At 64.3% G+C, this 54,897-nt stretch carries 53 protein-coding genes, 1 tRNA gene and 1 pseudogene (1 of these 55 only partly in view); 23 read left to right on the forward strand and 32 right to left on the reverse strand.

What is annotated here, in order from left to right; translation table 11 throughout:
• Positions 1-193 precede the first annotated feature (193 nt).
• Both AC0YKC_RS24555 and AC0YKC_RS24560 read right to left on the reverse strand, forming a co-directional pair.
• Positions 194-562, reverse strand: coding sequence for a four helix bundle protein (locus AC0YKC_RS24555; protein ID WP_320295339.1), 369 nt, complete (start codon positions 560-562; stop codon positions 194-196).
• A 48-nt stretch (positions 563-610) separates the two neighbouring features.
• A complete protein-coding gene (locus tag AC0YKC_RS24560; protein ID WP_320295340.1) occupies positions 611-1,780 on the reverse strand; it encodes an isobutyryl-CoA dehydrogenase in 1,170 nt (389 codons plus the stop codon).
• 139 nt (positions 1,781-1,919) lie between these two features.
• Between AC0YKC_RS24560 and AC0YKC_RS24565 the strand changes: the two genes are divergently transcribed.
• Together AC0YKC_RS24565 and AC0YKC_RS24570 are read left to right on the forward strand one after the other, a co-directional pair.
• Positions 1,920-2,537, forward strand: a complete 618-nt coding sequence (locus AC0YKC_RS24565; RefSeq protein ID WP_488512935.1) for a dimethylsulfonioproprionate lyase family protein — start codon at positions 1,920-1,922, stop codon at positions 2,535-2,537.
• Positions 2,537-4,012 (forward strand): cobyric acid synthase, encoded by a 1,476-nt coding sequence (locus AC0YKC_RS24570; RefSeq protein WP_488512936.1) that lies wholly within the window; start codon positions 2,537-2,539, stop codon positions 4,010-4,012. The genes AC0YKC_RS24565 and AC0YKC_RS24570 overlap by 1 nt, the downstream gene beginning before the upstream one ends.
• 371 nt (positions 4,013-4,383) lie before the next feature.
• On the opposite strand, the gene AC0YKC_RS24575 is transcribed toward AC0YKC_RS24570, so the two are convergent.
• The 4 genes from AC0YKC_RS24575 to AC0YKC_RS24590 form a co-directional block, all read right to left on the reverse strand.
• Positions 4,384-4,803, reverse strand: coding sequence for a VOC family protein (locus tag AC0YKC_RS24575; protein ID WP_434723187.1), 420 nt, complete (start codon positions 4,801-4,803; stop codon positions 4,384-4,386).
• 84 nt (positions 4,804-4,887) lie between these two features.
• Positions 4,888-5,721, reverse strand: coding sequence for a helix-turn-helix domain-containing protein (locus AC0YKC_RS24580; protein WP_488512937.1), 834 nt, complete (start codon positions 5,719-5,721; stop codon positions 4,888-4,890).
• An 82-nt stretch (positions 5,722-5,803) separates the two neighbouring features.
• Complete coding sequence (locus tag AC0YKC_RS24585) at positions 5,804-5,974, reverse strand: hypothetical protein (RefSeq protein ID WP_112127440.1); 171 nt, start codon at positions 5,972-5,974, stop codon at positions 5,804-5,806.
• A gap of 50 nt (positions 5,975-6,024) precedes the next feature.
• Positions 6,025-6,810: a TSUP family transporter gene (locus tag AC0YKC_RS24590; RefSeq protein WP_434723185.1), complete on the reverse strand. Its 786-nt coding sequence runs from the start codon at positions 6,808-6,810 to the stop codon at positions 6,025-6,027.
• A 198-nt stretch (positions 6,811-7,008) separates the two neighbouring features.
• On the opposite strand from AC0YKC_RS24590, the gene AC0YKC_RS24595 reads away from it, so the two are divergent.
• A complete protein-coding gene (locus AC0YKC_RS24595) occupies positions 7,009-7,440 on the forward strand; it encodes a TerB family tellurite resistance protein (protein WP_320295560.1) in 432 nt (143 codons plus the stop codon).
• Positions 7,441-7,454: 14 nt separating this feature from the next.
• Here AC0YKC_RS24595 and AC0YKC_RS24600 read toward each other — a convergent pair whose 3' ends face one another.
• From AC0YKC_RS24600 to AC0YKC_RS24620, 5 genes are all read right to left on the reverse strand, one after another.
• Positions 7,455-9,077: an ABC transporter ATP-binding protein gene (locus tag AC0YKC_RS24600; RefSeq protein ID WP_488512938.1), complete on the reverse strand. Its 1,623-nt coding sequence runs from the start codon at positions 9,075-9,077 to the stop codon at positions 7,455-7,457.
• Positions 9,074-9,943 (reverse strand): ABC transporter permease, encoded by an 870-nt coding sequence (locus tag AC0YKC_RS24605; protein WP_320295347.1) that lies wholly within the window; start codon positions 9,941-9,943, stop codon positions 9,074-9,076. The genes AC0YKC_RS24600 and AC0YKC_RS24605 overlap by 4 nt, the downstream gene beginning before the upstream one ends.
• On the reverse strand, positions 9,940-10,887 hold the full coding sequence (locus tag AC0YKC_RS24610) for an ABC transporter permease (protein WP_488512939.1): 948 nt from the start codon (positions 10,885-10,887) through the stop codon (positions 9,940-9,942). The genes AC0YKC_RS24605 and AC0YKC_RS24610 overlap by 4 nt, the downstream gene beginning before the upstream one ends.
• A 250-nt stretch (positions 10,888-11,137) precedes the next feature.
• Positions 11,138-12,619 (reverse strand): ABC transporter substrate-binding protein, encoded by a 1,482-nt coding sequence (locus AC0YKC_RS24615; protein WP_320295349.1) that lies wholly within the window; start codon positions 12,617-12,619, stop codon positions 11,138-11,140.
• Between the two features lie 127 nt (positions 12,620-12,746).
• Positions 12,747-14,024, reverse strand: a complete 1,278-nt coding sequence (locus AC0YKC_RS24620; protein ID WP_488512940.1) for an acetylornithine deacetylase/succinyl-diaminopimelate desuccinylase family protein — start codon at positions 14,022-14,024, stop codon at positions 12,747-12,749.
• Positions 14,025-14,286: 262 nt separating this feature from the next.
• Between AC0YKC_RS24620 and AC0YKC_RS24625 the strand changes: the two genes are divergently transcribed.
• Both AC0YKC_RS24625 and AC0YKC_RS24630 read left to right on the forward strand, forming a co-directional pair.
• Entirely contained in the window at positions 14,287-14,718 is a 432-nt protein-coding gene (locus AC0YKC_RS24625) for a L,D-transpeptidase (RefSeq protein ID WP_434723180.1), read from the forward strand.
• A gap of 188 nt (positions 14,719-14,906) precedes the next feature.
• Complete coding sequence (locus AC0YKC_RS24630; protein WP_320295352.1) at positions 14,907-15,749, forward strand: hypothetical protein; 843 nt, start codon at positions 14,907-14,909, stop codon at positions 15,747-15,749.
• Between the two features lie 239 nt (positions 15,750-15,988).
• Here the strand turns inward: AC0YKC_RS24630 and AC0YKC_RS24635 are convergent, their stop codons facing one another.
• The 8 genes from AC0YKC_RS24635 to AC0YKC_RS24670 all read right to left on the reverse strand — a co-directional run bounded on the left by AC0YKC_RS24635 (position 15,989) and on the right by AC0YKC_RS24670 (position 23,655).
• The gene (locus AC0YKC_RS24635; RefSeq protein WP_488512941.1) at positions 15,989-16,975 is read right to left on the reverse strand and encodes a lipid A biosynthesis lauroyl acyltransferase; all 987 of its coding nucleotides are present in this window, start codon (positions 16,973-16,975) and stop codon (positions 15,989-15,991) included.
• A gap of 6 nt (positions 16,976-16,981) precedes the next feature.
• On the reverse strand, positions 16,982-18,010 hold the full coding sequence (locus tag AC0YKC_RS24640) for a zinc-binding dehydrogenase (RefSeq protein WP_320295354.1): 1,029 nt from the start codon (positions 18,008-18,010) through the stop codon (positions 16,982-16,984).
• Positions 18,011-18,125: 115 nt separating this feature from the next.
• Positions 18,126-19,397, reverse strand: coding sequence for a beta-ketoacyl-ACP synthase (locus AC0YKC_RS24645; RefSeq protein WP_488512942.1), 1,272 nt, complete (start codon positions 19,395-19,397; stop codon positions 18,126-18,128).
• Between the two features lie 77 nt (positions 19,398-19,474).
• Positions 19,475-20,662, reverse strand: a complete 1,188-nt coding sequence (locus AC0YKC_RS24650) for a beta-ketoacyl-ACP synthase (RefSeq protein WP_320295356.1) — start codon at positions 20,660-20,662, stop codon at positions 19,475-19,477.
• 55 nt (positions 20,663-20,717) lie between these two features.
• Entirely contained in the window at positions 20,718-20,999 is a 282-nt protein-coding gene (locus AC0YKC_RS24655; protein ID WP_027167184.1) for an acyl carrier protein, read from the reverse strand.
• A 235-nt stretch (positions 21,000-21,234) separates the two neighbouring features.
• Positions 21,235-22,377: a slipin family protein gene (locus tag AC0YKC_RS24660; protein ID WP_488512943.1), complete on the reverse strand. Its 1,143-nt coding sequence runs from the start codon at positions 22,375-22,377 to the stop codon at positions 21,235-21,237.
• Between the two features lie 371 nt (positions 22,378-22,748).
• Positions 22,749-22,817, reverse strand: a tRNA-Ile gene (locus AC0YKC_RS24665).
• 289 nt (positions 22,818-23,106) lie between these two features.
• The gene (locus AC0YKC_RS24670) at positions 23,107-23,655 is read right to left on the reverse strand and encodes a histidine phosphatase family protein (RefSeq protein ID WP_434723175.1); all 549 of its coding nucleotides are present in this window, start codon (positions 23,653-23,655) and stop codon (positions 23,107-23,109) included.
• Positions 23,656-23,817: 162 nt separating this feature from the next.
• On the opposite strand from AC0YKC_RS24670, the gene AC0YKC_RS24675 reads away from it, so the two are divergent.
• The 3 genes from AC0YKC_RS24675 (at position 23,818) to AC0YKC_RS24685 (ending at position 27,615) form a co-directional block, all read left to right on the forward strand.
• A complete protein-coding gene (locus AC0YKC_RS24675) occupies positions 23,818-24,768 on the forward strand; it encodes an AEC family transporter (protein ID WP_488513061.1) in 951 nt (316 codons plus the stop codon).
• 168 nt (positions 24,769-24,936) lie between these two features.
• A complete protein-coding gene (locus AC0YKC_RS24680; protein ID WP_488512944.1) occupies positions 24,937-26,394 on the forward strand; it encodes an NAD-dependent succinate-semialdehyde dehydrogenase in 1,458 nt (485 codons plus the stop codon).
• A 195-nt stretch (positions 26,395-26,589) separates the two neighbouring features.
• Positions 26,590-27,615, forward strand: coding sequence for an aldose epimerase family protein (locus AC0YKC_RS24685; protein WP_320295360.1), 1,026 nt, complete (start codon positions 26,590-26,592; stop codon positions 27,613-27,615).
• Positions 27,616-27,660: 45 nt separating this feature from the next.
• On the opposite strand, the gene AC0YKC_RS24690 is transcribed toward AC0YKC_RS24685, so the two are convergent.
• Positions 27,661-28,578, reverse strand: a complete 918-nt coding sequence (locus AC0YKC_RS24690) for a sugar kinase (protein ID WP_488512945.1) — start codon at positions 28,576-28,578, stop codon at positions 27,661-27,663.
• A 158-nt stretch (positions 28,579-28,736) separates the two neighbouring features.
• Between AC0YKC_RS24690 and AC0YKC_RS24695 the strand changes: the two genes are divergently transcribed.
• The 4 genes from AC0YKC_RS24695 to AC0YKC_RS24710 are packed head-to-tail and all read left to right on the forward strand — an operon-like array spanning position 28,737 to position 31,085.
• On the forward strand, positions 28,737-29,180 hold the full coding sequence (locus tag AC0YKC_RS24695; protein WP_488512946.1) for a FixH family protein: 444 nt from the start codon (positions 28,737-28,739) through the stop codon (positions 29,178-29,180).
• A gap of 7 nt (positions 29,181-29,187) precedes the next feature.
• Complete coding sequence (locus AC0YKC_RS24700; RefSeq protein WP_488512947.1) at positions 29,188-30,396, forward strand: cytochrome-c peroxidase; 1,209 nt, start codon at positions 29,188-29,190, stop codon at positions 30,394-30,396.
• A gap of 54 nt (positions 30,397-30,450) precedes the next feature.
• Positions 30,451-30,774 (forward strand): type II toxin-antitoxin system RelE/ParE family toxin, encoded by a 324-nt coding sequence (locus tag AC0YKC_RS24705; RefSeq protein WP_488512948.1) that lies wholly within the window; start codon positions 30,451-30,453, stop codon positions 30,772-30,774.
• Complete coding sequence (locus AC0YKC_RS24710) at positions 30,771-31,085, forward strand: helix-turn-helix domain-containing protein (RefSeq protein WP_320295365.1); 315 nt, start codon at positions 30,771-30,773, stop codon at positions 31,083-31,085. The genes AC0YKC_RS24705 and AC0YKC_RS24710 overlap by 4 nt, the downstream gene beginning before the upstream one ends.
• Positions 31,086-31,088: 3 nt before the next feature.
• Here the strand turns inward: AC0YKC_RS24710 and AC0YKC_RS24715 are convergent, their stop codons facing one another.
• On the reverse strand, positions 31,089-31,577 hold the full coding sequence (locus tag AC0YKC_RS24715) for an Lrp/AsnC family transcriptional regulator (protein ID WP_488512949.1): 489 nt from the start codon (positions 31,575-31,577) through the stop codon (positions 31,089-31,091).
• 128 nt (positions 31,578-31,705) lie between these two features.
• Between AC0YKC_RS24715 and putA the strand changes: the two genes are divergently transcribed.
• Positions 31,706-35,314 (forward strand): bifunctional proline dehydrogenase/L-glutamate gamma-semialdehyde dehydrogenase PutA, encoded by a 3,609-nt coding sequence (gene putA / locus AC0YKC_RS24720; protein ID WP_488512950.1) that lies wholly within the window; start codon positions 31,706-31,708, stop codon positions 35,312-35,314.
• A gap of 32 nt (positions 35,315-35,346) precedes the next feature.
• Here putA and hmuQ read toward each other — a convergent pair whose 3' ends face one another.
• The 4 genes and pseudogenes from hmuQ to AC0YKC_RS24740 form a co-directional block, all read right to left on the reverse strand.
• Positions 35,347-35,661 carry a heme-degrading protein HmuQ gene (hmuQ, locus tag AC0YKC_RS24725; protein ID WP_140647668.1) on the reverse strand — a complete coding sequence of 105 codons (315 nt, stop codon included), beginning with the start codon at positions 35,659-35,661 and terminating at the stop codon, positions 35,347-35,349.
• 43 nt (positions 35,662-35,704) lie between these two features.
• Complete coding sequence (locus tag AC0YKC_RS24730; RefSeq protein WP_488512951.1) at positions 35,705-36,757, reverse strand: energy transducer TonB family protein; 1,053 nt, start codon at positions 36,755-36,757, stop codon at positions 35,705-35,707.
• 36 nt (positions 36,758-36,793) lie between these two features.
• Positions 36,794-37,266, reverse strand: a pseudogene (locus AC0YKC_RS24735) (hypothetical protein).
• Between the two features lie 7 nt (positions 37,267-37,273).
• Entirely contained in the window at positions 37,274-39,487 is a 2,214-nt protein-coding gene (locus AC0YKC_RS24740; RefSeq protein WP_488512953.1) for a TonB-dependent hemoglobin/transferrin/lactoferrin family receptor, read from the reverse strand.
• Between the two features lie 200 nt (positions 39,488-39,687).
• Between AC0YKC_RS24740 and hemP the strand changes: the two genes are divergently transcribed.
• From hemP to AC0YKC_RS24765, 5 genes are all read left to right on the forward strand, one after another.
• Positions 39,688-39,894, forward strand: coding sequence for a hemin uptake protein HemP (gene hemP, locus AC0YKC_RS24745; RefSeq protein WP_320295371.1), 207 nt, complete (start codon positions 39,688-39,690; stop codon positions 39,892-39,894).
• A gap of 69 nt (positions 39,895-39,963) precedes the next feature.
• Positions 39,964-41,025: a hemin-degrading factor gene (locus AC0YKC_RS24750; RefSeq protein ID WP_488512954.1), complete on the forward strand. Its 1,062-nt coding sequence runs from the start codon at positions 39,964-39,966 to the stop codon at positions 41,023-41,025.
• 11 nt (positions 41,026-41,036) lie between these two features.
• Complete coding sequence (locus AC0YKC_RS24755; RefSeq protein ID WP_488512955.1) at positions 41,037-41,930, forward strand: heme/hemin ABC transporter substrate-binding protein; 894 nt, start codon at positions 41,037-41,039, stop codon at positions 41,928-41,930.
• 6 nt (positions 41,931-41,936) lie between these two features.
• Positions 41,937-43,037: a FecCD family ABC transporter permease gene (locus AC0YKC_RS24760; protein ID WP_488512956.1), complete on the forward strand. Its 1,101-nt coding sequence runs from the start codon at positions 41,937-41,939 to the stop codon at positions 43,035-43,037.
• A 7-nt stretch (positions 43,038-43,044) separates the two neighbouring features.
• Entirely contained in the window at positions 43,045-43,833 is a 789-nt protein-coding gene (locus AC0YKC_RS24765) for a heme ABC transporter ATP-binding protein (protein WP_488512957.1), read from the forward strand.
• On the opposite strand, the gene rirA is transcribed toward AC0YKC_RS24765, so the two are convergent.
• Positions 43,830-44,291: an iron-responsive transcriptional regulator RirA gene (rirA, locus tag AC0YKC_RS24770; protein WP_320295376.1), complete on the reverse strand. Its 462-nt coding sequence runs from the start codon at positions 44,289-44,291 to the stop codon at positions 43,830-43,832. The genes AC0YKC_RS24765 and rirA overlap by 4 nt on opposite strands.
• A gap of 209 nt (positions 44,292-44,500) precedes the next feature.
• Here rirA and AC0YKC_RS24775 point away from each other — a divergent pair, with 209 nt between their 5' ends.
• From AC0YKC_RS24775 to AC0YKC_RS24785, 3 genes are all read left to right on the forward strand, one after another.
• Complete coding sequence (locus AC0YKC_RS24775) at positions 44,501-45,796, forward strand: DUF445 domain-containing protein (RefSeq protein WP_488512958.1); 1,296 nt, start codon at positions 44,501-44,503, stop codon at positions 45,794-45,796.
• A 66-nt stretch (positions 45,797-45,862) separates the two neighbouring features.
• Positions 45,863-46,291 (forward strand): phasin family protein, encoded by a 429-nt coding sequence (locus tag AC0YKC_RS24780; protein WP_488512959.1) that lies wholly within the window; start codon positions 45,863-45,865, stop codon positions 46,289-46,291.
• Positions 46,292-46,469: 178 nt separating this feature from the next.
• Positions 46,470-46,961, forward strand: a complete 492-nt coding sequence (locus AC0YKC_RS24785) for a MaoC family dehydratase (RefSeq protein ID WP_320295379.1) — start codon at positions 46,470-46,472, stop codon at positions 46,959-46,961.
• A gap of 151 nt (positions 46,962-47,112) precedes the next feature.
• On the opposite strand, the gene AC0YKC_RS24790 is transcribed toward AC0YKC_RS24785, so the two are convergent.
• The gene (locus AC0YKC_RS24790; RefSeq protein WP_488512960.1) at positions 47,113-48,534 is read right to left on the reverse strand and encodes an aminotransferase-like domain-containing protein; all 1,422 of its coding nucleotides are present in this window, start codon (positions 48,532-48,534) and stop codon (positions 47,113-47,115) included.
• A gap of 104 nt (positions 48,535-48,638) precedes the next feature.
• Between AC0YKC_RS24790 and AC0YKC_RS24795 the strand changes: the two genes are divergently transcribed.
• Positions 48,639-49,502, forward strand: coding sequence for a DMT family transporter (locus AC0YKC_RS24795; protein WP_320295381.1), 864 nt, complete (start codon positions 48,639-48,641; stop codon positions 49,500-49,502).
• A gap of 21 nt (positions 49,503-49,523) precedes the next feature.
• Here the strand turns inward: AC0YKC_RS24795 and AC0YKC_RS24800 are convergent, their stop codons facing one another.
• The 4 genes from AC0YKC_RS24800 to AC0YKC_RS24815 form a co-directional block, all read right to left on the reverse strand.
• Entirely contained in the window at positions 49,524-50,090 is a 567-nt protein-coding gene (locus tag AC0YKC_RS24800) for a hypothetical protein (protein WP_488512961.1), read from the reverse strand.
• A 79-nt stretch (positions 50,091-50,169) separates the two neighbouring features.
• Entirely contained in the window at positions 50,170-51,213 is a 1,044-nt protein-coding gene (locus AC0YKC_RS24805; RefSeq protein ID WP_488512962.1) for a zinc-dependent alcohol dehydrogenase family protein, read from the reverse strand.
• 122 nt (positions 51,214-51,335) lie between these two features.
• Positions 51,336-51,986, reverse strand: a complete 651-nt coding sequence (gene maiA / locus AC0YKC_RS24810) for a maleylacetoacetate isomerase (RefSeq protein ID WP_488512964.1) — start codon at positions 51,984-51,986, stop codon at positions 51,336-51,338.
• Complete coding sequence (locus AC0YKC_RS24815) at positions 51,983-52,681, reverse strand: fumarylacetoacetate hydrolase family protein (protein WP_488512966.1); 699 nt, start codon at positions 52,679-52,681, stop codon at positions 51,983-51,985. The genes maiA and AC0YKC_RS24815 overlap by 4 nt, the downstream gene beginning before the upstream one ends.
• A 210-nt stretch (positions 52,682-52,891) precedes the next feature.
• On the opposite strand from AC0YKC_RS24815, the gene AC0YKC_RS24820 reads away from it, so the two are divergent.
• Complete coding sequence (locus tag AC0YKC_RS24820; protein ID WP_320295388.1) at positions 52,892-53,575, forward strand: response regulator transcription factor; 684 nt, start codon at positions 52,892-52,894, stop codon at positions 53,573-53,575.
• A gap of 235 nt (positions 53,576-53,810) precedes the next feature.
• Here AC0YKC_RS24820 and AC0YKC_RS24825 read toward each other — a convergent pair whose 3' ends face one another.
• Positions 53,811-54,897 carry the 3' portion of an ATP-binding response regulator gene (locus tag AC0YKC_RS24825; protein WP_488513062.1) on the reverse strand. The gene runs 251 nt beyond the window's last position, so 1,087 of the gene's 1,338 nt are visible here — the last part of the coding sequence; the start codon falls outside the window, past its right edge; the stop codon is at positions 53,811-53,813.

Below are 54,897 nucleotides of genomic sequence, written 5' to 3' on the forward strand. Positions count from 1 at the left end.
CTCTCTGCACAAGGCCCCCACATCCTCACCTGCCAGCATCCGCTCAACGGTTGCTAGCTTCACCTCTCGGCTAAATTTGCGTCTTCCGGGCATCAGTCCCTCTTAGGACTGTCCCTTATACCTCTGTCTCAATTTTGGGGTGCACTCCAGTAGGCAGTAGGCAGTAGGCAGTAGGCAGTAGGCAGTAGGGGGTTTATTCAGGTGCGAGCTTGATAATAAGCTGGCGAAGCATTTTTCCGATGGCTTCTGTGGCTGACAGCATGTGATGAACCTCATCACGAGTGGCCAGGCCGATGCGTTCTGCGATCTGGAGGTGCGTCTCGACCTCCTTCAGAGAGCCCTGTGCTATTCTGAGAAACTGCTGATAAGAGCCGGTGTTGTCTCGGCCGTAACCCTCCGCAATGTTTGCGGGGATAGATGTGGCCGAGCGGCGAATTTGGCTGGTCAACCCATACAATTCTTCTTTTGGCCATGCCTTGGTCAATGAGTAGGTAGCGACAGCCAAATCCATGGCTTGCTGCCAGACGATCAAATCCTTGTACGAGTTGATCTTGCCGGACATCTTTCCCTACTGCCTACTGCCTACTGCCTACTGCCTACTGCCTACTGCCTACTGCCTACCAATCATCGCCCGCGCAATGATGACGCGCATGATCTCGTTGGTGCCTTCGAGGATCTGATGGACGCGGAGATCCCGCACCAGCTTCTCGATGCCGTAATCGTGCAGATAGCCGTAGCCGCCATGCAACTGCAGCGCCTGGTTGGCGATGTCGAAGCCGATATCGGTGACGAAGCGCTTGGCCATCGCAGACCATTTGCCGGCATCCGGCGCCTTGCGGTCGAGCTTGGAAGCGGCTGCGTAGAGGAAGATGCGGGCCGCCTGCAGTTCCGTCTCCATGTCGGCCAGCCTGAACTGCAGCGCCTGGAACTGGTTGATCTTGGAGCCGAAGGCCTTGCGCTCACCCGTATAGGCAAGCGCCTTGTCGAGCGCCGACTGCGCCCCGCCCAGCGAACAGGCGGCGATGTTGAGCCGGCCGCCGTCGAGCCCGGCCATGGCGATGCCGAAGCCGGCGCCTTCGGTGGCGAGCAGGTTCTCGGCCGGCACCTTGCAATCCTCGAAGATGACCTGGCGGGTCGACTGCATGTGCCAGCCCATCTTGTGCTCGTTGGCACCGAAGGAGAGACCGGGTGCATCCTTGGGCACGACGAAGGTCGAAATGCCTTTCGGGCCGTCGCCGCCGGTGCGCGCCATCACGACATAGAGGTCGCTGTCGCCGGCTCCGGAGATGAACTGCTTGGCGCCGTTGAGCACGTAGTCGCCGCCGCTCTTCACCGCGCGCGTCTTCAGCGCAGCCGCATCCGAGCCCGAGCCGGGCTCGGTCAGGCAATAGCTCGCCAGCCATTCCATCGAGGTCAGTTTCGGCAGGAAGCGCTGGCGCTGCTCTTCGCTGCCGAAGCGGTCGATCATCGAGGCCGCCATGTTGTGGATGGAAATGAAGGAGGAGAAGGCCGGGTCGGCGTGGGCGAGCGCCTCGAAAATCAGCACCGCATCGAGCCGTCCAAGCGCCGAGCCGCCGACGTCGTCGCGCACATAGATGCCGCCAAGGCCAAGCGGCCCGGTCTCGCGGATCACGTCGGCGGGGAAGTGCTTTGCCTTGTCCCAGTCGAGCGCATTGGGCGCGACGCGGTCCGCCGCGAAGGCCTGGGCCATCTCCTGGATGGCGCGCTGTTCCTCGTTGAGTTCGAATTGGCCAGTGCCCGCATCGACTGCCGCGTCCATGGCGTGCTCCCTGTCGTTTCAGGCCTTCTGGCCTGTCGTTTTTGGCTTTGCGCGCCGTTCAATCTAGACCAATGATGCCGCCGCGCAACCCGGGCCGTTGAGAACCGGCTGTGCACGGAATGACTAACGGAGCTCTTGCGTGCCGACAATTTTCGAAGAGTTGCTGGATCGATTCCGCGGCTATCTCGCCGGCGTCGACAGCAACCGGGTCGCGGACGAGATCGCGCGCATCGGCTGGGACATGCCGGTCCGTGCGCTCGAACCGCGCGCGCTTGGCTGCCTTGGCCATCTCGATCGCATCGCCGAGCTTGCACCGGCCGACGCCAAGCCGCTGGCGCATTTCGTTGCCGACCATCGGGGCGCGTTGCGCTGGGGACAGACCTATACACCGGCCGATTTCGGGCAAACCTTCATCGACAATTACGGTTGGCTGGAAGTGTTCGGCACGCGCGGACACTTCGTCAATGACGAGGTAGCCGCGGGCCTGCTGATCCTCGGGCCGGACATCGTCTATCCCGACCATCACCACATCGCCGAGGAAATTTACATCCCACTGACCGGCGGCACGGAATGGCGGATGGGCGAGGGCAATTTCCATGTCCGCGAGGCCGGCGAGGTCATTCACCACGCCTCCAACGTCAATCATGCCATGCGCACGGGCAAGGAGCCGCTGATGGCGCTCTATCTCTGGCGCGGCGGGCCGCTGGCGCAGAAATCGACGATCGGCTCGTTGAACGACTTGAGGGGCAGGGGCTGATGGCCAAGGCGATCATGCTGCAGGGCACCGGCTCCGATGTCGGCAAGACGGTGTTGGTCGCGGGGCTTTGCCGCGCCGCGAGAAATCGTGGGCTGAAGGTCAGGCCGTTCAAGCCGCAGAACATGTCGAACAACGCGGCCGTCGCCGACATCCCCGACGACAACAGGGCCGGCGAGGGTGAGATCGGCCGCGGGCAATGGCTGCAGGCGCTGGCCTGCGGCGTGCGGCCGACCGTCCATATGAACCCGGTGCTGCTCAAGCCGCAGAGCGATATCGGCTCGCAAGTGGTGGTGCAGGGCAAGGTCTATGGCGAGGCGCGGGCGCGCGACTACCAGGCGATGAAGGCCGGACTGATGGACGCGGTGCTCGATTCCTGGGACAAGGTCGGCGAGGGCGCCGACCTCGTCATCGTCGAGGGCGCCGGCTCGCCGGCCGAGATCAATCTCAGGAGCCGCGACATCGCCAATATGGGTTTTGCGACGCGCGCCAATGTGCCGGTGATCCTGGTCGGCGACATCGATCGCGGCGGCGTCATCGCTTCCGTGGCCGGCACGCATCTCATCCTGCCGGAGGAAGACCGGCGCATGATCGCCGGCTATCTCATCAACAAGTTCCGCGGCGACGTCTCCTTGTTCGACGACGGGATAGGCGCGATCGAAAAATTCACCGGCTGGCGCTGCTTCGGCGTCGTGCCGTGGCTGAAGGCGGCCGGCCGGCTGCCTTCGGAGGATTCCGTCGTGCTAGAACGCCTCGCTTCCGGCGAGAAACGGGCGCTGAAGGTGGCGGTGCCGATGCTGGCGCGCATTGCCAATTTCGACGATCTCGATCCGCTCAAGGCAGAGCCGCAGGTCGAGGTTGTGTTCGTGCCGCCGGGAAAACCGCTGCCTCAGGATGCCGGACTCGTCGTCATTCCCGGCTCGAAATCGACCATCGGCGATCTCATCAAATTCCGCGAGAATGGCTGGGATCGCGACCTTCTTGCGCACCGCAAGCGCGGCGGCCATGTCGTCGGCATCTGCGGCGGCTACCAGATGCTTGGCCGCATCGTGCGCGATCCCGACGGCATCGAAGGCAACGTCACCGAGGCCGAGGGTCTCGGCCTGCTCGACATCGAAACGGTAATGGAGCCGGAAAAGACCGTGCGCAATTCAAGCGCGCATTCGCTGCAATTCGGCCTGCCGCTCGAGGGCTACGAGATCCATCTCGGCCGCACCACCGGCCCGGACACCGCGCGGCCTTCGGCGATCCTAAACGGTGTCGAGGACGGCGCCGTTTCCGCCGACGGCAAGGTGATCGGCACCTATCTGCACGGGCTGTTTGCCGCCGACGCTTTTCGCGCCGCCTACCTTGAGAGCCTTGGCGTCAGGGGAGGCGGCATCGACTATCGCGCGGACGTCGAGAAGGCGCTGGACGAGGTCGCGGCCGAGCTGGAGAAGCATCTCGACTGCGATGCGATTTTCGGATTGGCGCGATAGGCCTCTCACCAACGTCTGAGATTGGCGAAAACGCTCATCGGATCGTCATTCTATGGCGGAGCAAGGAGCGAAGCGACGCGCGCAGACCATAGAATCCATTCCGTGACGTTAAAGCGCGTCGCGATCTTTCAGATTCGCTCCATGCGCTTTAGGTTTTTGATTTTACGCATGTCTTTATCCCGAAACCGGTTCCCACTTTCGGGAGACATGCTTTAAGGCGCAGCAACGGTACAGAATTTTGCTCCGCTGCGTCCCTCGGCGAAAGTAACGGCATGGATCCTCGGGTCTGCGCGCGTCGCTTCGCTCCTTGCTTCGCCCGTGGATGACGAAGTTGAGACGCTGTCGCCAATCCCCAACGTCGGCGAGACGTCCTACGCCTTCTCTCCCGCCTTCGGCCAATAGGTGCCGAAGGACCAGACATTGCCTTCCGGGTCGAGGCAGATGAACTCGCGGCTGCCATAGTCGCGGTCGACCAGTTCCTGGATGATCCTGGCACCGGCCGTCTTCGCCTTGGCGTAGGCGGCATCGGCGTCATCGACGGCGATGTAGATCGACTTGCCGCCGCCCCCGCCTGGATCACCGACCATCTTGCCGTAATCGTCGTCGCGCGCGCTGCCCAACATGATCATCGAGGAACCGAAGGTCAGCTCGGCGTGGTGGATTGTGTCGCCTTCGCCGTAGCGGGCGCGCAGTTCGAAGCCGAAGGCCTCGCTCAGCCAGTCGATCATCTTGGCGGCGTTCCTGTAGCGAAGAGCCGGATAGAGACGGGGTGCTTCGTTTGCTGTCGGCATGACAATCTCCCTGTGCCGGTTGATGAATGCCAGTTTGTGCGAAGGCAGTTTCCCCGTCTTGAAGAAATGTTACCGCGCCGGCGCCTACATCGACGCTGCGAGCGCCGTCGGCGTTTCGCCGGCAAGCTGGCGAAATTCGCGCACCAGATGCGCCTGATCGGCGTAGCCGCAGTCGGCGGCGATGCCGGCCCAGTCATCGTCCTGCTGCTTCGACAGCGAAAGCGCGCGATTGAAGCGCACGATGCGTGACAAGGTCTTCGGGCCGATGCCGATCGCGTCGGTGAATTTGGCAGCCAGATGCTTGCGGCTCCAGCCGATCTCGCCGGCGAGGGCCGCAATGCGGGTGCGGCCGCCCGACTCTATGACCGTCCTGTAGGCCCAGGCGATTTCGGGCGAAAGCCCATTCGCTTCGGCAAGACGCCCAGCGATGAAATCCTCGGCAATGTCGAAGCGCGCGTCCCAACCCGACGCCTCGCCGAGTTGTTCGCGCAGAGCGACGCCGTCAAAACCCAGCGCGTCGTCCAACCCGATCATGCGGTCCCGCAACTCGCTCATCGGCAGGCCGAAGAATTGCCTGGCGCCAAGCGGCGTGAAATTGACCTGGACGCAGCAGGCGCCGCCGAAGGATTCGATCATGACTGGACCGGCATAGAGGCCGGCGGCGAAGCTGGCGTAACGATCGTTGTCGCCCGGTGTGTGGCCGAGTCCGATGGCGAAGGCTTCGGCAAAGCTGATCACCAGCGGCACGGTCAGCGAGGCGTATTCGACGATGCGGAAATGGCCAGAGCAAGTCTCCCGATAGCCGCAGATGTCCGTGACGATGCCTGCAAGCGACGCGGCGGGCTTGCGCCGGACCATCTCGAAATGGAGGGCGGGAGAGCGATTATCCTGTCGATGGCGCTCTGGCTCGTCGGACATGGCGCAAGCCTAGCAGACCGCGTCCTCAAATCAAAAGCGCCCGGCAGGGCCGGGCGCTCCGAGTTGCCAGAGAATGTTGCGCTCACGCGCCGCGCATCAGGCAGCCGGCGGCGAGCACGATATAGGCGATGAGCATGATCCAAACAGACGCAAGCGGAATGAATGCAAGAACGCCAAGAGCGGCGAGAAGGCCGATGATGGCGATGACCAATGAAATAATGAACACGATCTGGGTAGGTGCACTGAGATTCATGTCCGTCCCTCCAACATGATTCGCACACCCCGATAGTATCAGCAGGAGCCTCAGACACCAATGAGCTGGCGCAGGGGATTGGCCGGGTCGGCCAGCAACTTCGCGGCGAGCGCCAGGCAGACGACCACCAGCAGCGGCTTGATCAGCTTTGCGCCGATCCGGATGGCAAGGCTGGCGCCGACACGGGCGCCAAGGAATTGCGCCACGCCCATCATCAGGCCGATCTTCCAATCGATGACGCCGACGGCGGCAAAGACGATGAAGCCGCCGATGTTGGAAGCGAAATTGAGCAGCTTGGTATGCGCCGTCGCCTTGAGCACGCCATAGCCGGCAAGGGTGACGAAGGCGAGCATGTAGAAGGAGCCGGCGCCGGGGCCGAAGACGCCGTCATAGAAGCCGACCAGCGGCGGGATGATCAGCCCGAACAGGAAAGGCGACAGCCGCTCGGCGCGGTCGACGTCGTCCATGTTCGGCTTCAGCGCGAAATAGAGCGCGATGGCGATCAGAAGCAGCGGCAGCAGGGCGCGCAGGAAATCACCGGGAACGACGGTCGCAAGCAATGCACCGATCGCGCCGCCGACAAGCGCCAGCAGCGCCGACGGCAGCTGACGGCGCAGGTCGACCTGGCCGTTGGCGGCATAGTGGATGGTGGCCGAGCCGGAACCAAACATGCCCTGCAGTTTGTTGGTGCCGAGCGCGGCGACCGGCGAAAAGCCGGCGAGCAGCAGCGCCGGGATCGTGATCAGCCCGCCACCGCCGGCGATCGAGTCGACGAAGCCGGCGGCAAAGGCGGCAGCAATCAAAATGAGGATGGTCTGCAGGGTAAGGTCGATCATCAGGCAAGTCGCGGCGAGGAGAGCCGCAGCTTGCATCACGCTCAACCAGTTTGCGCAAGACCAATTCCACGCCAGATCGGTTCGCCGTTCCACGTCGAACCGCTCTGTTCTTTGCATTGGCGCAATTCCGGACGGAAAACCGCTTCACACTTTTCCTGGAATTGCTCTAACAATCAGATGGAATCGCGGAGGAGGCTGATAGCGATGGCGCTGCTCGACCAGATACGTTCGATCTTCGACGGTGACCCGGGTGTGCGCAAGGTGGCGGACGACCCGGTGCTGTCGGCGGAACTTTTGATGCTGTTCCGCATGATCCTGGCTGACGGCTCGGTCTCGGAGAGCGAGATGGTCGTCTTCCGGCACATCTGCAAGGAAGCCTTCGGCATCCCGGAGGCCAGCATCGAAAGTGTCATCGAATATCTCAACGACTATGGCTACGAGACCAACGGCTCGCAGGCGATCGCGCTGTTCCGCGATCTCGATGTCGAGCGGCGAAAGCTGCTTGCGCGCCACATGGCCGAGATCGCCAAGGCCGATTCCAAGCTGGCGGAGAGCGAAGTCCGGCTGCTGCGTCGCACGCTTGACCTGCTCGATATCCGTCCAGTCGATGTGGTGAAGCCGGAGAGCTGAAGCCGACTGTTCGTCTACCCCTGTTCCTGCATTTTGCGCGCGATGGCGCGGTGGAGGTCGGGCGCCGCCGCGACCAGCGCCTGCGCCGCTTCCGAACGCGGATGGTCGAGCACATCGGCGGCCCGGCCGCGCTCGACGATCTTGCCCTCATGCATGACCAGCACCTCGTCGGCCATGGCGCGGGCGACCGTCAGGTCATGGGTGATGAAGAGATAGGCGATGCCGAGCTTCTGGTTGAGCTCGGCGAAAAGGTCGAGGATCTGGGCGCGGATCGAGACGTCCAGCGCCGAGACCGGCTCGTCGGCGACCACCAGCTTCGGGCGCGTGATGATGGCGCGGGCGATCGACAGGCGCTGGCGCTGGCCGCCCGAGAATTCATGCGGGTACTTGTCCATGTCGCGGGGACCGAGACCGACTTCATCCAGCGCATGGGCGACCATCTCGCGGCGCTCGGCCAGGGGCGGCTGCCTTTCGAGAAGATGCAGCGGCTCTGCCACCAGCTTCTCCACCTTCTGGCGCGGGTCGAAGGAGCCGTAAGGATCCTGGAACACCACCTGCATGTCGCGCCGGGCCGGCCTCAGCGCCGCTTCCGGCTTGCCCGTGATGGGCTCGCCGCGAAAGCGGATCGTGCCCGCCGTCGGTTTGTCGAGCGCCAGGATCATGCGGGCAAGCGTGGACTTTCCGCAGCCCGAGCGGCCGACCAGCGCCACCGATTGCGCGGGCTCGATGGTGAGCGAGACATCGTCGACGGCCCGGATCGGTCGCGCCGGTCGGAACAAGGATATGCGCCGTCCCGGATAATCCCGGCCGACGCCATCGACTTCGAGCAGGGGTTTTGCCGAGCCGGCAAGGTGCGGTTTCGGGCGCGCCGGCACGTGCATGGAGGCCAGCGCCAGCTCGCGCGTGTAGGGATGCTGTTGCTCCGACAACGTGCGCGCGGTGTCGCCGGCCTCCGTCACCTCGCCGCGGCGCAGGATGGTCAGGCGATCGGCCATCTCGGTCACCACCGCGAGGTCGTGCGAGATGAGCAGCAGCCCCATGCGGTTCTCGCGCACGAGATCGCGCAAAAGATCGAGGATCTGCGCCTGCAGCACCACGTCGAGCGCCGTCGTCGGCTCGTCGGCGATGAGCAATTTCGGCTTCAGCGCGCAGGCGATGGCGATGACGACGCGCTGGCGCTGACCGCCGGACAGTTCATGCGGGTAGCGCGACAGCGGGAATTTGGCCTCGGGCAGCCCGACGCGGTCGAGGATTTTTCGGGCGCGGTCCTCGGCCTCGGCGCGGCCGGCCTTGGTGTGCCAGCGGATGCCTTCGGCGACCTGCTCGCCGATGGTCTTGACCGGATTGAGCGCCGTCATCGGCTCCTGGAAGACCATGCCGATATCGTCGCCGCGCAAGGCGCACATCTGGTCCTCGCTCGCGGCAAGGATGTCGATGCCGTTGAAGGCGACGCGGCCGTCGGCACGAGCCAGATGCGGCAAAAGCCGCATGATCGTCAGCGCCGTCATCGACTTGCCGGAGCCGGATTCGCCGACCAGGCCGACCACCTCGCCTGGCGCGATGGTCAGCTCGACGCCCTTGAGGATCGGTGTGGCGCCGATCGTCAGCGACAGGTTCTCGATCTCGAGCAGGCTCATCTGCGCCGCCGCGATTTTGGATCGAGGATGTCGGCGATGCCGTCGCCGAGCAGGTTCAGACCAAGCACGGTGACGACGATGGCCATGCCGGGAAAGATCGCCATCCAGGGCGCCGTCACCATGCGGGTCTGCGCGTCGAACAGCATGCGGCCCCAGCTCGGCATCGGCGGCTGGGCGCCAAGGCCGACATAGGAAAGCCCGGCTTCGGCGAGGATGCCCAGCGCGAACTGGATCGTGCCCTGGACAAGCAGCAGCGTCGCGACGTTGGGCAGGATGTGCTCGACGCTGATGCGCGTCATGCCCTTGCCCGCGGCACGCGCGGCAAGGATGAACTCGCGCGGCCAGATGGCTAAAGCGCCGGCGCGGGCGACGCGGGCGAAGACCGGGATGTTGAAGATGCCGATGGCGATGATGGCGTTGACGGCGCCAGGGCCGAAGATCGCCGTGATCATGATCGCCGAAAGCAGAGCCGGAAAGGCGAAGACGAGATCGTTGACGCGCATCAGCGCCTCGTCGGCCATTCCGCCGCGCGCGGCGGCGAAGGCGCCGAGCGGCACGCCGATGCCCATGCCGATACCGACCGCGACCAGCGCGACTGCGATCGAATTGCGGGCGCCGACCATGATCATCGACAGGATGTCGCGGCCGAAATGGTCGGTGCCGAACCAGTGTACCCAGGAGGGCGGCTGCGTCTTGTCGGCGATCACCAGCCTGGTGACGTCAAAGGGCGTCCACAGGAAGGAGAGGAGCGCGACGGCCACGACCAGCAGCGTGATGATGAGCCCGATCAGGAAGGAGCGGTTGCCGAAGGCCTTGGCCAGCACGCCGGCAATGGTCTCTTCGGGCAGGTCGACGCGCATGGTCATTGCCGGCCCCTGAGGCGGGGGTCAACGATGGCGTAGGAGAAGTCGACAACGAGGTTGATCAGGATCACGGCGGCGACCAGCAGCATGACGATGCTCTCGACGACGATCAGGTCACGCTGGGTGATGGCCTGGAAGATCAACCGGCCGAGGCCAGGCAGGTAAAAGACATTCTCGATGATGATGGTGCCGGCGAGCAGGAAGGCGAATTGCAGGCCGAGGATGGTAAGCACCGGGATCATGGCGTTGCGCAGCGCATGGCGCCACAGAACTGCGCGGTAGGGCAGGCCCTTGGCGCGGGCGGTGCGGATATAGTCTTCGTTCAGCACCTCGATGAGCGCCGAGCGGGCGACGCGCGCCAGGATCGCCGCCTGCGGCAGGGCGAGGGCAATGGCGGGCAGGATCAGGGATTTCAGCGCCGTCCAGATACCGGCGCTCCAACCCGGGAAACCGCCGGCCGGAACCAGCCGCAGCCAGACGGCGAACAGATAGATCAGCATCAGCGCGAACCAGAAATTCGGCACGGCGACGCCGAGCTGGGCGGCGCCCATGGAAAGCGTGTCGCTCGCCCGGCCCTGGCGGCTGGCGGAGAAGACGCCGACCGGAATGGCGATGATGGTCGAGAGCGCCAGCGCGATCAGCGCCAGCGGCAGTGAGACCACGACGCGTTCACGCACCAGGTCGATGACCGGCACCGAATAGGTGTAGGAGCGGCCGAAATCGAGGCTGAGCAAGCCCGCCGCCCAGTGGAGATAGCGCAGCACCAACGGCGCGTTCAGCCCCATCTGGTCGCGCAACACTTCGACCTGCTCGGCGCTGGCATTCATGCCCAGCATCAGGCGCGCCGGGTCGCCGGGCAGGATCTCCATAACCGCGAACACCACGATCGAGGCCAGCACCAGGGTGAGGGCCGCAATGATCAGGCGCTTCAGGAGATAGGCTGTCATTGCGGGATGGTTTGGTTGGCGGGTGCAGAGACTGGGCAAAGATGGCGTTCTGTCGCCCCCCTCTCTGGCCTGCCGGGCATCTCCCCCTCAAGGGGGGAGATCAGCAGTTTCCGCGCCGGTGACACCAACGCGGCGCAGGAAATTGGCGAAAGCAGCGAAGGGAGCGCAATCTCCCCCCTTGAGGGGGAGATGCCCGGCAGGGCAGAGAGGGGGGCGACGGAACGCAACGTTTGCCCTTGGCCGACTGCCCTCAATCCGTCCACTTGACCTTGGTGAGATCGTCCGCCTCGATCGGCCAGTTCGTCCACATGCCCTGCAGCTTGGCGTCCCAGACGCCGATCTTGGGCAGCTCGAACAGGTAAACGGCGGGCACGTCGTGCGCGAGAATCTTCTGCGCCTCGCCCAGCAGTTCCAGCCTCTTGTCCTTGTCGACCGTGGTGCCGAGCGCCTTGATGACATCGTTGAACTTCGGATTGTCATACTGGAAATAGTAGCCGGGCCGCGAATAGATATCGATGTCGTTCGGCTCGACATGGGAAACAATCGTCAGGTCGTAATCCTTGTTGGTGAAGACCTGGCTCAGCCACTCCGCCCATTCGACCGGGATGATCTGCAGATTGACCCCGATCTCCTTCAGTTGGGACTGGATCACCTGGCCGCCGTCGCGTGCGTAGGGCACGGGCGGCAGCTTGATCGTGGCCGAGAAGCCGTTCTCCAGCCCCGCTTCCTTCAGATACTCCTTGGCCTTGGCGATGTCGTGCGGATAGACTCCGGTGAGATCGACATAGCCCGCATCGCCTGGCGAGAAATGAGAGCCAATCGGCTTTCCAAGACCGTTCGAGGCCGCTGCGATGATAGCGCTGCGATCGATCGCCGAGGCGAGCGCCTGCCGCACCGCAAGCTTGTCGAAGGGTGGCTTCTTGTTGTTGATCGACAGGATTGTCTCGCCCTCGGTCGAGCCGATCACGACGCTGAAGCGCGGGTCGGACTGGAGCTGCCCGAGCGCGTCTTGCGCGGGCATGTTGGCGAAAGCCTGGATGTCACCCGAGAGCAGTGCGGGGACAGCCGCGGCGGCGTCGGGAACGATGCGGAATGTCGCCTTGTCGAGCGCGACGGGTGTACCCCAGTAGTCCGGGTTCTTGACGAGTGTGATCTCGGAACCCTTCGCCCAGTGATCGAGCTTGAATGGACCAGTGCCGATCGGCTTGTCCTTATTGCCGTCGGCCGATCCCTTCGCCACGATCACCGCCGCAACCTGGCCCACGTCGTAGAGGAAATCGCCCTGCGGCCCGTCGAGGGTGACCTTAACGGTCGCCGGATCGACCGCCGTGACATCGGTGATGTGCGCAAAGAGCTGTTTTTGCGGATTGAGCGAATCCTTGGCACGTGCCCGGTCCAGCGAGAATTTAACGTCGTCGGCGCTGAAGGCCGAGCCATCGTGGAACTTCACGCCGGAATGCAGCTTGAACGTGTAGGCCTTGCCGTCGTCGGAGACTGCCCAGCTCTCGGCGAGAGCGGGCTGAACCCGGCCATTGTCGTCGATGCGCGTCAGCCCTTCAAAGACATTGGCATAGGTGACTTCGCCGATGGCCGCGGCCGCGCCGGCGGTCGGATCGAGATGTGGCGGCTCGAGCACGATCCCGAGCGTGAGATCAGTGCGCGCGGCAAAGGCCGACGTGGCGGCGGCAAGCGACAGCACAGCCGCGGCCAGGATGGTCTTCCACAGTTTCATCGCTGAACTCCCATTGCTCAAAACGTGGTCAAGCTGGCGGATAGAAGCGTGATTTCGCGCGCGAGTAAATCGCGTTTCATGCTGCCGTGTCCCGCCGCGGGAAATGTTTTTCCCATGATCGGCGCAATCAGTCCGTCGTGCCTCTCAGCAGGATGTTGAGACCGATCGCCATCACCTTGGCCGATTCCACCATGTCGGCGATGCCCACCCATTCGTCCGGCCTGTGCGCGAGGTCGAGAATGCCCGGGCCATAGGCGATGCAATCGTAGAGGTGGCCGATGCGCGCGACATGCTTCTGGTCGTAGGTGCCGGGCGAGATGACGTAGTCGGGTTCGCGGTCGAACACCGCCATGATGCCTTTCGCGACGGCCTGCACCACCGGCGCGTCACGCTCGGTCATCAGCGGCAGCACCTCCATCAGGTCGCGGATCTCGTAGTCGAATTTCTTGCGCTCGCGCTTCAGCCGCTCGAGGATGCCTGTGACTTCGCTTTTGACGGTGGCGATGTCCTCTTCCAGCAGGAAACGCCTGTCGATGGTGAGCCGGCAGGAATCCGGCACGTTGGGCGAGGGCAGCCCCGGCCGGAAATCCTCGGTCTGGCCGCCATGGATGGAATTGATGTTCATGGTCGAGCGCCTGGCGCCTTCCGGCACCACCGGCATGCGCGTCATCTTGCGGTCGAGGGCCGGGAACAGCTCGTCCTCGAAAGCCTGCAGGACGGCGCCCATATGGCGCACCGCATTGTCGCCGAGGAACGGCATCGAGCCATGCGCGATCTCGCCCTTGGTCTCGATCTCGGCCCACCAGACGCCGCGATGGCCAAGGCAGATGCGATCCTTGTTCAGCGGTTCGGGAATGATGACGTGGTCGACCTTCGGCTTCGAGAAATAGCCGAGCCGCGCCAGATGGGCGACGCCGCCGAAACCGCCCGATTCCTCGTCCGCCGTGCCCGATATCTCGATGGCGCCGGGAAAATCCGGATGGACCTCCATGAAGGCCTCGACGGCGATGACCGAGGCCGCCAGGCCGCCCTTCATGTCGCAGGCACCGCGGCCATAGACCCTGCCGTCCTTCACCACGCCGGCGAAGGGATCGACGGTCCAGCCTTCGCCCGCCTCGACCACGTCGATATGCGAGTTGAAATGCACGCAAGGTCCGGGCGAGCGGCCGTCGAAGCGGGCGACGACGTTAACGCGCGGATAGCGGTCGCTGTCGCCGGGCGCGCCTTCGGCACGGATGAACTCGGTTTCGAAGCCGCGTTTCCTGAGACGCGCGCCGAGAAACTCGGCGCATGGCCGGTAGGCTCCGCCTGGCGGGTTGACGGTCGGAAAGCGGATCAGGTCCGCGGTCAGCGCAACGAGGTCGTCGACCCGACCCTCGACCGCCTTGAGAAGTCGTTCATTCATCCGGCGGATTGAAGAAGGAACGCGGCACTTTTGCAAGCAGCCAGTCGCTCATTGCCACACGACGATCCGGGCATGGCCCAACGCGCCTTCCTAAACTCCAGAGGGTGAGTGTCGCAGCGGCAACTATACCGGGAAAATCGTTCAAATTCACCGCATTGGATTGGCGGATTCGTCAACGAGTGTGTGGTACTTAACGCATCTGCCGGCAAAAAGATGGAAAAACCGCGCGAATGGCAGGGGGCAATCAAAGGGGTTTGATCGCATGAAAAAGTTCGTTCTCATGGCAACCGTGCTGGCAACCGCGTTGTTCGGCATGTCTATCGCAAGCCGGGCGGCCACGCTGGTCGCCAACATCGATGTCTCGACACAGACCATGACCGTCAGCAAATACGGCCAGGTTGTTTACCGCTGGAGCGTGTCGACCGCGCGCAAGGGCTACTTCACGCCGCGCGGCAGCTACCGGCCGCAATGGACCGCCCGGATGTGGTATTCGCGCAAGTATGACAACTCGCCGATGCCCTATTCGGTGTTCTTCCACGGCGGCTACGCCATCCACGGCACCGGGGCGGTGAGAAATCTCGGGCGCCCGGCCTCGCATGGCTGCGTGCGCCTGCATCCGGCCAACGCCGCGATGTTCTATGCGATGGTCAAGGAAGTCGGCTTCGGCAACACGCGGATCGTCGTGGCCAACTGAGTTTGGCCGGACCGAGGATTTCACCCGGCGCAGGCGGCGACTGCTGCCTACGCCTCGGTGATCGTTGAGCGTTGCCTTAAAGCCTCACATGCCACGAAAAACAATGGCTTACGCCATGTTCGACTGGTTTGTATCGCTGCGCAGTGGTAGATAAGCAGACGCTAATCTCGTTTGCTTGGGGACTACAGATGTATCGATTTCTTCTAGGCGCCGCACTCGCGGCAACGGCCACCTCAGCCTTCGCTGCCGATGCGCCGGTTGTTCTGGATCAGGAACTCGCACAGCCGCATATTTCGGGCTATGGCGAGCTCTATCTCGGCGGCCTTTATTTTTCGGTCCCAGGCGATCACGAGACGGGCACGGCGGCCGGTGGCGCCGCTCGCGTCAATTTCCCGATTGATGCCCGCTGGAACATCCAGACCGATGCCGTCGTCGATTCGCTTTGGGTGCAGGGAACGAACATCTACAGCTATGGCGGGGCCGTTCATGGCTACTGGCGCGACCCGAGCTCTTATGCACTTGGCGGGTTTGCGACGCTCAATGGATATGGCGGCGACGAAGGTCTAAGCGACGCGAACCTCTATAGCTTCACCGTCGGTCCTGAAGCTCAGGCGTATTTCGGCAACGTGACGCTCTATGGCCAAGTTTACTACGGCCAGTTGCGGGCAAGCGGCGAATCCGAGCATTTCGACAATTGGGGCGGGCGCGGCGTGGTGCGCTTCTTTGCTCAGGACAACCTTCGCTTCGATGGTGAACTTGGATACTCGCGACTGTCCGCGGGTGGCGGTCATCTCGACACTCTCACAGGCGCTTTGCAGGCGACCTACAGGTTTTCCGGCACGCCCTGGTCCGTGTTTGGGCGCTATCAGTGGGACCACCTGACGATATCCGAGGCGTCGGGCAGCGTGAACGTCCACAAGTATGTGGTCGGGCTAAGGGCCAGCTTCGGCTCGGATACCCTGCTTTCAGAAGACCGCAATGGCGCGACCATGGACACTTACCGGCCGAACTTCGGGGTGCCGATCTTCTGAGATCGCTTTGCTGGCCTGATCGCCAAGCCAATATCGATGCCGCGAAGATCAATCTTCGCGGCTTTTCTTTTTTGTGTGTAGTGAAGTCCGCGAGGCTTTTCCGGCCGCAAATAGGCTAGAGCGGTTCAGCGTTTCACGGAATCGCCGAACCGCTCTAAGTCTTTGTTTTTACGCAATTCCGGACGGAAAACCGCTACGCACTTTTCCTGGAATTGCTCTAGCCTCGGTGGTTCGGAATCTCAGTTGGCGGGTTTTGCCTGTCCGCGCTTGCGGCGGCGGCCGCTGATTTCCCAGCGCTTGTGGAACCACATCCACTGTCCGGGATCCTCACGCACCCAGCGCTCGACGACATCGGTGAGCAGCTGGGTGGTGGCTGCGACATCGACGCTGCCGCCTTCGGTGCGCGGCAAGGTCAGCTTGTCCTCGATTTCCAGGCGGAAGCGGTTGCCCGGCAGCCTGACGCAGCGGGCGGGGTAGACATCGCAGTCATAGTGGCGCGCCAGCATGCCGAGCATCGGATTGCTCTGGCATGGGCGGTCGAAGAAGGTCGTGTCCACGCCGCCCGAGAATTTCTGATCGACCAGCACGCCGATATTGCCGCCCTTTTCCAGGATGGCGGCAAGGGCGAAGGACGCGCCGGTGGAGGAGGGCAGCAGGGCGCCCATCGAGGAGCGGCGCGTCGAGTGGATGTAGTCGGCGAGATAGGGGTTGTTCGGTGGGCGAAACAGCGCCGTGATGTTCATGCCGAACGTGGCGGCGGCCACTGGCAGCAACTCGAAATTGCCGAGATGGCCGGTGAACAGGATGTGCGGCTTCTTCTCGCCGGCGATCTCGTGGAAATGCTCGACGCCGCGTACCTCGACCCGGCCCGGCTCCGAGGCGTCCGGATCGAAGTCGAACAGCGCATCGAGGAAGATGTATTCGGCCGCGAGGCGGGCCATGTTGCCCCACATGTCGCGTGCGATGGCCTCGATCTCGGCGTCGCTCTTTTGCGGGTAGGCGAGGCGCAGATTTTCGACTGCTACACGATGGCGCCCGACCAGCGGGCCGATGCGGCGGGCGGCACGGTCGGCGAAGTTGAGCGCGCTGTCAGGCGGCAGAAGGCGCAGCAGCGAGAGCAACACGATGGCGAGCTTGGCGACCAGCCAGTGCTCCAGCTGGCGCAGCCGCAAGCCGTAGCGGAACATCAAGTCCCGGCGGGCTTTCCTGAACACCTTGCCGACCATCTTGTCTCAGGAAACGCGCAGGATGATCTTGCCGAAGACGTCGCGGCCTTCCATGCGCTTCAGCGCGGCGTCGATGTCGTCGAAACCCACCTCGGTATCGATGACCGGGGCAACGAGCCCCGCCGCCATCTTCTGCATGGCGTTGGCCATGTTCTCCATGCGGCAGCCAAAGGAGCCGAGCAGCTTCAGCTGCTGCTGGAAGAGCTGCATCAGGTTGACCTGCGTCGACACGCCTGAGGTCGAGCCGCAGGTGACGAGGCGGCCGCCGCGCTTCAGGCACAGCATCGAGCCAGCGAAGGTGTCGGCGCCGACATGCTCGAACACCACGTCGACGCCCTTCTTCCTGGTCAGCTTGCGCACCACGCCTTCGAAACGGTCCTCGCGGTAGTTGATGACGTGATCGGCGCCAAGCGCCCTGGCCTTGTCGATCTTGTCGTTCGAGCCGACCGTGGTGATGACGGTGCAGCCCATCTTCTTGGCGAGTTGGATTGCGGCGGAGCCGATGCCGGAGCCGCCGGCATGGACGAGGATGGTTTCGCCGGGCTCTAGCCTGGCGTTGTCGAACAGCATATGCTCGACCGTGCCGAAGGTGACCGGAGCGACCGCGGCGCCGATCTCGGTGACGCCGGGAGGAGCGGGCACCAGCAGGCGTGCCGGCAGGTTGATCTTTTCCTGGGCGAAGCCGTCGAGATGGAAGCCATGGACGCCGGACACATGCTCGCAGAGATTGTCGCGGCCTTCGCGGCAGGCGCGGCAGAGCCCGCAGGTGCGGGCGCCATAGATCGACACCAATTGGCCCGGCAAGAGATTGGAGACGCCCGGTCCGACCGCCTCGACCTCGCCGGCGGCTTCGGCGCCGACGACCAGCGGCAGCTTGCGCTTGGCAAACGCCATGCCGCGCCAGCCCCAGACGTCGATATGGTTGAGCGCCACCGCCTTGATGCGGAGCGTCACTTCGCCCAGCGAAGGCGGCGGGGGAGGCGGCAGGTCCACCGTTTCAAGGCGGCGGTCCTCGATAAGTTGCAATGCGCGCATAGGGCCTGTCGGTTCAGTTCTAAAGCGCGTTGCGCTTTAGTTCTTTGTTTATGCATGTCGTCATCGCAAAACCGATTTCACTTTTGCGCGACATACATTGGCTGAAAAAGTCCGCTTAGACCGGTTCCCGCGCCATGACAAGGCAGGTGTTCTGGCCGCCGAAGCCGAAGGAATTCGACAAAACGGTGCCAACCTCGGCGTTGCGCTTCTTGTTCGGCACGACATCGAGGACGATCGCCGGATCGGGATTGTCGTAATTGATGGTCGGCGGGATGACGCTTTCGCGCATGGTCATCAGCGAGAAGGCTGCCTCCACCGCGCCGGCGGCCGACAGTGTGTGGCCAATCATCGACTTGTTCGACGAGACCGGCATCGAGCCGATGCGCTCGCCGAAGACGGTGGACAGCGACAGGTGCTCCATCTTGTCGTTTTCGGGCGTCGAGGTGCCGTGCGCGTTGACGTAGTCGATCTCGTCCTCGCTCATGCCCGCATCGGCAAGGGCGGCGCGCACCGCCGCGATCGCCGGCGAGGCATCGGGCTTGGAGCGGGTGCGGTGGAAATCGTCGGCTTTTTCACCGCAGCCGCTCATGATGCCGAGGACCGTCGCGCCACGAGCCAATGCGGCTTCCAGCGATTCCAGCACCAGCGCGCCGGATCCTTCGGCCAGCACGAAGCCATCGCGATCCTTGGAGAAAGGCTTTGAGGCCTTTTCAGGAATGTCGTTGTGGGTGGAGAGAGCGGAGAGCAGCGAGAAGCGGATCAGCGCTTCGGCGGTGGCGGAACCGTCCGCGCCGATCGACAGCGCCTTGTCGCATTCGCCGCGGCGGATCGCCTCGACGCCGAGCTGGATGGCGGTAGCGCCTGAGGCGCATGCGGTCGAGAGCGTTATCGGCAGGCCGCGCGTGCCGAACCGGTCGGCGAGACGATCGGCGATCGAGCCGAACTGGGTGGTTTCGAAAATGTCGAGCTCCTTCAGCCCGCGCGCCACGCGCAGCAGCCTTTCTGCGCCGCCATCCTGCTTGTCGGCATTGTAGAGCGAGAAGCGGTCGGCCCAGTCGAGCTCGACCGGCGGCGAAGCGAGGAACAGCGGGCCGCCGAAATCGCCGGAATCGAGGCCTGCTTCCGACACGGCTTCCTGGGCGGCGGTCTCGGCCAGTTCGTAAGTGAGGTGACTGGCGCCCCTGGAACTCGACGGCAGGAAGTCGACCATGCCGGAAATGCGCGTGTTGAGCTGATCGACGGGAAAGCGGGTGATCGGATGGATGCCGGATTTCCCCGAGGTCAGCGCTGCCCAGTTGTCTGCTTTGCCGACGCCGAGCGAGGTCACCACGCCGATGCCGGTCACGGCGACGATTGGCCTGCCCATGTGGTCGCGAAGATTGGCCATGCTTTGTCTGCCTCGTTATCGAGCAATTCCAGGAAAGTGTGTAGCGGCTTTCCGCCCGGAATTGCGGAAAAACCGATCTAGGCGGCTTTCACCAGCCCAAGGCCCTCGAATTGGTGATAGCCGATCGCGGTTGCAAGGACGGAATTCGGGGCGCCCTGGAATGGGCGCTCCACTGTGGCATCGAAGACAGGGTAGCCGGCCTTGCGGTCGACGGCCATTGCCGCGAGCGCAACCGCAAAGGGGAATTGAGCCTCCTTCATGTGGCCGGTCAGCGTCGAGAAAGCACGCACGGCCAAAGCCGGGTTGGCGTCGAGCACGGCCTTCTCGGCCGCCGTAGCGGCGTGGGCGCCGGAGGCGGCGGAAATCGTCAGCAGATCGCCGTCCGGAAGGGCGGCCTTTTTCAGCAGCGCCGCGATTTCGGCATTCAGTTCGCCGCGCCGGCGCCTTGCACGGCCGGAGACTACGGGGCCAAGCTCGGCGTAGATCTTGCGGCCCCGGTTTTTCGCGTGCTCGCGCTGCTCCAGCACCAGGAAAGCGCCGCCCGAGCCCGTCACCACACCGCCGCCTTCTGCGCCCTGGCGTTGCCAGACCGGCTTCCATGGGCCGCGATGCAGGTAACCGGCGAGCTCATAGCCGAGCAGCATGTCGGAATGCTCGGTCTGGAAGGCACCGCCGACCAGAACATGGGTCGATTGTCCCGAGCGGATGCGCGCGGCCGCCGTCTCGACGGCCGATACGCCGGCGCCCTCCTCGCCCATGAAGGTGCGCGACGAACCGGTGACCTTGTGGACGATCGAGATGTTGCCGGCGAGCAGGTTGGAGAGCTGGGCAAGGAACAGCGTCGGCCGCAGTTCCGTGGTCAGCTTCTCGTTGAGCAGCACGTCGCGGTCGTTGCGGCTCTCGGAGGCCGCGAGGATCGCGGCATCGACGGCTTCGTCGCGCTCGCCGCCGCCGGCCGCCACCACCATGTCCATGGTCGTGCAAAGCTCATCATCGCCCTTGATGCCGGCGTCATCCAGCGCCAGGCCGGCGACATAGGTGCCGAGGCGCTGCCAGGTTTCCATCTGGCGCTGGTCGCCGCGCTTGGCGATCTGCAGGTTCCAGTCGATCTCGGGCAGGGGATGGATGGTGTAAGGCGCAAAGCGCTCAGCCTCGAGCACCGGCTGGAAGCCGGGCTGCGTGAGCTTCTGCCAATGCGCGTCGGGACCTTCTCCCAGTGAAGAGACAAGGCCGATACCGGTGATGACGACGTCGTGGGAACTCATGGGCGGCTGTTGTGGGTCAGCAGACAGGGCGCGTCAAGGCAGCGCTCGAACAGTCTCAGGCCGCCTTGGCCGCGACCAGCGCGTCGATCTTGGCGCACAGGTTCTTCATGACGAAGTAATCGTCGGTCGAAGCCTTGCCGTCGTTGACTTCCTGCGTCCACTTCTCGAGCGGCACCTTGATGCCGAATTCCTTGTCGATGGCAAAGACGATGTCGAGGAAATCGAGGCTGTCGATGCCGAGGTCGTCAATGGTGTGGCTCTCGGGCGTGATGGTGTCGATATCGATCTCGCTGGTATCGGCAATGATCTTGGCGACTTTCTCGAACGTGGTGGACAAGGGCTCTTCCTTCGGTTGCGGGCGGAATCTGTCCGCATCTTGCTTTGGGCGCTGTCTAATCGGTTTTTCCCGGCAGGAAAAGGCCTGATGCGCCGGCCGCAGATGGGTAGGGGGCCGGGCAAACGCAAGAAGGGCCGCCGGTCGACCCGGCGGCCCTTCCATTTTGCGCTGCGTCGGCTTTTATTCCAATGCATGCCGTTGTCCCAAAACCGGAACCACTTTTGGGCGACATGCATCAGTCGCGGAGCTTAACCAGGTCGTTGAGCAGCCCGCCCGTCCCGTTGTGGACGGTGAGCCGCTCGACCTTGCCGGCGATGGCCTCGAGAGCCTCGAGCTCCTTCAGCCGCAGCATCACCGGGTTCTCGGCCATCACCTTGGCCGTGTTGAGCAGCGAACGCGTGGCGTTCGTCTCTTCCCGGCGCCGGATGACGTTGGCCTCGGCCTGCTTTTCGGCCGAAACCACCTGGTTGAGGATCTCGCGCATATCGCCCGGCAGGATCACATCCTTGAGGGCGATATCGCTGACCTCCAGGCCGATCGCGGCCATGTCCTCGCGCACCTTGGCCGCGGCGTCCTCGTCGACCGTCACCTTCTTTTCAAGGATCTGGTCCAGCGTGAGCGCGCCGAGCGTCTTGCGGAAGGCGTACTGCAGGGCGCGGTAAAGGGCTTCGGAGAAGTCCTTCACCGTCGCCACCGCCTTGACCGGATCAACGACCTGGTACTCGGCGGCGATGTTGACGCGGATCGTGACGCGATCCCTGGTCAGCACTTCCTGCCCGGCGACATCGAGCGACTGGCGCTTGAGGTCGACGACCTTGATCTGCACCATGCGTCCGACGCTCCAAAAGCCATGCACGCCCGCCGTCAGGGTGCGCACAAGCACACCGTCGACGAAGAGCAGCCCGGCCTGACCGTCCACGACTGGATGGACGGACATCAGCTCCGCCTTCCTGGCCTGGCCAAGCCGGCGCATGACCGCCGGATCGATGGCGAGATCGGCCGAAGTGTCGATCATCGTCACCTTCCACGGACCGGCATCCGTCCACAGCACGAGCTTGCGGTCCGGCGCCAGCACGGCGTGGAGGCTCCCGTCACGCTCGATGACGGCGACCTCCGTGCGCCCGGTGCGAACGACCGTGAAGTGCCGCGCGGCCACGTCCGGGAGCTTGTCGAACAACGCCTTCTCGTATGCCGAAACGAATTCCGGATTCTTCAGATCGTGCCTGGAGACCTCGAGGCTCCCGCGCCGGTTGGCGAGCGCGTGCTCACCCGGCATCAGGACAGCCTTGATCTCACCCTTGTAGAGGGTGAGGGCACGTTCGTTTTCCTTTACGAGGACGCGCTCGCGTCCAAGAACCTTGTCGAGAATAGTCGTCATTGTCTTACTCCTGTCGGGCATGGCCCCATGCGAGGCGTCACGTCATGCGTCGATCGTCCTTTTCTTTTCTCGTTTCACGTCGTTTCGTACTTCATGTCCCGGCATGAATGATCCGGGGACCGGTGGCATCCGCGCGAAGCGGGCCTTCGGGAGCGGATCGCGGGGCAGTGAAGCGGGCGCCGGAGGCCAAGCCTCCCTTGCCGACGACACCGCGCCTTGATCGTCACCGCGGGCCTGGCCGCGAGCCGACGGCCTCGGACCGTTCGATACGGCCTCGGCCCGAAGGCTTCAGCCGTCCGTCAAGTCTTCAGCATTCCGGCCCCCGGACCGTTTTGGATAACACCTTGGAAGGGTGTCGGCTTAACAGGCCGTTGGAGAAGGAATCGAACCTTCGACAATCAGATTATGAGTCTGACGCTCTAACCAAACTGAGCTATCCATGTCGTGGGTGTGGGAGTCGAACCCTGCCTCCGGACCCAAATCCGGCGCTCTCCGTGAGCTACACCCGCAATCCCAACACCCGAAACGGCGCCGTATACAGAGCGGCAAAGCCGCCTGCACGGGCGGAGACAAAAGCTCCAACCGTTGTGCTCGCTTCGGTTTTCGTGACCGGGAGCGCGCCTATAGACCCTGCGACGGGTTGTCGCAAGCGGCATTGTCGCGGCGCATTTGCGGCTTCTTCCGGGTGTGGCATTTCGGCTACAGTAGTGAGCCGCGCGGGCCGGCGCCTTAGAATGTGACGCGTCCCAGCACCTTGAGGCCGTCGCCTTCCGGCGCCACCACCACGGCCTCGCCCTCGCGCGGCGCTATGCCGGTGAGCGCCTGGATGTTTTCCAGATGCGTGACCAGCACCAGATTGTCGGAGCCGGAATAACCGCGGATCTCCTTCATGACCGCTTCCATTTGCGCGGCCTTTTCGGCCGGGTCGGTTTTGAGCAGATCAAGCGGCGCGAAGGGCTGCGGCTCGGATTCGAAAGCGATGCGCGCTGTGTCGAGGCAGCGGCAGTAGCGGCTGGAGAGCACGTGATCGATCGGCGCCGCGCGTGCCGCGAACAGCGCGCCGATACGGCTTGCCTGCTGCCTGCCGCGCTCAGACAAATTGAGCTGCGTGGCGCAATTGCCGACGTCGAAATTGGCCGGGTCGGCAGCTCCGGTGACGAAGGCATGGCGAAGCAGCACGATATGGCCGCCGTCGCGCAGCAGCGCCCAGCCGGCGTCGGTCGCATGGGCAAGGCTCGGAACAGCTAGGAGAAAAAGCGCCAGAACAATTCGCAGCATCGGAAGTCCTTCGGCGGCCCGGAGGGGCCAAGGCCGTGATTGGCATATAGGGACCGCAAAGCCGGCCGGAAAACAAGCAGCGGCTACGGGGAGCGGCGCATGGCGCCAATTGCACCGCGGTCAGGGCTCGCCTATCACGGGAAAAATGTCTCCGCCCAGAAAATGACTCCGCTCACCGAAACCGTCCTCTTCGTCTTCAGCCTCGTGGCGCTCGGCTATCTGGCCGGGCTCACCGGTTATCTGAAGCCGGCGAGCGGGGAGGGCATTTCCGAGTTCGCGGTCAACGTGGCGATGCCGCTGCTGCTCTTCCAGACCATGGTCAAATCGGACTTCCACGGCGTCACGCCTTGGTCGCTGTGGGGCGCTTATTTCGCGGCCGCGGCGATCACATGGGCCGCGGGCCATCTGGTGATGACCCGGCTGTTCGGGCGAGATGCGCGCGCGGGCATCGTCGGCGGCGTGTCATCGGCCTATTCCAACGTCGTGCTGCTCGGCGCGCCCTTCATCCTCGGCATCTTCGGCGCGAGCGGCTTCGAGGTGCTGTCGCTGCTGGTCTCGGTCCACCTGCCAATCATGATGATGGCCTCGATCGTGCTGTTCGAGATGTTCGGGCGCGGCAGCAGCGAGACGGTCCATCCGCTGCGTGTCATCAAAAGCTTCCTCAGGCGGCTGTTCATCAATCCGCTGATCATCGGCATCCTGGCGGGGCTTGCCTGGCGCCTCACCGGCGCGCCTCTGCCCGACCTTGTCGAACGGCTGGTCGACACGCTCGCCGACACAGCCGGCCCGGTGGCGCTGTTCGCCATGGGGCTCAGCCTGCGCCGCTTCGGCATCTCCGGCAATATCCGGCCGGCGCTGGCGCTGTCGGGCCTGAAACTGTTCCTGATGCCAGCGCTGGTGCTGGTGTTCGTCTGGCTGCTCGGCCTGCCGCCGCTGACGGCCAAGGTCGCTGTGGTGGCTGCAGCACTGCCTTCGGGTATCAACTCCTACCTGATCGCCGTTCAGTTCAACACCGGCCAGGCGCTGGCTTCGAACCAGATGACCCTTGCCACCGCCAGCGCGGTGGTGACCACGTCGTTCTGGCTGACGGTGGTCATCCACGTCTTCGGATAGAGCCGCCGAACTCGCTCGCCTTTGCTGGCCCAACCCCTATATGCCATCTTGTGATTGCTTGCCCGCCTTTCCCTAGGTAAGAGCAATGCGCCGGCGTGCGGCTCTTAAGCACGCCTCAACGGATATCCAGAAAAACGGCCGATCAGCGCGCCGAACGGAGGCCAGACCATGCTTCAGAAAACCAGCCATTTCATGCGCCAGGCCAATCTCATCAATGGCGAATGGGTGCAGGCCGACAGCGGCCAGACCATCGACGTCAACAATCCGGCGACGGGCCTCAAGATCGGCACCGTGCCGAAGGCCGGCAAGGCCGAGACCCGCCGCGCCATCGCGGCGGCAAACGAAGCGTTCAAGAGCTGGCGCAAGACGACGGCGCTCGAGCGCTCCAAACTTCTGCGCAAGCTGCATGACGCGATGATGGACAATCAGGACGTGCTGGCCGAACTCTTGACCATCGAGCAGGGCAAGTCGCTGTTCGAATCCAAGGGCGAGATCGGCTCGGCCGCTGCTTACATCCTGTGGTTCGCCGAAGAGGGCCGCCGCACCTATGGCGATGTCGTGCCGTCGCCATGGGCTGACCGCCGCATCCTGGTGACCAAGGAGCCGGTGGGCGTCATCGCCGCCATCACGCCGTGGAATTTCCCGTCCTCGATGCTGGCCCGCAAGCTCGGTCCGGCGCTGGCGGCCGGGTGCACGGCGGTGGTCAAGCCGGCGACGCAGACGCCCTATTCCGGTCTTGCCTGGGGCGCGCTCGCCGAGGAAGTCGGCTTCCCCAAGGGCGTCGTCAATATCCTGACCGGCTCGGCCGCCGAGATCGGCGACGAGATTTGCGCCAACCCGTTGGTGTCGAAGATCACCTTCACCGGCTCGACCGAGGTCGGCAAACTCCTCATTCAGAAGTCCTCGGTGACGGTCAAGAAAGTGTCGATGGAACTCGGCGGCAATGCGCCATTCATCGTCTTCGACGACGCCGACATCGACCGAGCCGTGACCGGCGCGATCACCGCCAAGTACCGTAACTCCGGCCAGACCTGCGTGTGCACCAATCGCTTCCTGGTGCAGGCCGGCGTCTATGACAAGTTCGTCGAGAAGCTGGCCGCCGCCAGCAACGATCTCAAGGTCGGCTCGGGCCTGGAGCAAGGCGTGCAGCAGGGTCCGCTGATCGACGAGAAGGCGGTCGAGAAGGTCGAGGAACTGATCGCGGACGCTACCTCCAAGGGCGGCAAGGTCGTCGCCGGCGGCAAGCGCCATGCGCTGGGCGGCTCGTTCTTCCAGCCGACCGTGATCGCCGACGCGTCGCCCAAGATGCGCTTCATGAAGGAAGAAATCTTTGGGCCGGTGGCGCCGGTGTTCAAGTTCGAGACCGAGGAAGAGGCCGTGGCTTTGGCCAACGACACCGAGTTCGGCCTTGCCTGCTATTTCTACACCGGCGATCTCGGCCGCGCCTTCCGCGTCATGGAAGGGCTGAAATACGGCATGGTCGGCGTCAATGAAGGCCTGATCACCACGCCCGAGGCGCCATTCGGCGGCGTCAAGGAATCGGGCCTCGGCAAGGAAGGCGGACATCAGGGCATCGAGGACTATCTCGACACCAAATATGTCTGCATCGGTGGCCTCGGTCTCTGATATCGATCCCCGGGACACGGCAGGCGCTAGAGTGGTTCATCGTTTCACGGAAACGGTGAACTGCTCTATCTCTTTGTTTTGACGCAATTCCGGACGGAAAACCGCGTTACACTTTTCCTGGAATTGCTTTAGCCTGCCCTTGCCGGATGATACGCGGCCGGCCTAAATCCACGGATCGGAAATGACATTTCGGGCATGGCGATGAAAGACGGCGAGGTCTTCGGCACGACGCAGGCGGGCGAGGCCGTGCGCCGCTTCGCCATCCGCGGCGGGGGCCTCACCGCCAACATCATCGGCCTCGGCGCCATCGTCCAGGATCTCCGGCTCAGTGGCCATGACGCGCCGCTGGTGCTGGGCTACGACCGTTTCGAACCCTACGAGACCGACCGCGCCTTCTTTGGAGCGGTCGTGGGCCGCTTCGCCAACCGCATCGGCGGCGGCCGTTTCACCATCGCCGGCAACCGCTATCAGACCGAGCAGAATTTTCTCGGCAAGCACACGCTGCATGGCGGCTCGGAAGGCTTTTTCCACCGGCCATGGACCGTCTCGCTGCACGGCCGCGATTTCGTGACGCTGACGCTGCACGACCCGGACGGAACCATGGGATTCCCCGGCGCGCTCGACGTCACCTGCACCTACCGGCTGAAGATCCCCGGCACGCTCAGCATGGAACTGACCGCGACCTGCGAGGAGCCGACGCTCTGCAACCTCGCGCAGCACTCCTATTTCAATCTCGACGATGGCGGGGCCGGCGACATCCTCGACCACCGACTGATGCTCAACGCCGGCGCCTACACGCCCGTCGACGACGAGATGATTCCGACCGGCGTTGTGAAGCCGGTCGACGGCACGCCTTTCGATTTCCGGCAGGCGCGGGCGCTGCGCATGGAAATGGAAGGCGAGCAGCTTCGCTACGACCTGAATTACTGCCTGGCTTCCAGCCGCGGGCCGCTGCACCAGGCGGCGTGGGTGCAAGGCGCCAATTCCGGCGTCGAGATGGAAGTGTGGACCACCGAACCGGGACTGCAGCTTTATAGCGGTCAGTTCGTCGCGCCGACATCGCCGGGGCTCGACGGTCGCCACTACAAGGCGTTTTCAGGCCTCTGCCTCGAGGCGCAGACCTGGCCGGACGCGCCGAACCGGCCTTATTTCCCGCAGGCGACGCTGTGGCCCGGGCAGATCTATCATCAGGTCACGGAATATCGGTTCCGGTTGCCTTAAAGTTCTTCCCTATTGAAGTGAATCTGCCTGAAGCTTCGATAACGCTTAACTGTCGAACGCGGTTCGCAATGTCTCGAACGGCGCCAACGCGCCGCGAACCTGCACGACCGCGGCGGCGACTTTGTGGGCACGACGCGCCGCGTCGGCGGGCGCATGACCGGTAATTCGCGCGGCGAGATAGCCGCCGTTGAAGGAATCGCCGGCGCCCGTGGTGTCGACGGGGGCGGCCACATGCACCGCGTCAACCATTTGTGAAGCGCTGTTCAGCCCAACCAGGGCCGGCTGCTCGCCATTCTTGACCACGACCTCGCCTATCAGCTTGCCAAGGCGTTCCGCGGTCGCCTGCGGGGTCTCGTCGCCGAACAGCATCTGCTCGTCCGGAAAAGTCGGCAACGCGATGTCCGTCACCGCAAGTGCCTCCAGGATCGCGGCCTGGGCCGCCTCGCGGCTCGGCCACAGACGCGGCCGGTAGTTCGGGTCGAAGGCGACGAGCGAGCCGGCCTTGCGAGCAGTGGCCACGACCGAAAGCAGGGTTTTGCGCGCCGGTGCATCCAGAATTGCCAGGGTGATTCCGGAAAAATAGACAAGCGCCTGGTTTTCAAGGCTTTTTGCCAGCGCGGCCGAATCCGAAGCGAGCTGGCGCGCGGCAGCGTCGTTTCGCCAATAGGTGAAGGCGCGCTCGGCCCCGGTGAGCGTTATGGCGTAAAGGCCAGGGCGTGCGCCGGCAATGACCGGACTGTTGCCCACGCCGATGCCGTTCGCGGCAAGGAAGGCGATCTGGTCGCGCGAGAAGGGGTCGTCGCCGAAGGCCGACACGTAGGTCGCGGGCCGATCCGGGCTCAAGGCGTGCAATGCCCAGAGCGTGTTGAAGGTGTCGCCGGCAAAACCCATGCGCCAGTTCGGGCCGCTGCGGCCCGACAGTTCCAGCATGCATTCGCCGATCGACGCGATACCCTTGGCCATGCGGACGTATCCCTTCCTAAGATCTTGTTGCTGTAGCTTTTTGCAGCCGGCAGCGCCATGCTTGGCTGGCGGCGAATTTTGCGCCAGAAGCGATTTCCCACAGGCAGGGCGGGACGCGACAAGCGGCCCGCGACGTTAGCAGCCGAAGAGGAACGGGTTTGGCATCGATATGGCGGTACATTCTTGCGGGTCTCGGCCTGGCCGCTCTGCTGGCAGGCATCGTGGCCGCGGTCTATCTGACGCTGCCGCAATCCGCCTCCGGCCCGGACATTTCACGCTCCAAGAAGACGGCGAACGGTCTTTTCGTCGCGAGCTTCGAGCCGGAGCGCGGCGTGGTCCGGCAGGGCGAGCTGCAATCCTGGCTGCTGACGCTGAAGACCGCCGCCGGCGCGCCGGTGGAGGGGGCGGCCATCATCGTTTCCGGCGGCATGCCGCAGCACGATCACGGCCTGCCGACCAGCCCGCAGGCGACCGATTACCTGGGCGACGGGCGCTACCGTATCGACGGCATAAAATTCACGATGAGCGGCTGGTGGCAATTGCGCTTTGCCATCTCGGCGGCGGCCGGCTCCGATTCCGTCGTCTTCAATGTCGTGTTGTGAGCGGACGATGAAGCGTCTGATCAGCGTTGTAAGCCTCTTCGCCCTGGCCGTTCTCGCTCTACTGGGCGGCTGCGGCGAGCCGCGGTTCAGCGACGCCGAGAAGAAGGCCATTGCGTCGCTGGCGCTGAACACGCTGCCATCCTTAAAACCCGATACCACGAACCAGTATGCGGATGTGCCGGCGGCCGCCGCACTCGGCTCGACGCTGTTCTTCGATGCCGGCATGAGCCGCGACGGCACGGTGTCCTGCTCGACCTGCCACAAGATCGACCGCCAGTTCCAGGACGACCTGCCGCAGGCGGTCGGCGTCGGCCGCACCAACCGGCGCACCATGCCGCTGGCGGGCGTGGCCCGCAATCCCTGGTTCTTCTGGGACGGAAGGCGCGACAGCCTGTGGGCGCAGGCGCTGACGCCGCTCGAGAACCCGCTGGAGCAGGCCGGCAACCGGGCCGCTTTCGCCCATTACATCAAGAAGCGGTTCGGCGAGCGCTATGAGCGCATCTTCGGGCCGCTGCCGGACCTTTCCACCGTGCCGGCCAATGCCAGCCCGCTCGGCAGCGACGCCGAGAGGGCGGCATGGAATGCCATGCCCGCCGGCGAGCAAGACGACGTCAACCGCGTCTATGCCAATATCGGCAAAGCGATCGCCGCCTTCGAGCGCTCAATCGAGCCCGCGCAAACGCGCTTCGACCGCTTTGCCATCGATCTGGCGACAGGCGCCAAACCGGAAGAGGACGCGGCGTTCTCGCCGGAAGAGATCCTTGGGCTGAAGCTGTTCATCGGCAAGGCCAACTGCGTGACCTGTCACAACGGGCCGCGCTTCACCGACAATTCCTTCCACAACAATGGCGTGCCGCCGGTCGACGGGCTGCCGCTGGATCGGGGCCGGGTCGACGCCGTGGCGCAGGTCGAGGCCGACCCGTTCAACTGCCTCGGCAAATTCCGCGACGGCGACGAGGGCGCCTGCCGCGAGCTGCGCTTCATGGTCAAGGACGGTCCGCAGATCATGCGGGCCTACAAGACGCCGTCGCTCAGGGGCGCGGCGGATCGGCCGCCCTACATGCATGCCGGGCAGTTCGCGACGCTCGACGAGGTGGTGGCGCATTATTCGAAAGCGCCGCTTGCCGTCGAGGGAGTCTCCGAAGTGCATCCGCTCGATCTGTCCAAGCGCGAGCGTGCGGCGCTGGTGGCGTTCCTGAAAACGCTGTCGGAATGAATTCTGTCATCGATCCTTGTTGAAATACATTGCAAAAAAGATATATTTATTTCGATGGGCTGGGTCGTCGAATTTCTCAATGCCGAAGTGCGGCGGGAGCTTGAGGCTCAGCCGAAAGACATTCTTGCAAGCTTTCTGCGGATATCACGGCTTATCGAGGCTCACGGCTTGCAGAAGGTGCACGAGCCCTATGTGAAGCACCTGGAAGGCAAACTTTGGGAAATGCGAATGAAAGGCCGCGACGGCATTGCCCGTGCGGTCTATGTGACCGCAACTGAGCGTCGTGTCGTTATCGTGCGGGTTTTCATCAAGAAGACACAGAAGACGCCAAGAGGCGAGATCGAACTGGCTCTGAAGCGAGCAAAGGAGGTTCAATGAGCCGGAAAACAATTCCCGTTGAAGACGCGGCAAAGGAATGGTTCAAAGATCCGCAATTCGTTGCTGAATACGAAGCTTTGGAGGAAGAGTTCGCTATCGCTGAGGCTTTGATCAAAGCCCGTGGTGAAGCCGATATGACGCAGGAAGAGGTTGCGGCAGCCATGGGAACGACGCAAGCCGTAATCGCCCGACTGGAAAGCGGTCGGAATATGCCTTCAACCAGAACCTTGCAGCGTTTCGCAAAGGCGACCGGATCAAAACTCCGTATTAGCTTCGAGTCCGGGAAGCCGAAGTCGCGTGCTGGTCATTGAGGGCTACCTGTCCTTCACCGTCTCCATCGCCACGAAGGTCGAGGTCTGGGCGACATGGGGCAGGGCCGAGATGCGCTCGCCGAGCACCCGGCGATAGGCGGCGATGTCGGTGGTGCGGACCTTCAACAGATAGTCGAAGCTCGACGCCATCATGTGGCATTGCTCGATCTCCGGCACGGCTTGCACCGCGCGGTTGAAGGCATCGAGCGCTGCCGAGCGCGTGTCGGACAACTTCACCTGGACGAAGGCGACATGGCCTTCGCCCATGCGCTCGCGGTCGATGACGGCGCGGTAGCCTCTTATATAGCCGTCCTTCTCCAGCCGCTTCACGCGCGCCTGCACCGGCGTCTTCGACAGGCCGACCTTGCTCGCGAGTTCAGACATCGACAGCCGGCCGTCGCGCCCAAGGGCGACCAGGATATTACGGTCGATGCGGTCCAATTGGTCTTCGATCACCGATATAGCAGTCAATTCGATTGAAACACTGCCCATATGATAGTCTGAATGGACTGTCTTGTCGATTTCTTTGGGCCGACTGAAATTTGCAGCTGTGCTAGCTTGCGCCATTCGGTCCGGCGACCGCCAGACCGTTCGCTCACGCTCGTTTTCATGGACCCGACATGCCGCTCGACGCCATCCGCCAGCAGATCCGCGCCAATTATTTGCCCGACGAAGACGAGGCGGTGAAACGCCTGTCGGCGACGGCGGGGCTTTCGGCCGAGGAGCGCAAGGCGATCTCGGCCCGCGCCGCCGAATTGGTTCGCGCGGTGCGCGGCTCGACCGATCCCAGGCTGATGGAGGTCTTCCTCTCGGCCTACGGCCTGTCGACCAAGGAAGGCGTGGCGCTGATGTGCCTGGCCGAGGCGCTGCTGCGCGTGCCCGACACCGAGACGATGGACGATCTCATCGCCGACAAGATCGCGCCGCATGACTGGTCGGCGCATTCGGGCGGCTCAAGCTCGATCTTCGTCAACGCTTCGACCTGGGCGCTGATGCTGACCGGCCGCGTGCTCGACGAAGGCGAGGGCGGCATCGAGGGCACGCTGCGCGCCATGGTGCGCAGGCTGGGCGAGCCGGTGATCCGCAAGGCGGTCGCCGCGGCGATGCGCGAGATGGGCGAGCAGTTCGTGCTCGGACGCACCATCGCCGAGGCCGTCAAACGCGGCCGGCCGATGACGCAGAAGGGCTACCTCTATTCCTTCGACATGCTGGGCGAGGCGGCCCGCACCGAGGCCGACGCGCTCCGCTACCACCGCGCCTATGCGGATGCGATCTCGTCACTCGATTCCGGATCGAACGGCCCCGACATCCGCTACAATCACGGCATTTCGGTCAAGCTCTCGGCGCTGCATCCACGCTACGAGGTGGCGCAGCGCGAGACGATGCTGCCGGTGATGGCCGAACGCCTCCTGTCGCTGGCGCTTGCCGCCCGGCATTCGCGCATGGGCCTCAACATCGATGCCGAGGAGGCCGACAGGCTCGACCTGTCGCTCGACGTCATCGAACGCGTGCTGGCCGAGCCGGAACTTGCCGGCTGGGACGGTTTCGGCGTCGTCGTCCAGGCTTATGGGCCACGCGCGGCCTTCGCCATCGACTGGCTCTATGCGCTGGCGAAAAAATATGACCGCCGGATCATGGTGCGGCTGGTGAAGGGCGCCTATTGGGACACCGAGATCAAGCGGGCGCAGACGCTCGGCCTCACCGGCTATCCGGTCTTCACCCGCAAGGTCAACACCGACGTTTCGTACATGGCCTGCGCGAAGAAACTGCTGTCGATGACCGATCGCATCTATCCGCAGTTCGCCACGCATAACGCGCACACGGTTGCCGCGATCCTGTCGATGGCGAAGGATCGCGACAGCTTCGAGTTCCAGCGCCTGCACGGCATGGGCGAGGCACTGCACGAGACGGTGCGGCAGGCCGAGGGCACGCGCTGCCGCATCTACGCGCCGGTCGGCGCGCATTCCGACCTGCTTGCCTATCTGGTGCGGCGCCTGCTGGAAAACGGCGCCAACTCCTCCTTCGTGCACCAATTGACCGACGATGAGGTCGAGCCGGAGGAGATCGCGCGCGATCCGCTCGAGGCCGTCGAGACGCAGGGGCCCGCCGCCAATCCGGCGATCGCTCGTCCCGCCGCGATTTTTGGCGCCGGACGCCGCAATTCCAAGGGCTTCGACATCACCGATCCGGTGACGCTGGCGGCCATTGACAAGGCGAGGGCGGAATTCGCCGGAGCGGACCGTTGGCATGCCAAGCCGGTCACGCGCGCGGCCGACTACGGCAAGCCGCGCCAGATCGTCAATCCGGCCAAGCCCGACGAGGTCGTCGGCACCGTGCATGAGGCGGCGGCCAAGCAGGTGGCGACCGCCGTGCGCATCGCCGTCGATGCGCAGCCCACTTGGGCGAAGCGCCCGGTTGCGGAGCGCGCCGCTATCCTCAACCGCGCCGCCGACCTCTACGAGGCCAATGCCGCCGAGTTCTTCGCTCTCGCGACCCGCGAGGCCGGCAAGTCGCTGGCCGACGGTGTGGCCGAAGTGCGCGAGGCTGTCGACTTCCTGCGCTACTACGCGGCCGAGGCGGCGAATGCCGAAGCGGGCACGCAAGCGCGCGGCGCGATCGTCTGCATCTCGCCGTGGAATTTTCCGCTGGCGATCTTCACCGGCCAGATCGCGGCGGCTTTGGTCACCGGCAATTCGGTCATCGCCAAGCCGGCGGAGCAGACGCCGCTGATCGCCTTCCGCGCCGTCGAAATGCTGCGCGAGGCCGGCGTGCCGGAGGACGTCATCCAGCTTCTGCCGGGCGACGGCCCGTCCGTCGGCGCGCCGCTCACCGCCGATCCGCGCATCGCCGGTGTCTGCTTCACCGGCTCGACCGAGGTCGCCAAGCTGATCGAAAGGCAACTGGCGGAAACCGCCGCGCCCGATGCCATGCTGATCGCCGAGACGGGCGGCTTGAATGCGATGATCGTCGATTCCACCGCGCTGCCGGAGCAGGCGGTGCGCGACATTCTCGCCTCGGCCTTCCAGAGCGCCGGCCAGCGCTGCTCGGCGCTGCGCGTGCTCTATGTGCAGAAGGATGTCGAGAAGAAGATGCTGGAGATGCTGAAGGGCGCGATGGAAGCGCTCAACATCGGCAATCCCTGGGTTATCTCGACCGATGTCGGCCCGGTCATCGACGACGAGGCGCAAGCTTCGATCAGCGATTATTGCAAGAAGAAGGGACTGGAAGGCCGGCTGATCGCCAAGCTCGAAGCGCCTGCAAGCGGCCGCTTCGTCGCGCCGCATGTCTTCCGCGTCAAGGGCATCGAGGAGATGGAGCGCGAGGTGTTCGGCCCGGTGCTGCATGTCGCGACCTTCGATGCCGACGAGATCGACCAGGTCATCGCCGCCATCAACCGCAAGGGCTACGGCCTGACCTTCGGCCTGCACACCCGCATCGAGGGCCGGGTCCAGCACTTCGTCGACGGCATCCATGCCGGCAACATCTACGTCAACCGCAACCAGATCGGCGCCGTCGTCGGCTCGCAGCCTTTCGGCGGCGAGGGGCTGTCGGGCACCGGCCCGAAGGCCGGCGGACCGCACTATTTGCGCCGTTTCCGCAAGGGGCCGGAGGCCGGCACCGAGCTTGGCGACGGCCACAAGGTGACCGCGACGGAGCTTGCGGACAATCTGCCCGATCCGACGCTCGGCGGCTGGTCGACGCGGCCGGACCGCGTGGCGATCCTGAGGAAGCATCTGCGCGGCAAGGGTGCGGCGGCGATCGCCGCTGCAGCGGGCCTCGATTTCGGCCAGGTCGACCTTCCAGGACCGACCGGCGAGGCCAACACGCTGTCGCTATCGCCACGCGGCCGGGTGCTCTGCCTCGGCCCGGATGCCGAGACGCTGCTTTCCCAGACGATCCAGGCACTCGCGGCCGGCAACGCCGTGCTTGCGGTGGCGCCGGGCGCGCCGGCGGCGCTGTCGACGCTGACCGGCAAGGGCCTGCCGCTGGCGGCCATCGACGGTCGTCCCGATCCGGTCGAGGCACGCTCGCTGCGGGTCGATGTCGTCGCTTTCTCCGGCACGCCGGAGGCGGCGCGCATCGTGCGCAAGGTGATTGCCGAACGCACCGGGCCGATCGTGCCGCTGGTCAGCGAAGTGCTCAACCCGGCCGCTTATGCGCATGAGCGCGCGGTCTGCGTCGACACGACGGCGGCGGGAGGCAACGCCAGCTTGCTTGCCGCAGCATAGTCAGATCGAGACGAGTTTGGCGGCGGCGCGTTTCAGGCGCCTTCGACGACCGAAAAGCCTTCGAACTGCGGATGGCCGAGATAGTGAACCTTCGAGCCGCCGGCGTTGCGATGGGCGGCGCGGAAGTTTTCCGATTTCGTCCAGGCGACGAAATCCTCCTGGCTTGCCCAGACGGTATGCGAGGCAAACAGCGTATAGCCCTCGGTTTCATTGACCGGACCGCGCAGCAGGTGGAACTCCCTGAAACCCTGCATTTCGGAAAGGCTGGAATCGCGGTTCTTCCAGACGTCCTCGAAGGCTTCTTCCGAGCCGTTCTGGACCTTGAAGCGGTTCATGGCGATGTACATTGGCTTCCTTTCGAAATGGACGAATTCTTAGGATGGCGCGGTTTTAAAAAGGACCGATCCGCGCCTTGAACACCCAGCTTGACCTTCCGGTCTCGGGTGGAATGGGTGGAAACGGCGCCTGCTTGCGCACCAGCGTCAAAGCGAATTGATCGAGCTCGGCGGACCCAGAACTTTCGGCGAGCTGCAAGTCGCTGATGCTGCCGTCGGCCGCGACAACGAAAACAACCCTGGCGTTGTTGCGAGCTTGCGCCTGGACCGATTTCGAAACACGGCGGTTGGCGCGGGCAAGCCTCTTCTGGATTTCACCGCTGTAACGGGATTCGAGCGCATTGCCGGCGGCCTGTTTCTTGCCCTTGCTGGCGATGACCGGCGCATCGCGCGTATCGCCATCGGCCGTGCCGCGCGTTTCAACGGGTTTGCCTGACCCCGCCGATCCGGTTGGTGTGCTCGGCGCTGCGGCCGGGGCCGGTGGCTGTTCGGGCTTGGCAGGCGACGCCTCGGCGTTTTGCGGCTCGATTGCCGGCGCCGGTTCGCTGCCCGTGGGCACACTCTGATCGTCTTGGCGTGCAGTGGCGGTCGTCAGAATATCCGGCGTGGAGGCGGTCTCGTCGGTGGCTTCAGCGGGTGGCTGAGGCGTCACCGGTTGGTTGGCCGGTTGGGGCGCTTCGGCAGGCGGCGTGGGCTGGACAGCCTGGCGTTTCACTGGCTGCGGATCCGGCACCAAGGTCACATCCACCGCGCCGGATGCCGCATCATTCAGGGCGCTGCCCTGGGCGTCGGCGCCGGACTGGTCGCTGCCCTCGGCCTGGATGGCGTCCAGGGAGTCGAATGTGCCGGCAGGCGCGAGCAGGAACGCGGCGGCCGCGGCACCATGAAGCAGGCCGGAAGCGACGATGGCCAGCGGCCATCTGCGCCGACCGGCCGGCTGCCGCGGCTGCAGTGACTCGGTCGGCATAGCCGACAGTCCGCTGTCCGCGTCGGGTGTGTGATTGATGTCCTGCATATCTGGCGGCGAGACCTGCCGCGCGCGATAGGGACTTGTCAAATCAAGATCGGTTGCCGGCCATGGCGGCGGACCGGGGGCAAGCCACGCCATTGCGTCTCGCGGGAAGGCTGGATGCAATCCCATCCTCTAGACGCCGAAAGCGATGGCTGTCTTGGTCGAAGTCTTCAGGCCGCGCATGCAGGCCGCCGGCTCGACGCCGGTGCCGGCGCATTCGGTCGCGCTGTTGATCAGCACGCGGCTGAGCTTGCCGCAGTCGACGCCGGCGAGGTCGAAGCGCGTGACCATTGTCTTGCCGGCAGGTCATTGAAATCGAGCACGGCGAGGCGGTCGACGACGCCGGCCTCGTTGAACAGTGCGATCTCGAAAGCCGCCTTGGAGAGATCCGCGCCGAGCGCGTTGTTGACGACGAAGGTCAGCCGGCAGCCTTTTTCCGAAGGCTGCGCGGCGTTGAGCTCGAGGCTCAGTACCGGACCTTGGGCCGGACCTGAGGCCGGATTTGCGGCAGGAGCCGGCGCGGACCGAGCCCACGCCGGCGCCATCGCAAGCGACATCGCAAACGTCGAGGTCAGCAGACGAAGGGATGCCGTCAAGCGTTGCATGTCTATCTCAGCCTCCAAAGCGCATGGTTGCCGCGAGCTTCAGCGTGACGCCGGGTTCGTAGAGTACGGCGGTCGTGCTTCCGTTGAGCGGGTTGGTGTATTTGACGTCGAACAGATTGTCGGCGCGGAAGTCGAGCTTGAGATTGTCCGTCGCCTGGTAGCTGACGAAGGCGTTGACCAGTGTGAAGTCCTTGGCCACCGAATTGCCCCTGGGCTTGCCGTTGTACTGCACCTCGCCGCCGACGGTCAGCTTGTCCTCGAGGAAGCGCAAGCCGAGCTGGGCCGTCACCTGCGAGGAGGGGATGGTGGCAAGGTCCGCGCGCTCGCCCTCATACGAGATGGTATGGCCACTGATGATCGAGGCCGAGAGGCCGGCATAGCCCCAGCCGGCGTCGTAGACGCTTTCCAGCTCGAAGCCGTTGATCTTGGCCTTGGCGAAGTTCTGGTACTGGAAGCAGATCGGAATGCCCGGGCCGAACCGGCAGCCGCTGGTCGGATCGAAGGGCGATAGCGTCACGCCGTCGATGTAGTCGTCGACATTGTTGTTGAAGTAGGCAGCCTTGAGCCGCAGCGCGTCGCCGCCCTCGATGATGTCGTTCTGCTTGTAGTTGACGCCGAACTCGACGGTCTTGCCGGTCTCGGGCTTAAGGTTCGGGTTGGGCAGGAACGGGAAGCTGACGCCGGCCGGATGGTTGCCGCTGATCAGCGTCTCGGTCAGCGAGGGCGAGCGATAGCCTTCCGCATAGGTGCCGTAGAACTGCAGGCCGGCGAGACCGGCGCTTTCGAAGGGCGAGACGCCGATGGTGATGCGCGGCGACACCCGGTCGCCGGAGGTCTCGTTCGTGTCGTCCTTCAGGCTGTAATTGTCGTAGCGCAGGCCGCCAATGACCTCGAGCCACTCCCAGGTCAGCTTGTCCTGGATGTAGGCGCCGGAGACCTTGCGCTTGCCCGACGGCGTGTAGAAGCTGTCGCCGCCGGCCGTGCCGCCGGTCTCGACATCGTCGCCGACCCAGTCGCCGCCATAGGTCAATTCGTGGGCGACGCTCGCCGTCTCGAAACGCGAGGTGTTCCAGATGTCGATGCCGGTCGTGCCGACATCGAAGGTGGAGGTTGAGCCCACCGGCAGCACCACCGGCAGGCCGGTGGTGGGATCGAAGCGGTTCTGTGCGGTAAGCGTCGTCAGGTCGAGGTTGGTCTTGTTGTAGGAGGCGTTGATGTGGAGGTCGAGCCAGCTCCTGGCATCATCGGTGATGTTATAGCGGGCGGTGAAGGTGTTCGACTTCAGATCGACGTCGTTGGCCGGCACGCCGCTGGTTTCCGTCCAGCTGTCGCTGGAGCCGACCCAGCCGAGCTTCAACTCACTGTTTTCGGTCGGGCGTATGGAGGTCTTGAGCAGGCCGCTCAGCACGTCGAAGCCAGTGCCGGCGACGGTGTCGCCGCCGCCGTTCTTGTAGTCGCCGTAGTCGCGGTAGACGATGTTACCGAGAACGTCCCAGCTCTCGTTGACCTTGTAGGCGCCGGTGGCGCTGGTGGTCCAGCCCTTGCCGTTGCTTTCATAGCGCCCGGTCAGCGAGCCGGCCCAGGTCTCTTCCGGCTTCAGGAAATCGGCTGCGTCCTTGGTGTCGAAGAAGACGACGCCGCCGATGGCGCCGGAACCGTAGGTGTTGGCGGTCGGGCCGCGGATGACGTCGACCGACTTGATCAGCTCGGGATCGACATAAAAGGTCGACTGCGTTCCGTGGTCCGAACGCTGAAAATCCTGGCGGGCGCCGTCGACGATGACCGCGACGCGGCCGAAATCCTGCAGGCCGCGGATGTTGATGCTGGAAGAGACGCGGCGCGCGTCGGCCTGCACGGTGACACCGGGCACGCCGAGCAGCATTTCGTTGGGCGTCGTCGCCATGCGGCGGTCGAGCTGTTCCTGGTCGACATGGCTGGCCGAGGCCAGCGACTGGATCGCGGTCTCGCCGGTGCGGCTGATGACGAGGATCTTGTCGAGAAGGGTTCCTTCGGCAGCGGCCTTTTCATCCGCCTTCTTCTTTTGATCGGCCTGTTGCTCGGCCGCCGGCTGCGCGGCCTGCTGCGCTTTGGCCGCGGGGGCGCCAAGCGCGATCGCCGCCGAACCGGCCATCAATATCGCCACTGCGCGCGCCAACGATCGGAAGCCCGGGCCCGCGCTATCGCCCGCCAGGCCCGTCCGTCGCCAAGTCACCAACCCCATGCCCCAACTCCAGATTTTCAGGCTCGTGGCTGGCTGGCCGGTGGCTCGCTCGCATTTTTGATCACGTCCGGCGCCTTAAATGTTGACTCATTTAGTCCGGTAATGCACTGACTAGTAAACATGACTATTCGAGTCAAGAATTTAATCGGCATTTTATGAGGCTGCGGCCGAGGTGCCCGTCAGAGGAAAGGACCGACCCGATGAACACGCACAACCCCAACGATTTCCGCTATCGCTTCCGCCGCCCGGAGGACACGCAGATGCGTTACGAAAGGGTGCCGTTGGCCGTGAGGACGCTCTCCAGCAACACGCTGTTCCAGGGCGAGCACGAGATCGGCATCGAGCATCACGGCGCGCTTTACCGCCTCAAGATCACCCGCCAGGGCAAGCTGATCCTCAACAAGTGATCGGAACCGGCGGGCGGTAGACGAGCAGACATCAGGCAATACAGGTGGACGACATTGCGAGTGGAAGACATGGACCAGCGCGTGAAGCCGTCACCGGAAGAAATCCGGCGGGCAAGGCAAGACAATCCGAAAATGCGGGAGCGCGATCTCTCGGCGCAATTGGGCATTTCGGAGGCGGAGCTGGTCGCGGCGCATTGCGGCGTCGGCACTGTCCGCGTCGAGCCGCGCGTCAACGATCTGCTGACAGGCCTCGAGGCGGTCGGCGAGGTGATGGCGCTGACCCGCAACGAAAGCGCCGTGCATGAAAAGATCGGCGTCTACGACAAGGTCGTCACCGGCAACCACAACGCCATGGTGCTTGGCGAGAACATCGACCTGCGCATCTTCCCGAAAGTCTGGGCGCATGGCTTTGCGGTCGAAAAGCGCGACGGCGGCGAAATCCGCCGCAGCCTGCAGTTCTTCGATGCGGCGGGCGAGGCGATGCACAAGGTGCATCTAAAGCCCGCATCCAATCTCTATGCCTATCAGAAACTGGTGGCGGGCCTCGAATCGCCGAACCAGGAACCGACCGTCGCGATCCTCCCAAGCGCGGCGGAAGGAGAGGGCGAGGCACAGGGGTCGGTCGCCTTGATCGACGATCTGCGTGACCGCTGGAGCGGGCTCACCGACGTGCATCAGTTCTTCGGCATGCTGAAGACGCTGAAGCTCAGCCGCCGCGAGGCGGTGCGCATGGTGGGCCAGGACTATGCCTGGCGGCTCGACAATCACGCGGTGAGCGCCCTGTTCCACCACGCGGCGGCAGGCGAGATGCCGATCATGTGCTTCGTCGGCAACCGCGGCTGCATCCAGATCCATTCCGGGCCGATCAAATCGGTCAAGCCGATGGGCCCATGGATCAACGTGCTGGATGAGACCTTCCACCTGCATCTGAGGACCGATCACATCCACGAAGTCTGGGCGGTGCGCAAGCCGACCAAGGACGGCCATGTCACCTCGCTCGAGGCCTATGACGCCAATGGCGGCATGATCATCCAGTTCTTCGGCAAGCGCCATGAAGGCGAAGGCGAGCGGGAAGACTGGCGCTTCCTGGCCGAGAACCTGCCCCGCATTCCCAATCCGACCGCTGCATGAGGTAGCACCCAATGCGCTTTGTTCTCAGTTTCCGCGCGGCGCTTGCGCCGATGTTTGGCGTCCTGCTTGCTGTCGCCATGCAGCCAGCCGAGGCGGAAGAAGGCACGACTGTCTTTGCCGACACCTCGCGGATCGCCTCGATAGGCGGCTCGATCACCGAGATCGTCTATGCGCTCGGCGAGGAAGGCCGTCTCGTGGCCCGCGATTCGACCAGCACCTATCCCGAGGCGGCGGCGAAGCTGCCGGATGTCGGTTACATGCGCGCGCTGTCGCCGGAGGGCGTCCTGTCGGTCAATCCGACCGGAATCCTGGCGCTGCAGGGCAGCGGCCCGAAGGAAGCGGTCGACGTGCTGAAGAAGTCGAGCGTGCCTTTCATCGAGGTGCCGGACCACTACAATCATCAGGGCATCCTCGAAAAGATCCGCATCGTCGGCAAGGCGCTGGGTGTCGACGCCAAGGCGGAGAAGCTGGCTGCGGAGACGGACGCGAAGCTGGCGGCGGCGGAAAAGCAGACGGCCGCGATCAAGGAGCGCAAGCGCGTGCTGTTCGTGCTGTCGACGCAGGGCGGCAAGATTCTTGCCGCGGGCAGCGACACCGCCGCCGACGGCATCATCAAGCTCGCCGGCGCGGTCAACGCGGTGGAGGGTTTTTCCGGCTACAAGGGGATGACGGATGAGGCGATCGTCAGCGCCAGGCCGGATGTCATCCTGACAATGAAAGGTGGCGGACCGCCGATCTCGGAAGAAGAACTGTTCGCCAACCCTGCCGTCGCTTCGACACAGGCAGGCACGAACCGCAAGATGATCAGCATGTCGGGCGGCTATCTGCTCGGCTTCGGCCCGCGCACCGCCGAAGCCATCCACGATCTTGCGGTCGAGCTCTATGGCAACCAGGTCACGGACTGAGCGGCCATGGCCGAACAATCGATAGCAGGCGCGCCAGGTCGGGTGATGGCAGCCGATGGCGACCGCTCGGCGCGCGCAAGGTTCGTCATCGCGCTCATGTGTCTGGCGCTCGTGCTCTGCGTGTTCCTGTCGCTGACGTCGGGCGCTTCCGACGCATCGGCCGTCCGCGTCATCCGCGACTGGTTTACCGGCGCCGTGCCCGCCGATGCGGGGCTTGCCGCGCGCGACCAGTTGATCGTCTACGACATCCGCATGCCGCGCCTGCTGCTCGGCATGCTGATCGGCGCCGCACTCGCCGTGTGCGGCGCGGTGATGCAAGGGCTGTTCCGCAATCCGCTTGCCGATCCCGGCCTGATCGGCGTTTCCGCCGGCTCCAGCCTTGGCGCGGTGGCGATCATCGTAGTCGGCAGCACATGGCTTGCGCCCATCACGCTTCTACTCGGCACGCTCGCGCTGCCGCTCGCGGCATTCTTCGGCGGGCTCGCGGTGACGCTGCTGCTCTATGCCATCGCCACGCGCCAAGGCAGGACATCGGTCGCCACGATGCTGCTTGCCGGCATTGCCATCAGCGCCCTTGCCATGGCGCTCACGGGCATCCTCATCTTCGTGGCCGACGACCGGCAGCTGCGCGACCTGACCTTCTGGCAGCTCGGCTCGCTTGCCGGTGCGACCTGGCCGAAGATCGGCACCGTCGGGCCGGTGATCGTGCTGGCGCTGTCGGCGATGCCGTTCCTGTCGCGCGGCCTCAACGCGCTGGCGCTGGGCGAAGCAACCGCGAGTCATCTCGGCATTCCCGTGCAGCGGCTGAAATACACTGCCATCGTCGCGGTGTCGGCGGCGGTCGGGGCTTCGGTCGCGGTCAGCGGCGGCATCGGCTTCATCGGCATCGTCGTGCCGCATGTGCTGCGGCTGGCGATCGGACCGGACAACCGCTATTTGCTGCCGGCCTCGGCCCTGCTCGGCGCCTCGCTGCTTCTGCTCGCCGACGCGGTTGCCCGCACCATCGTCGCGCCCGCCGAACTGCCGATCGGCATCGTCACGGCGGTCGCCGGCGCGCCGTTCTTCCTGTGGATCCTGCTGCGCAAGCGCGGCGTCATTGATCTGTGAGCTTGCCATGATCGAAGCGCGCGACATCTCGGTGGCGATCGGCGGCAAGCGCATTGTCTCGCATGTCGACCTCGCGGCGCGGCCCGGCGAGGTCTCGGCTATCGTCGGGCCGAACGGGTCCGGCAAGACGACCCTGCTCAAGGCGCTGACCGGCGAGCTCGCCTACACCGGCACCGTCACGATCAACCGCCGCGATCTGTCGGCCATGAAGCCGGTCAAGGCAGCCACGCTGCGCGCCGTGCTGCCGCAATCGACGGCTCTATCCTTTCCCTTCACCGTGCGCGAGATCGTGCGCCTGGGTCTGATCGGCGGGCGCTCCGGGGTGCTGCCAGGCGAGGATGCGCGTTTGCCTGAGCGGGCACTGGCGCGAGTGGATCTCGACGGTTTTGCCGGCCGCTTTTACCAGGAGCTTTCCGGCGGCGAGCAGCAGCGCGTGCAGCTTGCCCGTGTGCTCTGCCAGGTGTGGGCGCCGGTGCTCGAAGGGCAGCCGCGCTATCTGTTCCTCGACGAACCCGTCTCCAGCCTCGACGTCAAGCACCAGCTCATCATCATGAACATCGCGCGCGATTTCGCCCGGCGCGGCGGCGGCGTGGTGGCGATCCTGCACGACCTCAACCTGACGGCCATGTATGCCGACCGGATTTTCGTGCTGCACGGCGGCCAGCTGGCCGCCGCCGGCTCGCCGACGGACGTACTCAGTGACGAGCTGCTCGAGAAGGTGTTCGAATGCGGCTTGAAGGTCGGCGCATTGCCTGCGGGGAGCGTGCCGTTCGTGCTGCCGCAGTCGGCGGCTTAGGCCGCCGGCGCGCGCTGCTCCAACAGGTCGATGCCGAGCAGGTGGCGCACGTTCGGGCGCGCGGCAATTAGGTCGGCGATCGTATAGCGTGAAAGTACGGCGAAGAAGGCGTTGAGCGCCTCGCGCAGCGCCGAATTCAGGGCGCAGCTGTCGACGAGCGGGCATTCGGCGGCGTCGTTCTCGAAGCACTCGGCCATGGCAAAGCTCTCTTCGGTGACGCGCACGACATCGAACAGATTGATCTGCTCGGCCGGACGGCCGAGCCGCACACCGCCATTGCGGCCGCGCACGGTTTCGACCAGGCCTGCCTCGACCAGCGGCTGCAGGATCTTGAACAGGAAGAGTTCGGACACCGAATAGGCGGCGGCGATCTCGGGGATGCGGCTCAGCCTGTCGGTATTTGCGGCGCAATACATCAGGATGCGCATCGCATAATTGGTCTGGCGCGTGAGCCGCATGGTATCCTCGCGAAATATTAGCTTGGGCCGAATATGGCCCATAGTTTGGAACAATTCCAGACTGGACCGGTACATAGCTGAATAATCGTGTCAACTTTTTGTGCGTGCCGGCGCGGATACCGGCCCGGTATGGCTCCGGCGCTTCGAACGAGCGTTTTAGCGGCGCAGCCACTAGATAGATGCGGGTGCAAACAGGAAACGGCCTTTCCATGTCACAATCAGCTCCGGCCCTCGCGCCGGTTCGATTCGACGCCGACGCCAAGGCGAAGCTCACGGCCTTGCGACGGACCAAGTTCATCGCCGCAGCAGCGCTCGCGATCTGCATCGTTGTCTTCGCGCTCGCCAAGTCCTTCCAGGTTACCTATCCGTGGCTCGGCTTCATCGCCGCCTTCGCCGAGGCGGCGACCATCGGCGGCATCGCCGACTGGTATGCCGTGGTGGCGCTGTTCAGGCGGCCGCTCGGGCTGCCGATTCCGCACACGGCCATCATTCCGGAGAACCAGCACCGCATCGCCGACAATCTCGGTCGCTTCATCGAGGCCAATTTCCTGGCGCCGGAGCCGGTGCGTGAAAAGCTCGCCGAGGTCGACTTCGCCGCTCTGGTCGCCGACTGGCTGGGCGATGCCGAGCGCGCCGCCGGCCTGTCGCGATTCGTCGCGCGGCTGGTGCCGCAGGCATTGACGGCGGTGGAGCAATCCGGCCTGCGCGACTTCGTCACCAGCCGCATGCTGGAGCAGATCGAAAAGGTGCCGCTGGCGCCGCTCGCGGCGGATCTCTTGTCGGCGCTGACCGACGATCGCCGCCACCAGAAGCTGTTCGACGAGTTCACCCGGGTCGTCGGGCGTTTCCTGAACGACGAGCAGGCGCTGGCGACGATGCGCGAAAAGATCCGCGAGGAATTGCCGTCGCTGTTCAACCTGTTTCGTGCCGATGCCTATCTGTTGAAGAAGATCGTCGCTTCGGCGGGTTCGTTGCTCGATGAGGTCAGGGCAGATCCCGATCATCCGATGCGCGCCGAATTCGACCGCTTCGCGCTCGGCTTCATCGAGCGGCTCAGGACCTCGAAGCAGTATGCGAGGCGCGCCGAGAAGCTGAAGCGCGATTTTCTCGGCCGTCCGGAGGTGAGGGCGCTGGCCGGCGATGCCTGGGCGAGCCTGCGCCTGTTCATCGAGCAGGACGTCAATGCGCCGAATTCGACGATCCGCGAGCACCTCGCCAACATGTTTGTCGAGGTCGGCAGGCAGTTGGCCGACGACGCGCAAATCAGGGCCGACATGAACCAGGGCTTTGTCGTGGCGCTGTCTTCGTTCGTGGAAAGCCAGAAGAGCGGCGTGTCGAAATTCATCGCCGACCAGGTCAAGCGCTGGGACCTGGCGCAGCTGACGCGGCTGATCGAGACGAACATCGGCAAGGACCTGCAATATATCCGCTTCAACGGCATGATCATCGGCGGGCTTGCCGGCCTGGCGCTCTATACGGCGGAGCGGCTGTTTCTAGTCAATTGACGCCGGCCCAACTGGGACTATTCTCCTTCTGGCACGCCGCAAAGGCGGCAAATCGGGAGGCAGGGCATGGCAAAACAACCGGAATCCGACTCGTTCCTCGACATGTTCAGCAGGTTCGGCCGCGACCTCAAGCTGCCGAATGTCGATGTCCAGTCGATCCTCGACCACCACCGCAAGAACCTCGAAGCCCTGGAAAAGTCGGCGAGGGCGGGTGCGGCAGGGGCATCCTCGGTGCTGGCGAGGCAGCATGAGATGGTTCAGAATGCCATGCACGAGATCACGCGATTGGCGCAGAACTACCAGACGCCCGGCAATCCGCAGGAACTGATGACCAGGCAGGCCGAGTTTGCCCGCAGGTCGTTCGAGACCACGCTGAAGAATGCCAGCGAAGTGGCTGACCTCGTGCGCAAATCCAGCACCGAATCGGTCGAGATCCTGCGCGACCGGATCAGGGATGCGATGGCGGAGATCCGCGCCGGCTACGAAAAGAAATAGGCTGTCCGGCGCTTCGGACCGATCATCGGTTGACATTCGATGCAACCGGCCCAAGCGCCCGAACGTTTTCGGCTTGCCGTAAAGCATCAACTCTACCGGCGAAAATCGCGGCGCGGCGAATTGACAGAGGCCGCCGCTTCATGGTCGGGAGACAGGCAAGAGTAATGGGAAAGCCGGAATGACGGAAGCACGGCCGAGGACGCCGCCGACCTTCGAACAGTTGCGCACGATGTCCGGGCAGGAGCTCGGCGTGTCCGACTGGACGACGATCGACCAGCAGCGCATCGACCAGTTCGCCGAATGCACGGGCGACCACCAGTGGATCCATGTCGATCCCGAAAGGGCGAAACGGCAGAGTCCGTTCCGCACCACGATCGCGCATGGCTACCTGACCTTGTCGATCATCGGCGCGCTGGCGCTGGAGATGGGCATCGTGCCGGAAAACACGCAGGCCGCCTTCAACTACGGCTTCGACAAGGTGCGCTTCCTGGCGCCGGTGAGGGTCGGCGCGCGCATCAGGCTGCGCACCACGCTGCTTTCCATGGAGGATCGTGGCCCCGGTCAGTATCTGATGAAGGCGGCCAACACCGTCGAGATCGAAGGCGAGCAGAAGCCGGCGCTGACCGCCGAGACGCTGGTGATGATGTACGAGCGCCGCAAGCGGGCCTAGAGCGGTTCAGCGTTTCACGGAATCGCCGAACCGCTCTAAGCATTTGTTTTTGCGCAATTCCGGACGGAAAACCGCTACGCACTTTTCCTGGAATTGCTCTAGGGTCGGCCCGAATCTCGATCGACCCAAAGCGGGAAGCCGTTAGGCGAGGCTAAGCAACTTTGCGAAGAGACCTGGCCATCGCCTTCTCGAGCACCCCGAAAACACGCTCGTCCCCACACTGCGCGACGTTGAAGCGCATGAAGCGGCCGGCGGTATGCGACAGGCTGAAGGCGTTGCCGGGCGCCAGCACGACATTGTCCGAAAGCGCATGGCGGGCGACATCGGCGGCGTCGATGCCGTTGGGCAGGCGGCACCAGAGAAACATACCGGCGGGCTGATCGATCCAGGGCGCGATGCCCATCGCCTTCAGCCGGCCGGCGGTCTCGGCCATGGCGCGCGACAGGCGGGTGCGCAACTGCTCGACATGCTTGCGGTAGCTGCCGTCCTTCAACAGGCTCAGCACCAGTTCGGCCGACAGCCGCGCGCCGCCGAATGTCGTGGCGATCTTGAGATCGGTCAGGCCTTCCATCCAGTCCGGTGGCGCGGCAATAAAGCCGCAGCGTACCGAGGCCGACAGCGTCTTGGAGAAGGAGCCGATCTGGACGACGCGCTGCAGGCCGTCGAAGGCCGCGAGCCTTGGGGCAGGGCTGTGCTCGAAGTCGGCGAAGATATCGTCCTCGACGATGGTGAGGTCCGCCTGGTCGGCGAGCTTCAGCAGCCGATGCGCGGTGACCGGCGACAGGATCGCGCCGGTCGGATTGTGGATGCCGGAATTGGTGATGTAGAGGCGCGGCCGGTGCTCGGCGAGCGCCTCGGCGAAGAGTTCGATGTCCGGCCCAGAAGGCGTGACAGTAACGCCGACCACCTTGGCCTGGTGGGCGCGCAGCAACGCATGGAAGTTGAAATAGCAGGGATCGTCGACCAGCACCGCATCGCCGGGCTCGAGCAGGAAGCGGCACAAAAGATCGATGGCCTGGGTGCCGCAATCGGTCAGCATGATCTGGTCGGGCGAGACCTCGACGCCGTGCTCGGCCATGCGCCGCGCCAGCAACTGGCGAAGCGGCGGCAGGCCAAGCGGCGTGCCGTAATCGGCAAGCGCCACGTCGTCCGCTCGGGCCGCGGTGCGCAGTGCCCGGCGCAAGGCGGCCTGCGGCATCCAGGACGCGGGCAGCCAGCCGCATCCGGGCTTCAGCATCTCCTCGCCCGCTTCGAGCGATTGCCTGGACACCCAGAGCGGATCGACGGCGCGGTCAAGCTTGGGACCGATCTCGGCAAGCGACAGCGGCGCAAGCTGGCCGGCGGCGTAGAAGCCGGAGCCGGGCCGCGAACGGATCGCGCCTTCCGCCGCAAGCCGCTCATAGGCTTCGACCACCGTGGATTTCGACACCTGCAAGGACTTGGCGAGCGCCCGGATCGACGGCAGGCGGGCGCCGGGCGTCAGCGTGCGGGCCGCAATGCGATGGCGGACCGTCGCCATCACGCTTTCGACGAGCGTGCGCGTGCCGTCGATTTCCAAAGGGGTATCCACCATCCGTACTGCTCGAAATGCCATTACAGTTTAGTGGAATTGTACTCCATTGTCTCTGGCGAGACCATAGGCGTCGGCCGATAGAGGGCGAAACGACGGAGCCTCGAATGGACAAGACTGCGAGCGGCTGGCTGAACGGATTCATCGGCGTGCTGATCTTCAGCGGCTCGCTGCCGGCAACGCATGTGGCGGTGGCGGATTTCGATCCGACATTCTTGACCGCCGCCCGCGCCGCGATCGCCGGTCTGCTCGGCATCGCGATGCTGCTTCTGTTCCGGCAGAAGCGTCCCGGGCGCGGCGATCTCATATCGCTGACGGTCGTGGCGTTGGGCGTGGTCGTCGGCTTTCCCTTGCTGACCGCGCTGGCGCTCAAGCACGTCACCACCGCCCATTCCATCATCTTCGTCGGCCTGCTGCCGCTGGCGACCGCGATCTTCGGCGTGCTGCGCGGCGGCGACCGTCCCCGTCCGGCGTTCTGGCTGTTCTCCTGCATCGGCAGCGCGCTGGTCGCGGGCTTTGCCCTGTCGCAAGGTGTCTCCGCATCACCGGTCGGCGACAGCTTGATGCTGGGCGCCATCATCGTCTGCGGGCTGGGCTACGCGGAGGGTGCGGCGCTGTCGCGCCGGCTCGGCGGCTGGCAGGTGATCTGCTGGGCGCTGGCGCTGTCGCTGCCGGTCATGCTGGTGCTGAGCTTTCTGACGCTGCCGCCATCCTTCGCCGGCATCGGCTCGGGCGCGTGGATCGGCCTTGCCTATGTCTCGCTGTTCAGCATGCTGATCGGCTTCATCTTCTGGTATCGCGGCCTGGCGCAAGGCGGCATCGCCGCTGTCGGGCAGCTGCAGTTGCTGCAACCCTTCTTCGGTCTGGCGCTGGCGGCGAGCCTGCTGCACGAGCGGGTAAGCCCGATGATGGTGGTCGTCACGCTCGGCGTGGTGGCCTGCGTGTTCGGGGCGAAGAAGTTCGCGCGGTAGGGGTACTGCCCTTGCCGATGCTTACTGAGGCGGCTTGCCTATGTACGCTAAACCAGGGCACTCGGAGGTATCTACTGCTTTCTCGCGATCCTCGTAGCGCTTGACGAATTTGCGCCCCGTCCACTCAAAATCTTGACGCACGCATACGGGATTTTCGGAAGGGTCTGCCCATGCAACCCTCATCAAGCGACTGCGCACATAATACTCCAAATCAAGCTGATAGCCCCCCGGAATCCAAAAGAGTTGACCTGTGCGCAAATCAATCATGCGCGCGGCAATGCAGGCGTTGCCGCAATTGACCAGAACGACTGCGAAGTGCCCGGCGAAATCAGCGCCTCGCTTCATGGCTTCGCGAATATCCGGTGTTACAGCGCGCGCCCAGGAATCATTAGGATGAATCTGGATGTTCCTCGCGGGCTTCTTTTGGAAAACCTTGGCGGGAAAATCCTCGAATCGCAGAGTGGATTCTTTTGCCGCCATAGAGGCGCTTTGGCTGGGCGTCTGAGGGCCGCTGGCAACGGCACTATCTTCCGCGCGCGCTCCCAACACCGGCCAAAGCAAAAGAAGGCAGGCTAAAAAGAGTCTCATCGCTGCCCCCGACAACGGATGTATTCAATCTAAGATTGAATTATCGCGCATTGGTTGTAAAGGTGTTTTTCGATGGTGCCTACTGAAACTTCGTCACGACCCCGATGCCGATGCCCTCGAAACCACCCATCGCCATCAGGGCGGCTGGGGCCTCCTCGAGGCTGATCTTCTTGCCGACCAGCAGTTCCGGTTTCAGCTTGCCGGTGCGGATCATCTCCATCATTGCGGAGTAGCGGTAGGCCTGCATGCCGTGGCTGCCGAGGATTTCGAGCTCGAAGGCGATCACCTTGTCCATCGGCACTTGCGGGCGGGCGTGCTCGCCCAGCATCAGCCCGACCTGAACGTGGCGGCCGCGCCGGCGCAGGTTGGCGATCGAGTTGAAGGAGGTGGTCGGGTGTCCGAGAGCGTCCATCGACATATGCGCGCCGCCATTGGTGATCTGCTTCACCGCCTTGACCACGTTCGGCGTCGTCGAGGCGTTGATCGTCGCCACCGCGCCGATCTTTTTGGCGAATTCCAGCTTGTCGTCGGCGATGTCGATGGCAATCACATTGGCGCCCATGGCGCTGGCAATCATGATCGCCGAGAGGCCGACGCCGCCGCAGCCGTGGACCGCCACCCATTCGCCGGGCGTCACCCGGCCCTGGTCGACGACGGCGCGGAAGGAGGTGACGAAGCGGCAGCCGAGGCTGGCGGCGGTGGCGTATTCCATCGCGTCGGGCAGGCGCACGAGATTGGTGTCGGCATGCTCGATGCCGACATATTCGGCGAACGAGCCCCAGCCGGTGAAGCCCGGCTGCGTCTGGTGCTCGCAGACCTGATGGTTGCCCGAATTGCATTCGAAGCAGCGGCCGCAGCCGACGGCGAAGGGAACGGTGACGCGGTCGCCGGCCTTCCAGCGGCTGACCTGCTTGCCGGCGGCGACGACGACGCCGGCCAGTTCATGTCCGGGAACATGGGGCAGCGTGATGCCGTCGTCATGGCCCATCCAACCATGCCAGTCGCTACGGCAAAGACCTGTAGCCTCGACCTTGATGACCACGCCGTCGGCGGCCGGCTTCGGGTCGGAAACGGTCTGAATCGTCGGTGCCTGACCGAATTTCTCGAAGACGACGGCTTTCATCGGCAACTCCCACAATTGCGTATTTTGAAGTGACGATAGCCGATTCCACCGCCGGTTGACCGGAAATCGATTCTGCCACGCTTGCATTCCGGGCGGCTGAAGCGGGCGGGGCGTTAGGCCGCCTACTCGGCATCGATCTGGTTCTGCGGCGCTGCCTTCTGGAACGCCGGCAGCGCCATGCAGGCGGTGTTGATGCGCGCGATCACCGGATAGGGCGCCATGTCGACGCCGAAGCGGGCGTTGTTGGTGACCTGCGCGGCAAGGCAGATGTCGGCCAGGCCCGGCGTGTCGCCATGGCAGAACGCGCCGGTCTCGGGCGAGGAGGCGAGAATCTTTTCAAGCGGCTGAAAACCTTCGTTCACCCAATGCCGGAACCAGTTGACGACATCCTCGTCGCCGGCGCCGAACAAAGTGCGCAGCGAGGTCAGCACGCGCAGATTGTTCACGGGGTGGATATCGCAGGCGATCATCTGCGCCAGCATGCGGACACGCGCCCGGCCCAGCGCATCTTTCGGCAGCAGCGGCGGCTCGGGCTTAATCTCGTCGAGATATTCGATGATCGCCAGCGATTGGGTCAGCAGCCTGCCGGCATCCAGCACCAGCGCCGGCACCAGCCCTTGCGGGTTGACGGCGAGATAAGCGGGCTCGAGATGCTCGCCATGGCGCAGATGATGAGGCACATAGGTATAGTCCAGCCCCTTCATCGCCAGCGCGATCCGCACCCGGTAGGAGGTGGAGGAGCGGTAGTAATTGTGAAGGACGAGGTCGCTCATCGCCTCGGCTGCCCGATGGTCAGCGCGATCTCGCCGATGCCGTCGACGCCGCCGGTTATGCTGTCGCCCGCCTGGACCGCGCCGACGCCGGCCGGCGTGCCGGTGAAGATCAGATCGCCGGGCTGAAGCTCGACCGCCTCGCTGCAGATCGAGACGATGTCGGCGATCGGCCAGATCAGCTCCGCGAGGTCGCCGTCCTGCTTCACCGCGCCGTTGACGGCAAGCCAGATGCGACCTTTCTCCGGATGTCCCGATTTCGCGGCTGCTACCAGCGGACCGCAGGGCGCGGATTGGTCGAACGCCTTCGACCAGTCCCAGGGGCGCGCCGCCTTCTTCGCCTGGTCCTGCAGGTCGCGGCGGGTCAGGTCGACGCCGACGCCGTAGCCCCAGACATGGGCAAGCGCGTCTTCGCGCGGAATACGGAAGCCGGCCTTGCCGATGGCGACCACCAACTCGATCTCGTGGTGCAGGTTCGAGGTTAGCGCCGGGTAGGGGATCTCGGCGCCGCTGTCGACCACCGCGTCGGCCGGCTTGGTGAAGAAGAACGGCGGGTCGCGCTCGTCATTGCCGAGCTCGCGCGCATGCGCCGCGTAATTGCGGCCAACACAGAAGATGCGGCGCACGGCAAACCGCTCCGCCGAGCCTGCGACGGCAACCGAGGCGATCGGCGGCGGCGGAAGGACGTAATCTGTCATTTCAAATCTCTGCTGCGAGCTGCGAAGTCGCCAGCACCTTCAACCGATTTCGACGCCTGGGCAAGGCGCCGCGCCGGCGAAACACGGCCCTCGCCGTTTCGGCGGCACCATCGTTTGCCGTTTGGCGATGTACTATTTGGCAATAATCTGGACACCTTCAGGAGACTATCCTCTAGCCACCGAAACCGAACCGATGACTGAACCTGTGCAATGACCTCCGTCAGCGATCGCGCCCGCTTCCTGATCATCGACGACCACCCGCTGTTTCGCGAGGCGCTGCACAGCGCCGTGCAGATGGCCTATCCGGACGTCGACACGGTCGAGGCACGTTCGATCTCGGAAGCGATCGAGCTTCTTGCCGACGCAAAGCCGTTCGACCTCGCGCTGCTCGATTTGAGCATGCCCGACGTGCATGGCTTCGAGGGGCTGTTGCAGCTGAGGACCCGCTATCCGCGGCTGCCGGTGGTGATCGTGTCGGGCTATGAAGAGCCGAAGATCATCTCCGAGGCGCTGTCCTACGGCGCGGCCGGCTTCATCCCGAAATCCGCCCGCAAGAGCGATCTCGCCGCCGCCATCCGCTCGGTGATGGACGGCGCCGTCTATGTGCCGGAAAATTACGAGGGCCAGCCGCCCGATCCCGACAGCACCGACCGCGCCGACATGGTGCAGCGGCTGGCGAGGCTGACACCGCAGCAGCTCAGGGTCCTGCAGATGCTGCGCCAGGGCATGCTGAACAAGCAGATCGCCTATGAGCTGCAGGTGGGTGAGACCACCGTCAAGGCGCATGTCTCGGAGATCCTGCGCAAGCTCAACGTCTACAGCCGCACGCAAGCGGTGATCGAGGTGTCGAAGCTCGACAATGCGGAGCTGTTTCGGGATCAGGCGGGGTTTTGACGGGGTTAATTCTGGTCGCCGTTGGCTATGCCTGCGTTGGCAGATCCCATGCCTTGGCGATTGGCCGAAACGCCCATCGCGATCGTCATCCACGGGCGGAGCAAGGAGCGTAGCGACGCGCGCAGACCCTAGAATGACGAGGTTCGGGAGCCCATCGCGAGCGTTCGCGCTGACTACCGTTGATAACCTTGCCGCCGACAAGCCTGCCATCGTTCAAAATTCCTGCGTTGAGGAACTAAGCCAGAAGATGTGCCAGCAGCGCACGCAATTGCGCTGGCTTGAGAGGCTTGCGCATCAATTCGATCCCGGCGGCGCGGGCGGCCTTGGCGACGGGCTCGGAGCCGTCGGCGGTGACGATCAGCGCCGGCACCGGGCGGCCGAGATAGTCGCGCACCTCGGCGATCGTCGCGGTGCCGAGGTCGCCGCCGTCCAGATGCTGGTCGGCGATGATGATGTCGGGCACCCAGGCTGTGTCGCCGAGCAGGTCGAGCGCATCGTCGGTCGAGGTCGCGGCTCGCACCAGGCATTGCCAGCGCTCGAGCAGCGACGTCATGGCGGAGAGCACGTCCATGTCGTTTTCGACCAGCAGCACCTTGGTGCCGAACAGGCCGTAGCCGCGCGGTCGCTCCATGTCGGCGGCGGCCATCGCCGGCTCGGCCGGGGCCATGCCGACCGGCACGTCGATATGGAAGATGGTGCCGCGCCCGACCTTCGAGGAGAAGGTGACCGGGTGGCCGAGGGCGGCCGCCATGCGGCGCACGATGGCGAGGCCGAGACCCAGCCCGCCGGCGAGCCCCGTATCGGTAAGCGTCGCGGTGCCTCGGTGGAACTCCTCGAACACCGCCTCGCGCTGGTCCTCGGGAATGCCGCAGCCGGTGTCGGCGACGTCGATGCGGATGGTGTCGCCGCGATGCCTGGTGCCGACCAGAACGCCGCCGGAGCGGGTATAGCGCAGCGCGTTGGAGAGGATGTTCTGCAGGATGCGGCGCAAAAGCGTGCGGTCGGAGCGCACGACGACGTTGACCGGCCGGAATTTCAGCGACAGGCCTTTCTTTTCCGCCTCGGGCAGGAAGTCGGAGCGCAGCGAGGAAAACAGCGCCTCCAGGCTGACGTCGCCGATTTCGGGCTGCACCACGCCGGCGTCGAGCTTGGATATGTCGAGCAGCGTGCGCAAAAGGTCTTCCATCGTCTCCAGCGAGCGCTCGACCTGGCGTACCAGCTTTCTGCCTTCATCGCTGGTCTGCACCTCGGCCAGCGCCGAGACCGACAGATGCGCGGCGTTGAGCGGCTGCAGCACGTCGTGGCTGGCGGCGGCGAGGAAC

Source organism: Mesorhizobium sp. CNPSo 4661, assembly GCF_057784215.1.

Excerpts from the sequence above, each read along its gene's own strand:
- AC0YKC_RS24555 (WP_320295339.1), bottom strand. The coding sequence starts at position 562 with ATGTCCGGCAAGATCAACTCGTACAAGGATTTGATCGTCTGGCAGCAA.
- AC0YKC_RS24560 (WP_320295340.1), bottom strand. The coding sequence starts at position 1,780 with ATGGACGCGGCAGTCGATGCGGGCACTGGCCAATTCGAACTCAACGAG.
- AC0YKC_RS24570 (WP_488512936.1), top strand. The coding sequence starts at position 2,537 with ATGGCCAAGGCGATCATGCTGCAGGGCACCGGCTCCGATGTCGGCAAG.
- AC0YKC_RS24575 (WP_434723187.1), bottom strand. The coding sequence starts at position 4,803 with ATGCCGACAGCAAACGAAGCACCCCGTCTCTATCCGGCTCTTCGCTAC.
- AC0YKC_RS24580 (WP_488512937.1), bottom strand. The coding sequence starts at position 5,721 with ATGTCCGACGAGCCAGAGCGCCATCGACAGGATAATCGCTCTCCCGCC.
- AC0YKC_RS24585 (WP_112127440.1), bottom strand. The coding sequence starts at position 5,974 with ATGAATCTCAGTGCACCTACCCAGATCGTGTTCATTATTTCATTGGTC.
- AC0YKC_RS24590 (WP_434723185.1), bottom strand. The coding sequence starts at position 6,810 with ATGATCGACCTTACCCTGCAGACCATCCTCATTTTGATTGCTGCCGCC.
- AC0YKC_RS24600 (WP_488512938.1), bottom strand. The coding sequence starts at position 9,077 with ATGAGCCTGCTCGAGATCGAGAACCTGTCGCTGACGATCGGCGCCACA.
- AC0YKC_RS24605 (WP_320295347.1), bottom strand. The coding sequence starts at position 9,943 with ATGACCATGCGCGTCGACCTGCCCGAAGAGACCATTGCCGGCGTGCTG.
- AC0YKC_RS24610 (WP_488512939.1), bottom strand. The coding sequence starts at position 10,887 with ATGACAGCCTATCTCCTGAAGCGCCTGATCATTGCGGCCCTCACCCTG.
- AC0YKC_RS24615 (WP_320295349.1), bottom strand. The coding sequence starts at position 12,619 with ATGAAACTGTGGAAGACCATCCTGGCCGCGGCTGTGCTGTCGCTTGCC.
- AC0YKC_RS24620 (WP_488512940.1), bottom strand. The coding sequence starts at position 14,024 with ATGAATGAACGACTTCTCAAGGCGGTCGAGGGTCGGGTCGACGACCTC.
- AC0YKC_RS24625 (WP_434723180.1), top strand. The coding sequence starts at position 14,287 with ATGAAAAAGTTCGTTCTCATGGCAACCGTGCTGGCAACCGCGTTGTTC.
- AC0YKC_RS24630 (WP_320295352.1), top strand. The coding sequence starts at position 14,907 with ATGTATCGATTTCTTCTAGGCGCCGCACTCGCGGCAACGGCCACCTCA.
- AC0YKC_RS24635 (WP_488512941.1), bottom strand. The coding sequence starts at position 16,975 with ATGGTCGGCAAGGTGTTCAGGAAAGCCCGCCGGGACTTGATGTTCCGC.
- AC0YKC_RS24640 (WP_320295354.1), bottom strand. The coding sequence starts at position 18,010 with ATGCGCGCATTGCAACTTATCGAGGACCGCCGCCTTGAAACGGTGGAC.
- AC0YKC_RS24645 (WP_488512942.1), bottom strand. The coding sequence starts at position 19,397 with ATGGCCAATCTTCGCGACCACATGGGCAGGCCAATCGTCGCCGTGACC.
- AC0YKC_RS24650 (WP_320295356.1), bottom strand. The coding sequence starts at position 20,662 with ATGAGTTCCCACGACGTCGTCATCACCGGTATCGGCCTTGTCTCTTCA.
- AC0YKC_RS24660 (WP_488512943.1), bottom strand. The coding sequence starts at position 22,377 with ATGACGACTATTCTCGACAAGGTTCTTGGACGCGAGCGCGTCCTCGTA.
- AC0YKC_RS24670 (WP_434723175.1), bottom strand. The coding sequence starts at position 23,655 with ATGCTGCGAATTGTTCTGGCGCTTTTTCTCCTAGCTGTTCCGAGCCTT.
- AC0YKC_RS24675 (WP_488513061.1), top strand. The coding sequence starts at position 23,818 with ATGACTCCGCTCACCGAAACCGTCCTCTTCGTCTTCAGCCTCGTGGCG.
- AC0YKC_RS24680 (WP_488512944.1), top strand. The coding sequence starts at position 24,937 with ATGCTTCAGAAAACCAGCCATTTCATGCGCCAGGCCAATCTCATCAAT.
- AC0YKC_RS24685 (WP_320295360.1), top strand. The coding sequence starts at position 26,590 with ATGGCGATGAAAGACGGCGAGGTCTTCGGCACGACGCAGGCGGGCGAG.
- AC0YKC_RS24690 (WP_488512945.1), bottom strand. The coding sequence starts at position 28,578 with ATGGCCAAGGGTATCGCGTCGATCGGCGAATGCATGCTGGAACTGTCG.
- AC0YKC_RS24700 (WP_488512947.1), top strand. The coding sequence starts at position 29,188 with ATGAAGCGTCTGATCAGCGTTGTAAGCCTCTTCGCCCTGGCCGTTCTC.
- AC0YKC_RS24705 (WP_488512948.1), top strand. The coding sequence starts at position 30,451 with ATGGGCTGGGTCGTCGAATTTCTCAATGCCGAAGTGCGGCGGGAGCTT.
- AC0YKC_RS24710 (WP_320295365.1), top strand. The coding sequence starts at position 30,771 with ATGAGCCGGAAAACAATTCCCGTTGAAGACGCGGCAAAGGAATGGTTC.
- AC0YKC_RS24715 (WP_488512949.1), bottom strand. The coding sequence starts at position 31,577 with ATGGGCAGTGTTTCAATCGAATTGACTGCTATATCGGTGATCGAAGAC.
- putA (WP_488512950.1), top strand. The coding sequence starts at position 31,706 with ATGCCGCTCGACGCCATCCGCCAGCAGATCCGCGCCAATTATTTGCCC.
- hmuQ (WP_140647668.1), bottom strand. The coding sequence starts at position 35,661 with ATGTACATCGCCATGAACCGCTTCAAGGTCCAGAACGGCTCGGAAGAA.
- AC0YKC_RS24730 (WP_488512951.1), bottom strand. The coding sequence starts at position 36,757 with ATGGCGTGGCTTGCCCCCGGTCCGCCGCCATGGCCGGCAACCGATCTT.
- AC0YKC_RS24740 (WP_488512953.1), bottom strand. The coding sequence starts at position 39,487 with ATGGGGTTGGTGACTTGGCGACGGACGGGCCTGGCGGGCGATAGCGCG.
- hemP (WP_320295371.1), top strand. The coding sequence starts at position 39,688 with ATGAACACGCACAACCCCAACGATTTCCGCTATCGCTTCCGCCGCCCG.
- AC0YKC_RS24750 (WP_488512954.1), top strand. The coding sequence starts at position 39,964 with ATGGACCAGCGCGTGAAGCCGTCACCGGAAGAAATCCGGCGGGCAAGG.
- AC0YKC_RS24755 (WP_488512955.1), top strand. The coding sequence starts at position 41,037 with ATGCGCTTTGTTCTCAGTTTCCGCGCGGCGCTTGCGCCGATGTTTGGC.
- AC0YKC_RS24760 (WP_488512956.1), top strand. The coding sequence starts at position 41,937 with ATGGCCGAACAATCGATAGCAGGCGCGCCAGGTCGGGTGATGGCAGCC.
- AC0YKC_RS24765 (WP_488512957.1), top strand. The coding sequence starts at position 43,045 with ATGATCGAAGCGCGCGACATCTCGGTGGCGATCGGCGGCAAGCGCATT.
- rirA (WP_320295376.1), bottom strand. The coding sequence starts at position 44,291 with ATGCGGCTCACGCGCCAGACCAATTATGCGATGCGCATCCTGATGTAT.
- AC0YKC_RS24775 (WP_488512958.1), top strand. The coding sequence starts at position 44,501 with ATGTCACAATCAGCTCCGGCCCTCGCGCCGGTTCGATTCGACGCCGAC.
- AC0YKC_RS24780 (WP_488512959.1), top strand. The coding sequence starts at position 45,863 with ATGGCAAAACAACCGGAATCCGACTCGTTCCTCGACATGTTCAGCAGG.
- AC0YKC_RS24785 (WP_320295379.1), top strand. The coding sequence starts at position 46,470 with ATGACGGAAGCACGGCCGAGGACGCCGCCGACCTTCGAACAGTTGCGC.
- AC0YKC_RS24790 (WP_488512960.1), bottom strand. The coding sequence starts at position 48,534 with ATGGTGGATACCCCTTTGGAAATCGACGGCACGCGCACGCTCGTCGAA.
- AC0YKC_RS24795 (WP_320295381.1), top strand. The coding sequence starts at position 48,639 with ATGGACAAGACTGCGAGCGGCTGGCTGAACGGATTCATCGGCGTGCTG.
- AC0YKC_RS24800 (WP_488512961.1), bottom strand. The coding sequence starts at position 50,090 with ATGAGACTCTTTTTAGCCTGCCTTCTTTTGCTTTGGCCGGTGTTGGGA.
- AC0YKC_RS24805 (WP_488512962.1), bottom strand. The coding sequence starts at position 51,213 with ATGAAAGCCGTCGTCTTCGAGAAATTCGGTCAGGCACCGACGATTCAG.
- maiA (WP_488512964.1), bottom strand. The coding sequence starts at position 51,986 with ATGAGCGACCTCGTCCTTCACAATTACTACCGCTCCTCCACCTCCTAC.
- AC0YKC_RS24815 (WP_488512966.1), bottom strand. The coding sequence starts at position 52,681 with ATGACAGATTACGTCCTTCCGCCGCCGCCGATCGCCTCGGTTGCCGTC.
- AC0YKC_RS24820 (WP_320295388.1), top strand. The coding sequence starts at position 52,892 with ATGACCTCCGTCAGCGATCGCGCCCGCTTCCTGATCATCGACGACCAC.